48 protein-coding genes and 1 pseudogene (2 of these 49 only partly in view) are annotated in these 57,671 nt (G+C 62.9%); 17 read left to right on the forward strand and 32 right to left on the reverse strand.

The annotated features are described in order from the left end of the window. The 9 genes from LOY53_RS12205 to LOY53_RS12245 all read right to left on the reverse strand — a co-directional run. Window positions 1-934, reverse strand: partial view of an ABC transporter ATP-binding protein gene (locus LOY53_RS12205; RefSeq protein ID WP_252823994.1) — the 5' portion only. It extends 683 nt beyond the left edge of the window; the window shows 934 of its 1,617 coding nt (coding positions 1-934); its start codon is at window positions 932-934; its stop codon lies beyond the left edge, outside the window. After that, window positions 931-1,821 (reverse strand): ABC transporter permease, encoded by an 891-nt coding sequence (locus LOY53_RS12210; RefSeq protein ID WP_252823996.1) that lies wholly within the window; start codon window positions 1,819-1,821, stop codon window positions 931-933. Before LOY53_RS12210 ends, LOY53_RS12205 begins: the two co-directional genes overlap by 4 nt. A gap of 2 nt (window positions 1,822-1,823) precedes the next feature. Then, window positions 1,824-2,774 (reverse strand): ABC transporter permease, encoded by a 951-nt coding sequence (locus LOY53_RS12215; RefSeq protein ID WP_252823998.1) that lies wholly within the window; start codon window positions 2,772-2,774, stop codon window positions 1,824-1,826. Continuing rightward, the gene (locus LOY53_RS12220) at window positions 2,771-4,396 is read right to left on the reverse strand and encodes an ABC transporter substrate-binding protein (RefSeq protein ID WP_258704075.1); all 1,626 of its coding nucleotides are present in this window, start codon (window positions 4,394-4,396) and stop codon (window positions 2,771-2,773) included. The genes LOY53_RS12215 and LOY53_RS12220 overlap by 4 nt, the downstream gene beginning before the upstream one ends. 79 nt (window positions 4,397-4,475) lie before the next feature. Continuing rightward, window positions 4,476-5,270, reverse strand: a complete 795-nt coding sequence (locus tag LOY53_RS12225) for a class II aldolase/adducin family protein (protein ID WP_027593380.1) — start codon at window positions 5,268-5,270, stop codon at window positions 4,476-4,478. A 21-nt stretch (window positions 5,271-5,291) separates the two neighbouring features. After that, on the reverse strand, window positions 5,292-6,236 hold the full coding sequence (locus LOY53_RS12230; protein WP_252824001.1) for a D-isomer specific 2-hydroxyacid dehydrogenase family protein: 945 nt from the start codon (window positions 6,234-6,236) through the stop codon (window positions 5,292-5,294). Further along, the gene (locus tag LOY53_RS12235) at window positions 6,233-7,369 is read right to left on the reverse strand and encodes an acyl-CoA dehydrogenase family protein (protein WP_258704076.1); all 1,137 of its coding nucleotides are present in this window, start codon (window positions 7,367-7,369) and stop codon (window positions 6,233-6,235) included. The genes LOY53_RS12230 and LOY53_RS12235 overlap by 4 nt, the downstream gene beginning before the upstream one ends. Before the next feature lie 134 nt (window positions 7,370-7,503). Then, window positions 7,504-8,418 (reverse strand): LysR family transcriptional regulator, encoded by a 915-nt coding sequence (locus tag LOY53_RS12240; protein ID WP_252824004.1) that lies wholly within the window; start codon window positions 8,416-8,418, stop codon window positions 7,504-7,506. Between the two features lie 97 nt (window positions 8,419-8,515). Further along, window positions 8,516-9,574, reverse strand: coding sequence for a LacI family DNA-binding transcriptional regulator (locus LOY53_RS12245; RefSeq protein WP_258704077.1), 1,059 nt, complete (start codon window positions 9,572-9,574; stop codon window positions 8,516-8,518). A gap of 247 nt (window positions 9,575-9,821) precedes the next feature. Here LOY53_RS12245 and LOY53_RS12250 point away from each other — a divergent pair, with 247 nt between their 5' ends. From LOY53_RS12250 to LOY53_RS12265, 4 genes are all read left to right on the forward strand, one after another. Continuing rightward, a complete protein-coding gene (locus LOY53_RS12250) occupies window positions 9,822-12,029 on the forward strand; it encodes a TonB-dependent receptor (RefSeq protein WP_258704078.1) in 2,208 nt (735 codons plus the stop codon). A gap of 153 nt (window positions 12,030-12,182) precedes the next feature. Next, window positions 12,183-13,517 carry an LLM class flavin-dependent oxidoreductase gene (locus LOY53_RS12255; RefSeq protein ID WP_258704079.1) on the forward strand — a complete coding sequence of 445 codons (1,335 nt, stop codon included), beginning with the start codon at window positions 12,183-12,185 and terminating at the stop codon, window positions 13,515-13,517. Then, complete coding sequence (gene mgrA / locus LOY53_RS12260; protein WP_252824009.1) at window positions 13,514-14,557, forward strand: L-glyceraldehyde 3-phosphate reductase; 1,044 nt, start codon at window positions 13,514-13,516, stop codon at window positions 14,555-14,557. The genes LOY53_RS12255 and mgrA overlap by 4 nt, the downstream gene beginning before the upstream one ends. 3 nt (window positions 14,558-14,560) lie before the next feature. Beyond that, complete coding sequence (locus LOY53_RS12265) at window positions 14,561-15,490, forward strand: aliphatic sulfonate ABC transporter substrate-binding protein (RefSeq protein ID WP_252824011.1); 930 nt, start codon at window positions 14,561-14,563, stop codon at window positions 15,488-15,490. Between the two features lie 142 nt (window positions 15,491-15,632). On the opposite strand, the gene LOY53_RS12270 is transcribed toward LOY53_RS12265, so the two are convergent. After that, window positions 15,633-16,112, reverse strand: coding sequence for a GNAT family N-acetyltransferase (locus tag LOY53_RS12270; RefSeq protein ID WP_252824013.1), 480 nt, complete (start codon window positions 16,110-16,112; stop codon window positions 15,633-15,635). A 125-nt stretch (window positions 16,113-16,237) separates the two neighbouring features. On the opposite strand from LOY53_RS12270, the gene LOY53_RS12275 reads away from it, so the two are divergent. The 4 genes from LOY53_RS12275 to LOY53_RS12290 all read left to right on the forward strand — a co-directional run bounded on the left by LOY53_RS12275 (window position 16,238) and on the right by LOY53_RS12290 (window position 19,201). Beyond that, window positions 16,238-16,867 carry a LysE family translocator gene (locus LOY53_RS12275; protein ID WP_172960357.1) on the forward strand — a complete coding sequence of 210 codons (630 nt, stop codon included), beginning with the start codon at window positions 16,238-16,240 and terminating at the stop codon, window positions 16,865-16,867. 21 nt (window positions 16,868-16,888) lie between these two features. After that, window positions 16,889-17,761 (forward strand): alpha/beta fold hydrolase, encoded by an 873-nt coding sequence (locus LOY53_RS12280; protein ID WP_252824014.1) that lies wholly within the window; start codon window positions 16,889-16,891, stop codon window positions 17,759-17,761. A gap of 101 nt (window positions 17,762-17,862) precedes the next feature. Then, window positions 17,863-18,738 (forward strand): pirin family protein, encoded by an 876-nt coding sequence (locus LOY53_RS12285; protein WP_252824016.1) that lies wholly within the window; start codon window positions 17,863-17,865, stop codon window positions 18,736-18,738. Window positions 18,739-18,940: 202 nt separating this feature from the next. Then, complete coding sequence (locus LOY53_RS12290) at window positions 18,941-19,201, forward strand: DUF1652 domain-containing protein (protein ID WP_099454250.1); 261 nt, start codon at window positions 18,941-18,943, stop codon at window positions 19,199-19,201. A gap of 19 nt (window positions 19,202-19,220) precedes the next feature. On the opposite strand, the gene LOY53_RS12295 is transcribed toward LOY53_RS12290, so the two are convergent. From LOY53_RS12295 to LOY53_RS12365, 15 genes are all read right to left on the reverse strand, one after another. Next, the gene (locus LOY53_RS12295) at window positions 19,221-19,835 is read right to left on the reverse strand and encodes a Yip1 family protein (protein WP_027593366.1); all 615 of its coding nucleotides are present in this window, start codon (window positions 19,833-19,835) and stop codon (window positions 19,221-19,223) included. An 85-nt stretch (window positions 19,836-19,920) separates the two neighbouring features. Continuing rightward, on the reverse strand, window positions 19,921-20,208 hold the full coding sequence (locus tag LOY53_RS12300) for a hypothetical protein (RefSeq protein WP_252824019.1): 288 nt from the start codon (window positions 20,206-20,208) through the stop codon (window positions 19,921-19,923). A 79-nt stretch (window positions 20,209-20,287) separates the two neighbouring features. Next, a complete protein-coding gene (gene alkB, locus LOY53_RS12305; RefSeq protein ID WP_258704080.1) occupies window positions 20,288-20,932 on the reverse strand; it encodes a DNA oxidative demethylase AlkB in 645 nt (214 codons plus the stop codon). A gap of 236 nt (window positions 20,933-21,168) precedes the next feature. Beyond that, a complete protein-coding gene (locus LOY53_RS12310; RefSeq protein WP_252824023.1) occupies window positions 21,169-22,614 on the reverse strand; it encodes a curlin in 1,446 nt (481 codons plus the stop codon). 16 nt (window positions 22,615-22,630) lie between these two features. Continuing rightward, on the reverse strand, window positions 22,631-23,104 hold the full coding sequence (locus LOY53_RS12315) for a curlin (RefSeq protein ID WP_027593362.1): 474 nt from the start codon (window positions 23,102-23,104) through the stop codon (window positions 22,631-22,633). A 16-nt stretch (window positions 23,105-23,120) separates the two neighbouring features. Next, window positions 23,121-25,352, reverse strand: a complete 2,232-nt coding sequence (locus tag LOY53_RS12320) for an Ig-like domain-containing protein (RefSeq protein WP_258704081.1) — start codon at window positions 25,350-25,352, stop codon at window positions 23,121-23,123. A gap of 32 nt (window positions 25,353-25,384) precedes the next feature. After that, window positions 25,385-26,713 (reverse strand): hypothetical protein, encoded by a 1,329-nt coding sequence (locus LOY53_RS12325; RefSeq protein ID WP_027593360.1) that lies wholly within the window; start codon window positions 26,711-26,713, stop codon window positions 25,385-25,387. Window positions 26,714-26,937: 224 nt separating this feature from the next. Further along, complete coding sequence (locus LOY53_RS12330) at window positions 26,938-28,074, reverse strand: DUF6708 domain-containing protein (protein WP_252824025.1); 1,137 nt, start codon at window positions 28,072-28,074, stop codon at window positions 26,938-26,940. 145 nt (window positions 28,075-28,219) lie between these two features. Next, a complete protein-coding gene (locus LOY53_RS12335; protein ID WP_258704082.1) occupies window positions 28,220-29,356 on the reverse strand; it encodes a DUF6708 domain-containing protein in 1,137 nt (378 codons plus the stop codon). Window positions 29,357-29,486: 130 nt separating this feature from the next. After that, window positions 29,487-30,623, reverse strand: a complete 1,137-nt coding sequence (locus tag LOY53_RS12340) for a DUF6708 domain-containing protein (protein WP_252824027.1) — start codon at window positions 30,621-30,623, stop codon at window positions 29,487-29,489. Continuing rightward, complete coding sequence (locus LOY53_RS12345) at window positions 30,623-33,289, reverse strand: T6SS effector BTH_I2691 family protein (RefSeq protein WP_258704083.1); 2,667 nt, start codon at window positions 33,287-33,289, stop codon at window positions 30,623-30,625. The genes LOY53_RS12340 and LOY53_RS12345 overlap by 1 nt, the downstream gene beginning before the upstream one ends. An 11-nt stretch (window positions 33,290-33,300) precedes the next feature. Continuing rightward, a complete protein-coding gene (locus LOY53_RS12350) occupies window positions 33,301-34,179 on the reverse strand; it encodes a DUF4123 domain-containing protein (protein WP_258704084.1) in 879 nt (292 codons plus the stop codon). Continuing rightward, window positions 34,179-36,359, reverse strand: coding sequence for a type VI secretion system Vgr family protein (locus tag LOY53_RS12355; RefSeq protein ID WP_258704085.1), 2,181 nt, complete (start codon window positions 36,357-36,359; stop codon window positions 34,179-34,181). Before LOY53_RS12355 ends, LOY53_RS12350 begins: the two co-directional genes overlap by 1 nt. A 467-nt stretch (window positions 36,360-36,826) precedes the next feature. Then, window positions 36,827-37,705: a phosphatase PAP2 family protein gene (locus LOY53_RS12360; RefSeq protein WP_258704086.1), complete on the reverse strand. Its 879-nt coding sequence runs from the start codon at window positions 37,703-37,705 to the stop codon at window positions 36,827-36,829. A gap of 2 nt (window positions 37,706-37,707) precedes the next feature. After that, window positions 37,708-38,397, reverse strand: coding sequence for a histidine phosphatase family protein (locus tag LOY53_RS12365; RefSeq protein WP_258704087.1), 690 nt, complete (start codon window positions 38,395-38,397; stop codon window positions 37,708-37,710). A gap of 303 nt (window positions 38,398-38,700) precedes the next feature. Here LOY53_RS12365 and LOY53_RS12370 point away from each other — a divergent pair, with 303 nt between their 5' ends. The 8 genes and pseudogenes from LOY53_RS12370 to LOY53_RS12405 all read left to right on the forward strand — a co-directional run bounded on the left by LOY53_RS12370 (window position 38,701) and on the right by LOY53_RS12405 (window position 48,323). After that, a complete protein-coding gene (locus LOY53_RS12370) occupies window positions 38,701-39,441 on the forward strand; it encodes a gluconate 2-dehydrogenase subunit 3 family protein (RefSeq protein ID WP_252824032.1) in 741 nt (246 codons plus the stop codon). Window positions 39,442-39,444: 3 nt separating this feature from the next. Next, complete coding sequence (locus tag LOY53_RS12375; RefSeq protein ID WP_258704088.1) at window positions 39,445-41,229, forward strand: GMC family oxidoreductase; 1,785 nt, start codon at window positions 39,445-39,447, stop codon at window positions 41,227-41,229. Between the two features lie 12 nt (window positions 41,230-41,241). Next, entirely contained in the window at window positions 41,242-42,534 is a 1,293-nt protein-coding gene (locus LOY53_RS12380) for a cytochrome c (protein ID WP_258704089.1), read from the forward strand. A gap of 648 nt (window positions 42,535-43,182) precedes the next feature. Then, window positions 43,183-44,205 carry a LacI family DNA-binding transcriptional regulator gene (locus LOY53_RS12385; protein ID WP_258704090.1) on the forward strand — a complete coding sequence of 341 codons (1,023 nt, stop codon included), beginning with the start codon at window positions 43,183-43,185 and terminating at the stop codon, window positions 44,203-44,205. 63 nt (window positions 44,206-44,268) lie between these two features. Further along, the gene (locus tag LOY53_RS12390; protein ID WP_258704091.1) at window positions 44,269-45,048 is read left to right on the forward strand and encodes a sugar phosphate isomerase/epimerase; all 780 of its coding nucleotides are present in this window, start codon (window positions 44,269-44,271) and stop codon (window positions 45,046-45,048) included. Beyond that, window positions 45,041-45,991, forward strand: coding sequence for a sugar kinase (locus LOY53_RS12395; RefSeq protein ID WP_258704092.1), 951 nt, complete (start codon window positions 45,041-45,043; stop codon window positions 45,989-45,991). Before LOY53_RS12390 ends, LOY53_RS12395 begins: the two co-directional genes overlap by 8 nt. 53 nt (window positions 45,992-46,044) lie before the next feature. Beyond that, window positions 46,045-47,311: pseudogene (locus LOY53_RS12400) on the forward strand (MFS transporter); the annotation flags it as partial. A gap of 37 nt (window positions 47,312-47,348) precedes the next feature. After that, window positions 47,349-48,323 (forward strand): D-glycerate dehydrogenase, encoded by a 975-nt coding sequence (locus LOY53_RS12405; protein ID WP_258704093.1) that lies wholly within the window; start codon window positions 47,349-47,351, stop codon window positions 48,321-48,323. 18 nt (window positions 48,324-48,341) lie between these two features. On the opposite strand, the gene LOY53_RS12410 is transcribed toward LOY53_RS12405, so the two are convergent. The 7 genes from LOY53_RS12410 to LOY53_RS12440 all read right to left on the reverse strand — a co-directional run bounded on the left by LOY53_RS12410 (window position 48,342) and on the right by LOY53_RS12440 (window position 57,159). Further along, the gene (locus tag LOY53_RS12410) at window positions 48,342-49,307 is read right to left on the reverse strand and encodes an endonuclease (protein ID WP_099454236.1); all 966 of its coding nucleotides are present in this window, start codon (window positions 49,305-49,307) and stop codon (window positions 48,342-48,344) included. 207 nt (window positions 49,308-49,514) lie between these two features. Beyond that, a complete protein-coding gene (locus LOY53_RS12415; protein ID WP_258704094.1) occupies window positions 49,515-51,152 on the reverse strand; it encodes a BCCT family transporter in 1,638 nt (545 codons plus the stop codon). A gap of 72 nt (window positions 51,153-51,224) precedes the next feature. Continuing rightward, window positions 51,225-52,361: a hybrid-cluster NAD(P)-dependent oxidoreductase gene (locus tag LOY53_RS12420; protein WP_258704095.1), complete on the reverse strand. Its 1,137-nt coding sequence runs from the start codon at window positions 52,359-52,361 to the stop codon at window positions 51,225-51,227. A 5-nt stretch (window positions 52,362-52,366) separates the two neighbouring features. Next, window positions 52,367-53,560 (reverse strand): aromatic ring-hydroxylating oxygenase subunit alpha, encoded by a 1,194-nt coding sequence (locus LOY53_RS12425; RefSeq protein WP_408981360.1) that lies wholly within the window; start codon window positions 53,558-53,560, stop codon window positions 52,367-52,369. Between the two features lie 320 nt (window positions 53,561-53,880). After that, entirely contained in the window at window positions 53,881-55,068 is a 1,188-nt protein-coding gene (locus LOY53_RS12430; RefSeq protein ID WP_258704096.1) for an MFS transporter, read from the reverse strand. A gap of 196 nt (window positions 55,069-55,264) precedes the next feature. Beyond that, the gene (locus LOY53_RS12435; RefSeq protein WP_258704097.1) at window positions 55,265-56,494 is read right to left on the reverse strand and encodes a pyridoxal phosphate-dependent aminotransferase; all 1,230 of its coding nucleotides are present in this window, start codon (window positions 56,492-56,494) and stop codon (window positions 55,265-55,267) included. Continuing rightward, window positions 56,491-57,159, reverse strand: a complete 669-nt coding sequence (locus tag LOY53_RS12440) for an RraA family protein (protein ID WP_252824044.1) — start codon at window positions 57,157-57,159, stop codon at window positions 56,491-56,493. Before LOY53_RS12440 ends, LOY53_RS12435 begins: the two co-directional genes overlap by 4 nt. A 104-nt stretch (window positions 57,160-57,263) precedes the next feature. Between LOY53_RS12440 and LOY53_RS12445 the strand changes: the two genes are divergently transcribed. Beyond that, window positions 57,264-57,671: the 5' end (the start) of a LysR family transcriptional regulator gene (locus LOY53_RS12445; RefSeq protein WP_252824046.1), read on the forward strand. Its footprint extends 489 nt past the window's final position; 408 of the gene's 897 nt are visible here — the first part of the coding sequence; its start codon is at window positions 57,264-57,266; its stop codon lies off the right edge, out of view.

The following is a 57,671-nucleotide window of genomic DNA, read 5'->3' on the forward strand; positions in this document are numbered from 1 at the left end:
GCACCTGCAGGCTGAGGCCCTGCAGGGCGACGAAGCGGTTGTGCTGGCCCTTTGTCTTCGGCAACTCGAATGTCTTGCCGATACCTTCCAGGCTCAGGATCGGTTGCGTACCTGGCGCCAACGGCCCTGGCCGCCGGCGATGGGTAAAGGCGGGCGCTGCAGCAAGCAAGTCACGCGTATAGGGGTGCTGTGGTGCCTGAACGACGAGGCGAGGCGGGCCTTGCTCGACCAGTTCACCCTGTTTCATCACCAGCAAGCGGTCGGCGCGGTCGGTGGCCACGCCCAGGTCATGGGTGATGATCAGCAGCGAGATGCCCCGTTCGGCCACCAGCCGTTGCAGGTGATCGAGGATCTTGCGTTGCACCGTCACGTCCAGCGCGCTGGTGGGTTCGTCAGCGATGATCAGGCGCGGGGTGCCGGCCAGGGCAATGGCGATCAGTACCCGTTGGCGCATGCCGCCCGACAGTTCGTGCGGGTATTGGCGTGCGCGCAGGGCCGGCTGGTCCAGGCCGACCTGGCCCAGCAGCGCCAGCACATCGGCGTCGAGGCTGCGGTAACGGCGGCCATGGGCCAGGGCCAGTGCTTCGCCGATCTGCTGGCCAACGCGCAGTGTCGGGTTGAGGCTGACCATCGGGTCCTGGGGCACCAGGCCGAGGGTACGGCCGCGTAGGTGGCGCTTCTGCCGTTCGCTGGCCTGGGCCACGTCGATGCCATCGACCCACAACTGGCCGCCGTCGACTCGGGCAGTGCCCGGCAGCAAGCCAAGCAGCGCGTTGGCCAAGGTCGACTTGCCCGAACCGGACTCACCGACAATGGCCACGGTCTCGCCTTGTGCCATGGAAAACGACAGGCGTTTGACTGCCTGGGTGGTATGGCCACCCGCGTGGTAGCTGACGCTGAGGTCGCGCACGGCGATCAGGGGGTGTTGGCTCATCGATGGTGCTCCTCGAAGGTACGGGCGAGATGGTTGAGGCTGAACACCACAGCGACCACGAACAGGCCCGGTAGCAGCGACACCCACGGGGCAGTGATGAGGAAGTGGCGGCCGTTGGCGATCAGCGTGCCCCATTCTGCTGCCGGGGGCGCCGCCCCAAAGCCGAGGAAGCTCAGGCCGGCGGTGGCCAGGATCGCGGCGCCGAAGTCCAACGTGGCAAGCACCGCGACCGGTCCCCAGGCGTTGGGCAGGATGTGCCGCAGCAAGGTGCGGCACCAACTGGCGCCCCCCAGGCGCGCGGCTTCGACATAGGGCAAGGTCTTGACCCGCAGCACCTCGGCGCGGGTGGTGCGGGCAAAGCCCGGGATGATGCCCACGCCGACGGCGATCGCCACAGGCACCGTACCGAAGCCGATGGCGGTGACAATCGCCAGGGCCAGCAGCAGGCCAGGCAGGGCCAGCAGCACGTCGATTACACGCATGAGCGCCGCGTCGACTCGCCCTCCGGCAAACCCGGCCAACACACCCAAGCCAAGGCCACCAGCCAGGGCGATGCCCACCGCCAGCATTGCCGCTTGCACCGACAGGCTGGCGCCGTACACCACGCGTGCATACAAGTCGCGGCCCAGTTCGTCGGTACCGAACCAGTGCGCGGCACCCGGCGCGGTCAGCTTGGCCGCAGGCGAGGTGGCATAGGGGTCGAAAGGGGTCAGCCACTGCGGCACCACGGCGGCGGCTAGCGCAAACATCACCACCAGCAGCGCCAGGGCGAAACCTGGGCGCGATAACAAAGGCGCCACTGCCTGGCCCAAACGCTGCACGCGGGTGCGGCGCTTCCAGGGCGTGGCGGATGCGGCGGCACGGAACGGGCGGGTATCGGTGGTCATGGTCAGGTCACCTTCGTGGCATGTGTGATGCGGGGGTCAAGGTAGGGGTAGAGCAGGTCGACGATCAGGTTGACCAGCACGAAGGCAGCTGCCGATACCGCGACGATCGCCAGCACCACCGGGATGTCTTGGCGCAACACCGCTTCCTGGGCCAGCCGACCGACACCGTTGCGCGAGAAGATGGTCTCGACCAGCACGGCGCCGGACACGGTATTGCCCACTTGCAGGCCCACCAGGGTGAGAATCGGCAGGGCCGCGTTGCGCAGCGCGTGCCGGGCCTGCACCTGGGCGCGGCTCAGCCCCTTGGCGAACGCCATGGCGATGTAGGGCTCGTGCCACACGCCTTGGAAACCGCGTTGCAGCACCTGGGCATAGACTGCGGCGCTGGGGATGGCCAGGGTCACGGCCGGCAGCACCAGGCTGGCGAAGCCTTGGCTGCCGGTGGCCGGGAACCAGCCCAGGCCGAAGGCGAAGACCTGGATCAGCAGCAGCCCCATCCAGAACACCGGCACCGAGAACCCCAGTGAAGGCAAGCGTGACAGCGCCACCTTCAGCGGCCGCCATTGCAGGTACGCGGTGAGGTAGGCCAGGCCGATGCCCGCCAGCAACGACAGCACGATGGCCAGGCCGGCCAGTGACAAGGTCTGCGGCAGGCGCTCGGCCAGTAGCTCAGTCACCGGCCTGTTCAGCGACAGCGAACGGCCCAGGTCGCCTTGCAGCGCGCGCCACAGCAAGTCTAAGTACTGCTCGAAAATCCCCTGGTCCAGCCCGTAGTAGGCGCGCGCCTTGGCCAGGTCTTCGGGCGACAGGCCGTCGGCCTCCATGCCCGAGGCGCTGAGCATGATCGCCAAGGTGTCCCCGGGGAGCAGGTAGAGAATGAAGTAGGTAATGGTGTAGGCCCCCCATAACACCAGCAGCGCCTGGCCGATGCGCCCGATCAGGTAGCGGTTCATGGCTGGGCGACCTGGATATCGCTGAGGAAGGCAAAGCCCTCGGCGGTCCAGCGGAAGTCCTTGACCCTGGGCGCGGTGGCGGCCTGCCAGACACGCTCGTACAACGGGAACGCCGAGGCCTGGTCGATGAGCAGGTCCTGCAGTTGGCCGTAGGCCTGGGCACGCTGAGCGTCGTGGGTGGCGGTAATGCCGTCGTCGAACAGCGCCTGGGCCTGGGTCAGGGTCTGGGGCTCGTAGGTATTGGTGGCGAGGGTGGCACTGTTGGCGGCGCGCGGGTCGAGGATGGTCTGGAGGATGATCGGGTCGGCGCGGGTCATGTAGGTGGAGGTGAGGTCGTAATTACCCGAGGCATTGCCTGCGACCCATTCGGCGCGGGTCAGTACATTGAGCTTGAGGTCGATGCCCACTTTGCGCAGTTGGTCCTGGATCAGCACGTCGCCAGCGCTTTCGGCCGGCGTTAGGTTGTAGCTCAAGGTCAGGCGCTTGCCATCCTTGTGCCGATAGCCATCATCGCCCTTGCTCCAGCCGGCGGCGTCGAGCAAGCGCTCTGCGCCGTGTGGGTCGTAGGCGAGCTTGTCGGCCTGGGCCTTGAAATACGGGGTGGTGACGTCATAAACCCCGGTCACCACCGGGAACTCGGCGTTGTAGACGGTGTGGGCGTAGCTGGTGCGGTCGATGGCTTTCTGCAAGGCCAGGCGTACCTGGCGATCACCCAGCAGCCGGTCGTTGCGGGTGTTGGGGTAAAGGTTCAGCGCCGGGCCTGGCAGCGAGCGGCTCTGAATAGTCGCACCCTTGGCCTGGAACAGCTTCAGGTCGACTTCGGAGAACGGGTTGCGCGGCCAGAGGATGTCGGCCTTGCCCTGCAGAAACAGGCCGTTGCGCACGCTTTCTTCGGGGATGTAGCTGATGTCCACGGCATCCAGGTGGGCTGCGCCGGGGTTTTTCACGTTGGCCGAGGCCCAGGCGTAGTCGGGGCGTTTCACCAGGCGTGCGCCGACTTCCGGGGTGTAGTGCTCGAGCACGAACGGGCCAGTGCCGATGATCTTGCCCAGCGAACGCTCTTGGGCGCTGAGCGCGTAGGACGCGGGCGCCAGGATGGCCAGGTTGGTGGTCGAGGTGGCCTGCAGGAAACCCGCATTGGGACGGGCAAGCACCAGGCGCACGGTGAAGTCGTCGACCACGTCGGCGTGGTCGTAGCCCGCGAGGTAGGTCGCGCCGAAGGTGGCGGGCAACTGCGTGGCGAAGGCTTTGTTGGTGTCGAAGGCCGTCTTCACGGCGTGGGCGTCGAAGCGCTCGCCGTTGCTGAAGCTGACGTCCTGGCGCAGGTGGAAGGTGTAGGTGAGGGCGTCATCGCTGACCTCCCAGCTTTTTGCCAGCCAGGGGATGATGCGGCCGCTGTCCGGGTCCTGGTCGGTGAGGGACTCGGCGACATTGCGCAGCAGCACACGGTGTTCGAGCCAATAGACCTGGAAGGGGTCGACGCTGACCAGGGTGGTGTTGTCGCCCCAGAAAGCGATAGTGAGGGTTTTGCTGGTGTCCTCGGTGGCGGGAGAGCAGCCGGCGAGGGCGAGCACCAGGGCGCAGGCGTTAAGCAAGTGGCGGGCACGGGGGAGTGGCGGCATGGGGGCGTTCCTTCTGATGTCATTGGGTTGCCTGGGCTTGCCCGCGAAGAGGCCAGCCCAAGCAGCAGCGGTCTGCCAGTCAGTCCTGGTAGTCACGCCCCTCACGGTCCAATTGGCGGATCAGCGCATCCCAATGCCGCTGAATCCCTTCGCCAAGCCCGTCGGAAAACCGTTTGGACTGCTCGTGCACCTTGGCAATCGCCGCCGGTGCCGCATGCAGCAACTGGTCATTGCCGCCGGCCTGCGCCGCCACCTGGATGTTGCACGCCCGCTCCAGCCCATGCAGCTCGCGGAACGCATGCTCGACACTGACCCCGCCGGTCAGCAGGCCGTGGTTGCGCAGGATCAGGATGTTGCTGTCACCCAGGTTGGCAACCAGGCGCTGTTGCTCGTCCAGGTCCAGGGCGACGCCTTCGTAGTCGTGGTAAACCACCCGGCTGTAGTAGGCCAGCGCGTGCTGGGAGATCGGCAGCAGGCCATCCCGCTGGGCCGACACGGCGGCGCCGTCGCGGGTGTGGGTGTGCAGCACCGCCTTGAGGTCGTGCCGCGCGCGGTGAATGGCGCTGTGAATGACGTACCCGGCCTGGTTGATGCCCAGCCCCAGTGGGTCGTCGATGATCGTGCCGTCGACGTCCACCTTGACCAGGTTGGAGGCGGTGATTTCATCGAACAGCAAGCCAAAGGCGTTGATCAGAAAGTGCTCGTCTGGCCCGGGCACCCGCGCCGAAAAGTGCGTGTAGATGTGGTCGGTCCAGCGGAACAATGCCGCCAGGCGATAGGCAGCGGCCAGTTTTACCCGCACCTCCCATTCCTCGGCACTGACCCGCTGGCGAACGGTGTTTGTTTGTGGGGATACGACAGACAATGAACTCATGGTGTGCTCCAGAAGAGAGGGTCAGTAGCCACGCTGGATATCGACCAGGTTGCGCAGCGGCGCCTGCTCGCGATAGCGGGCGAAGTTGTCGAGGAAGGCGTCGAGCAGCGCGGGGTAGCCGTCCTCGGAAATCGCCGACGTGTGCGGCGACAGGAATACGCGGGGGTGGTGGTACAGCGGGTGGCCCGCCGGCAACGGTTCCGGGTCGGTGACATCGAGGCTGGCGCGGCCGATCAGCCCGCTGTCCAGTGCTTCGAGCAAGGCCTGCTGGTCCAGTAGGGCGCCGCGGGCGATGTTGATCAGGTGCAGGCCGGGCTTGGCCTGGGCCAGTACCTGGCGGTCGATCAGGCCACGTGTGGCCGGGGTCAGCGGTGCGGCGATGACCAGGTGATCGCTGCCTGCGAACAGGTGCTGCAGGCGCTCGACGCGCTCGACACCGGGCACCTCGGCAATCGGCTGCCCAGGGCGGTTCAGCGCCAGCACGCGCATGCCGAGCGCGGTGGCCTTGCGCGCCAGGCTCTGGCCGATGCTGCCGAAGCCGAAGATGCCCAACGTGCGGCCGCGCAACGGCGCCAAGGGCGTCAGGCGCCAGTCGGCGTCCTTCACCCACAGCCCCGGCAGTTGCTTGGCGGCGGCAAACACCAGGGCCAGGGCAAACTCTGCGACCTGCTCGGCGTTGGCGCCCTTGCCGCTGGTGACTGGCGGCCCTTGGAATACCCAGTCGGGGTAGAAGTCGATGCCCGACGACACCACCTGCACCCAGCGCAGCGACCAGGGCCAGCCTGGCGGCGGGGTATCTACGCGGTTACCGCGAATATTGATCGGGCGCACGATGAACACATCGGCAGGCACATCCACGTGCAACTGGCCGGAGGCGAGGTCGATGACTTCATGGTCGGGCAGGTGCTCGCGCAGGTATTGGTTGGCCTGGGGGTCAAGCTGGCTGGCAATGATCGAGTGGCTCATGCTGCCACCTCCGCCAGTGCGCTGCGCCCGACCTGGGCCAGCACCACATCGTCCTGGGGCGTGTGGATGCGGCTGCACAGCACGTCACGGTAGTGCCGCTCCAGCGGGTTGCGGCGGGACAGGCCAGGGTTGCCGGCAGCCTCAATGGCCAGCTCGACCGCCTGGATGGCGTTGCGGCTGACCAGGTGTTTGATCTGCCCGGCATGGCGCGGGTCAATGTGCCCGGCGACGGCCGAGTCCAGCAGGCTGCGGTTGGCGAACAGCAGGGTATCGATGCGCCCGACCACGTCCTGGAAGCGCGGCAGGCTCGCCAGCGATGCACCCAGGTTGGAGGGTGCGCGGTTGTTGAGAAACTGCAGCAGCCAGTCACGCGCGGCCTGGGCGACGCCGTCGTAAAGTGCCGGCAGCAGCACCGACATCCACAGCAGGCCGGTGCCATCGAGTTCGGGCCGCGGCGCGCTGGCAGGGCTGACACTGACGGCGTGGTCCAGCGGGACCAGCACGTCGTCAAAGCGCACCTCGTGGCTGCAGGTGGCGCGCATGCCCAGGTGGTCCCAGTCTTCGACGATGCTGATGCCGGGCGTGTCCTTGTGCACCAGAAAACCACCGACCAGCGGGTCTTTATCGTCGCTGCGCGCCCACACCAGGTACCAGGTCAGGCCGTAGCTGCCAGTGGAGTAGATTTTGCGCCCAGACAGCCGCCAACCTGCAGCGGTGCGCCGCGCGACGGTGGCCGGCAGGCCGCCACGGGCCGGCGTGCCCAGTTCGGGTTCGACACGAAAAGCATTGATCAGCGCACCGTTGGCCACCGCGTCACGGGCGACCTGCAAGCGCAAGTGCTCGGGCCAGCGGGCTTCGTCCTGCAGGCGAAAGTGCTGCAGGTATTGCATGACCAGGATCAGCGCCGTGGAGGGGTCGCCCTTGCCAACGGCGGCAACCACCTGGCGCGCAGTGGCCAGGTCGGCCCCGCCGCCACCCAGGGCGCGGGGCACGGTCAGGCTGAGCAGGCCGTGGCGGTGAAGCAAGCTGAAGTTGTCGGCGGGGAACTGACCGCTGCGGTCGTAGCGCTCGGCGTTGGCGGCAAGGGCCTGGGTCAGTTCGGCGAGAGCAGTCGCGGATGGGGGGTGACTCATGAAGTATTCATCCCTGGAACACGGTGGGTTTCTAAGACCGTATTCGTCTGGATGAACGCTGTAAAAGTCTTTTTAGTTCTATGCTAATTATTTGTTTGTAGAATTTAAATAATCTCTATTATGCAAATAATTTATTATGTGTGGTCGCCTGCTGCGGGCGCGGCCTGCAGCCTGTTCCCGGCAATCTCACCAAACAGTTCCACCGGCTCCTGCAGGTTGCCCAGGTAACGTGGATGGAACAGCCACAGGTCTACCTGTGGTTTGAAATCCGTCACGTTGACCACATCCAGCGCATCCCGATGGCGGCTGCTTTGTAGCAGCGGTTCGGGTACCAACCCCAGCCCTTGCCCGTTGGCGACCAGGCCCAGTTGCAGGTCGGTGCCAAAGGTTTCCAGGTTGATCGACAGGCTTAGCCCTTGTTCGCTCAAGGCCCGCTGCAGCCCCGCACGAAAACCGCAGCCGTCGGGGTTGAGCACCCAGCCGCGGGTGTAACAATCCTTGAGCTTGTAACTGCGCTTGCTGGCGCTGCCCTTGGCGGCCACCACGCGCAGTGGCATACGCGCAATGGAGCGGCTGGTGATGCCCTCAGGGAAGATTTTGCCAGGTGGGAACAGCGCGGCAGCGGCGTCGAGCTCGCCGTTTTCCATACGGGCGATCAAGCTGCTGCCCCAGCCGCTGGTGACCTGGGTGCGCAATACCGGGTAGGTGTCGCGAATCTGCGCCAGGGCGTCGAGCAGCACCACGTCCCCCAGGGTTTGTGGCACGCCCAGGCGCAACGTGCCTGACGGGGCGCCGTCATTGGCGACCAATTCACGCAGTGAGTCGATCTCCCGCAGTATCGCCTTGCACTGCTCATACACGCGCAGGCCCATTGGCGTTGGCTTCAGCGGTTTGGTGTTGCGGTCGAGCAGGGTGGCGCCGAGGTCTTCCTCGAAGTTCTGCACGCGACGGGTGATGGCCGGCTGGGTCAGTTGCAGGGCCTCGGCGGCGAGGTTGGTCGACTGGCAACGGATGACCGCCACGAAGGCGTCCATGTCATCGATTTTCATATTCGGCGCTCACATATTGGGGCTGTGGGACATACCTTGGAAGAATAATCCTCATTGTGCGGATTGTCACAGCGCCCGATGCATCAGTGCCTTGCCGTCAGGCGCTTTCGCGGGCTACCAGTTCGCAGGCGAGCAGGTTCAACCGTTGCACTTCACCCTCATGCGCGATGGCGCCCAGGTGTTGCAGGACGCGCAAGGCCGCCACCTCGCCAATCTCCCGCGAGGGCGGCCGCAACGTGGTCAGGCTGGGCAGCAGCATGTCGGCGAAGGGGTAGTCGCCAAAGCCGACAATCGCCATGTCATCCGGTAGCCGCAGCCCCGCACGTTGGCCGGCCAGCACCGCGCCGGCAGCCAGGTTGTCATTGGCAAAGATGATCGCCTCGGGGCGTGGCGTGCGGCGGATCAGCGCCTCCATTGCCTGTTTGCCTGCCTCGAACGGCGCGCAATCGGCGGAGGGCACGAACACCCAGGGTTCAAGACCGGCCTGGGCCAAGGCCTCGATGTACCCGTCACGCCGCTCCAACGCGCTCAGGTCGCCGGCCGCGCTGTTCTGTACGAAGGCGATGCGTCGATGCCCTTTTTCCAGCAAGTAGCGGCACGCCTGCACGCCGACTTGGTGATGCAGAAAACCGACCTGCAACGGCGCCCGCTCGGGGCGGTAATCCCAGATCTCGACCACGGGCACGTCAGCTTCGGCCAGCATCTTTTCAGTCGCCGGGCTGTGGAAATGGCTGGTGACGACCAGCGCCGCCGGCGACCAGCCGAGGAATGCACGCACCGCACTCTCTTCCTGTGCTTCGCTGAAGTAGCTGGACGCCAGCAGCAACTGATAGCCATGGCGGCTTAGGGTGTCGCTGAAGGCCTGGATGGTCTGAGCAAAGATCGGCCCCGAGATGTTCGGGATCACCATGCCGACAATACGCCCGCGCGCCGAGGCGAGGCCCCCGGCGACCAGGTTGGGAACGTACCCGAGCGCTTGCACAGCGGCCTCTATGCGCTCGCGCAGAGGCGGTGAAACCTGCTCAGGCTGGTTGAAGTAACGCGACACGCTGATCGCCGAAACGTCTGCCACGCGCGCCACGTCGGCCAGGGTGGCGCGGCCTGCACCACGGCGCTTTCGGGGGAATCCTTGGCTTGGCTCACAGGGTCGCCTCATCGGGAAATGGCGCGATGGTAGCGCTAACGCAATGGCGCCTGGCAAATAGCTTTAATGCATATCAATCTGACTTTTAAGTATTTGACGTGCTAATCAGCGGCCTCTGATACTTGTTCATGTTAGCGCTAACAAGCGCTGCTGTTGGCAAGCGCCTGCCACTCGCACGAGCGAGACCAGACAACCACAGCACCCTCCGTGTCGGCCCGTGAACGTGGGCCTGGTCTGGTCCCATAAGGCAGTGAGCAGCATGCAGACAACTCCGTTTCCTACTACACAATGCCGGCCGCTGGCAGCGGCCATTTTGTTGGCCGCGTTCGGCCAGGGCGCCCAAGCCGCCGAACCTGCCGAGAGCGCGCCGCAAGCGACGGCCCTCGGCGCGGTGACGGTCACGGCCACTCGCCGTGAAGCCAGCCTGCAGGAAGTCCCGGTGGCGGTTTCGGTGATCGATGGCGAACAGCTCGAGCGTGACAACCGCAACAACGTGGCCAGCATTGTCCAGCAGGTGCCGACACTCAACTACCGGGCAGGCGCCTCGAACAAGGACACCTCGCTGTTCATCCGGGGCGTAGGCACCATTTCGACCTCCCCAGGGGTCGAGCCCACCGTGGCCACCGTGGTCGATGGCGTGGTGTTCGGTAGGCCCGGCCAGTCTACCCTCGACCTGCTCGACCTGGAGCGCATCGAAGTGCTGCGTGGCCCGCAGGGCACGCTGTTCGGCAAGAACGCGTCGGCCGGCGTGCTGAACGTGGTCAGCAAGGCCATCCCCGAGCAAACCCGCGGCTACGTGGATTACTCGCACTTTGGCGGTGGCGATGAAAACCGCCTGCGCTTCGGCATTGGCGGGCGTCTCAGCGAACAGTTCAAGGGTTCGCTGAGCACCTTGTGGGGCGATTACGACGGCAATGTCGAAAACGTTGCCAACGGCCACGACGTCAATGGTTACCAGCGCAAAGGTGCCCGCGGCAAGCTGGAATTCGAACCCAACGAAGACTTGCGCCTGACCTTGATCGCTGACTACATGAAAGGTGAAGACACACTCCCCAGCGGTGTGATCACAAGCGCCAGCACAGCGTTTGCCAATCAACTGCGCCCGGTCACCCCTAGCGCGCACAACCGCGATATCAACAGTGACTTCAAGACCCACGTCGAAGACGAGAACCAAGGTTTGTCGGCCCAGCTCGACTGGCAGCTGGGTGACTACACCCTGACCTCGATCAGCGCCTGGCGCGGCTGGGACAACACCCAGTACCAGGACGGCGACCGCCGTGCGTTGCTCCCCGTGACCGCGTCCCATGACAAGGGCACGGTGGACTACGACCAGTACAGTCAGGAGTTTCGCCTGACCTCGCCCAAAGGGCAGTTCAACGAGTACGTGCTCGGCGCCTTCTACATGCACGGTACGTCCAACGAAACCTACCAGCGCCTGTCGGTCAACGGCGGCGTGGCCAACACTGGGCGGGCGGATTACTCGACGACCAACGACAGCGTCGCGCTGTTCGGTGAGAACACCTTCAACTTTACCGACGACTTGCGCGCCATCTTCGGCCTGCGCTGGACCCACGACGACCTGGAATACGACCACCGCCGGGTCTCCAGCTCGGCCACTGCCGTCACCGGCATCCAGCCTTCGACCGCCAGTTCCGGCGCGGTGGACGAGGACGGTTGGAGCGGGCGCACCGGCCTGCAATACGACTTCAACGACAACCTCACCGGCTACGTCACCTATTCGCGTGGCTACAAAGGCCCGGCCTACAACGTGTTCTTCAACATGCAGCCGCGCGACACCGGCGCCCTCAAGCCGGAAACCTCCGACGCTTACGAGGTCGGCTTGAAGAGCACGGCGCTGGACAACCGGCTGACCGCCAACCTGGCGGTGTTCCACACCGACTACGACGACTACCAGGCCAACTTCTTCGACACGGTGGCCAACCAGGTGGTAACGCGCTTGGTCAACGCCGGCAAGGTCAAGACCCAGGGCGTGGAACTGGATGCCAGTTTCCAGGCGACGTCGCAGCTGAAGTTGACCACCGCCGTGGCCTACACCAAGGCCCGTGTCGACCACTTCAACTGCCCGGCAGGGGCCGCCGCCAACTGCAACATCGACGGTGGCCACCTGCCGTTTACCCCGGACTGGAAGACCTACGTGCGTGCCGACTATGTGATCCCGCTGGACAACGGCCTGGATGTCGAGCTTTCCAGCGACTACAGCTGGCAGGATTCGGTGCAGTTCAGCCTGGACCAGAACCCGGACACTGTGCAGGGCGCCTACGGCATCTGGAACGCCAGCATTGCCTTGGCCGACTACAACGACGGCTGGCGTGTGGCACTGCTGGGCAAAAACCTGGGTGACAAGTCGTATGCGCAGATGCTGGCCAGCGGTGGCGATTACATCTACCGCTCCGTACCGCGCGATGACGGGCGCTACTTCGGCGTGCAGTTGCGCAAGGATTTTTGAGTCACTCGAACCTGCGTATGACCTGTGTAGGAGCAGCCTTGTGCTGCGAAGAGGCCGGTACGGCTTATACAGAGGCTGTGGCGTTACAGGCCTCTTCGCAGCACAAGGCTGCTCCTACAAAAGCGCAGCGACAACCCCATCAAGGAGATCGACATGAGCCGTCAACTGAGCCTGGGCGCCTTCCTCATGGCCACCGGGCACCACGTGGCCGCCTGGCGCCACCCGGACGTACTGGCCGACCCCATGGACTTCAGCAGCTACCGCCGCGCCGCGCAGATCGCCGAAGCGGCCTGTTTCGACGCGTTGTTCGTTGCCGACAGCGTCGCCGCGCCCACCGACGCTCTGGCCAGCCACAGCGCACGCTCTACCTATTTCGAACCGCTTACCCTGCTGTCGGCGTTAAGTGCCGTTACCGAGCGCATCGGCCTGATCGCCACCGCCACCACCAGCTACAACGAGCCGTACCACGTAGCACGCAAGTTCGCCTCGCTCGATCACCTGTCCGGCGGCCGTGCTGGCTGGAACCTGGTCACCTCGGATGCGGCCGCCGAAGCGGGCAACTTCGGCCGCCAGGCGCATATCCCGCATGCCGAGCGTTACGCCCGAGCCCGGGAGTTTCAGCAGGTGGTACAGGGCCTGTGGGACAGCTGGGCTGACGACGCCTTCGTGCACGACAAGGCCGGTGGGCTGTTCCACCGTCCTGATGGGGTGCGTGCCCTGGATCACGCAGGCGAGCACTTTCGCGTCAAAGGCCCGCTGAACGTCGCCCGTTCGCCCCAGGGGCGGCCGGTGCTGGTTCAGGCGGGCTCCTCTGAAACCGGCCGCGAGCTAGCCGCGCTCAGTGCCGAGGTGGTGTTTACCGCGCAACCGAGCCTGGCCCGCGCCCAGGCGTTCTACGCCGACCTCAAGGGCCGGCTGGCCGCTTACGGGCGGGGCGAGGATTCGCTGAAGATCATGCCTGGCGTGTTTGTGGTGGTCGGGCACAGCCAGGCTGAAGCCGAAGAAAAGTACCAGCAGTTTCAGGAACTGGTCGACCCGCGCGTCGGGATTGGTTTGCTCGGGCGCATGCTCGGCAATTTTGACCTTTCCGGATACCCACTCGACGGCCCGCTGCCCGAATTGCCGCCCACCGAAGATGGCCAGCGCAGCCGCCAGCAACTGCTCACCGAACTTGCCGGCAACGAGCAACTGACACTCGCCCAGCTTGGCCGGCGCATCGCCGGCGGGCGAGGGCACTACAGCCTGGTCGGCACCCCGGCCCACATCGCCGAAGAACTGCAGGCCTGGTTCGAGGGCCGTGCCGCCGATGGCTTCAATGTGCTGGTGCCGCACCTGCCCTTGGGGCTGGAGGATTTCGCCAACCTGGTCGTGCCCGAGCTGCAGCGCCGCGGGCTGTTCCGCCGCCAGTACCAAGGCCGCACCCTGCGTGAACACCTGGGGCTGCAGCGCCCTGCCAATCCCTTCTTTACCGAACGAGGTCAACCATGAGCTACGCCGCCCACCCCGAGCGCTACGCGCGCATGCCTTATCGCCGTGTCGGCCGCAGTGGCCTGGTGCTGCCGGCCCTGTCCCTGGGCCTGTGGCACAACTTTGGTGACGCGACGCCTATCGATACCCAGCGCGCGTTGCTGCGCACCGCATTCGATGCGGGCATCAACCACTTCGACCTGGCCAACAACTACGGCCCGCCCTACGGCAGCGCCGAAACCAACTTCGGCCGGCTGCTGCGTGAAGACCTGCGCAGCTACCGCGACGAATTGATCATCTCAAGCAAGGCCGGCTGGGACATGTGGCCAGGGCCGTACGGGCAGGGCGGCAGTTCGCGCAAGTACCTGATCAGCAGCCTCGACCAGAGCCTGCAGCGCCTGGGCCTGGACTACGTCGACATCTTCTATTCGCACCGTTTCGATGCCGACACGCCGCTGGAAGAAACCGCGATTGCCCTGGCCGACATCGTGCGTCAGGGCAAGGCGCTGTATGTCGGTATTTCGTCCTATTCGGCGGGCAAGACGGCGGAGATCGCGGCGCTGCTGACCGAGCTGAAGGTGCCGCTGCTGATCCACCAGCCTTCGTACAACCTCTTCAACCGTTGGATCGAGCGTGATCTGCTGGCCACCACTGATGCGCTCGGGGCCGGGGTGATCGTGTTCACGGCGCTGGCCCAAGGCCTGCTCAGCGACAAGTACCTGAACGGCATTCCCGCCGATGCCCGCGTCAACCGCGCCGGCGGTGGCTCGTTGCTGCCCCAGCACCTGTCGCCAGACAACATTGCCCGCGCCCGCGCCCTCAATGAAATCGCCCGGGGGCGAGGCCAGAGCCTGGCGCAACTGGCCCTGGCCTGGACCCTGCGCGACCCGCGCGTGAGTTCGGCACTGATCGGTGCAAGCCGCCCCGAGCAAATCATCGAGAACGTGGCCGCGCTCGATAACCTGGTGTTCAGCCCCGAGGAGTTGGCGGCCATCGACCAGTACGCCGTGGAAGGCGGAATCAACCTCTGGGAAAAACCCTCGACCGACTGGAAGGAGTGACCCATGCGTGTGCTACGCCTTGCCGTCCTGTTACTGCTGAGCTTCGCCGGTGCTGTCCAGGCGGCAGACCCTGCGACGTTGCGCATTGGCTATCAGAAGGGCTCGATCAGCCTGGTCCTGGCCAAGCAGCATCGCCTTCTGGAGCAGCGCTTTGCCCATACCCAGGTTGAGTGGATCGAGTTTCCGGCCGGCCCGCAAATGCTAGAAGCCTTGAACATTGGCAGCCTCGACATCGGTTCGACCGGTGATATTCCGCCGATCTTCGCCCAAGCAGCTGGTGCCGACCTGCTGTACATCGGTGCCGAACCGCCAAAGCCGCAGGCTGAGGTGATTCTGGTACCGAAAGACAGCCCGGTGGCCAGCGTCGGCGACCTCAAGGGTAAGCGGGTTGCCCTACAGAAAGGTTCGAGTGCGCACAACCTGTTGCTGCGTAGCCTGGCCAAGGCTGGGTTGAGCATCCGCGATGTGCAGCCGGTGTACCTGGCGCCTGCCGATGCGCGTGCGGCGTTCGAGCGCGGCAGCGTGGACGCCTGGGCGATCTGGGACCCGTTCTATTCGGCCATCGACCTGGAGGGCAAGGCGCGGCTGTTGGCCGATGGCCAAGGGCTGGGCTTGATCGGGCCTTTTATGCTGGGGGCGCGTGAGTACGTCGAGGCCAATGGGGCGTTTGTCGGTCAGCTGCTGGATGCGATCAGCCAGGCCGAGGCGCTCACACGCAGTGATGAAGCTGGGAGCATCCAGTTGCTTGCACAGTTCATGGGCTTGCCGGAGGCGGTGGTGCGGCGCAGCTTCAGCCATCGGCCGGCGTCGCCGGTGATACCGGTGAGCGATGAGATCGTGGCGGCGCAGCAGCGCACGGCGGAGCTGTTTTTCCAGAACAAGGTGTTGCCCAAGCGGGTGGATATTGCCGGGGCGGTGTGGCGACGGAACTGAGCCAGCGTTCGGCTTTCATTCACCCGTAGGAGCAGCCTTGTGCTGCGAAGAGGCCGGTATTGCCACACTCTTTCTGTCAGCGTTGCCGGCCTCTTCGCAGCACAAGGCTGCTCCTACAGGGGGATTTCGGCGGTATTGAGGGTCAACCCTGGGCAAACGCCAACAACTTCTCGCCATCGAGCCGATATTTAACCCACTCATCCAGCGCTTCGGCCCCCAGCGACTGGTAGAAGCCGATTGCGGGTTCGTTCCAGTCCAGCACACTCCATTCCAGGCGCCCACAGCCGTTCGCCACGGCCTCGCGGGCAATGTGCCGCAGCAATGTGCGCCCGGCACCATCGCCGCGTTGCTCGGGTGTGACGTACAGGTCTTCCAGATAAATCCCGTTACGCCCCAGCCACGTCGAATAACTGTAGAAATACACGGCAAAACCGATCGCCTGGCCATCCCGCTCGCAGATCAGGCTGTGCACCGTACTGCCCTCGTCGAACAGGCTGCGCTCGATATCGGCGACCGAGGCGATCACCTCGTGGCGCGCACGTTCGTAGTCGGCAAGCTCGGTGATGAAGGCAAGGATCTGCGCGGCGTCGGTACGCACCGCGGGGCGGATAGTGAGGCTCATGGGGCGGGCTTCCTTGAACGGGATGAGATCGGTACAGTATTTGTATCTATTTAATTTAGCAAAACTGTATCGGTCGCAAGGCAGGGCGACTCCGTTAGTGTGACAGCACCAATAATGATTGTGGAATGCCTGCCATGCTTGCCTCTGCCGACCTGCTTACAGCGTTCGTGCTCTTTGCCTTCGTATCCTCCATCACCCCGGGGCCGAACAACACCATGCTGCTGGCCTCGGGGGTGAACTTCGGCGTGCGTCGCTCGATCCCGCATGCCATGGGTATCAGCCTTGGCTTCATGGTAATGGTGCTGGCCGTCGGTTTGGGCCTGGGCGAGGTGTTCAAGGCGTGGCCGCCGTTGTACACCGTACTGCGTTACACCGGCGCGGCCTACTTGCTGTACCTGGCGTGGAAGATCGCGACCTCTGGGCCAATCGGCACGGATTCGGCCAAGGCCCGCAAGCCCCTGGGGTTCTGGGGCGCCGCCGCATTCCAGTGGGTCAACCCCAAGGCCTGGGTGATGGCGGTGGGGGCTATCACTACCTACACACCGGCCCAGGGCTACGTGATGAACGTGGTTGTCATCGCCGCGTTGTTCGCCCTGGTCAACCTGCCCAGCGTCGGGGTCTGGGTCATGTTTGGCAGCGCTTTGCGCAACCTGTTGCAGAACCCGCGCTGGCTGATGCTGTTCAATGTCCTGATGGCCTTGCTGCTGGTGATTTCACTCTACCCGCTGCTGTTTGTAGAATCGGCGTTTTCATAGACCGATGAGTACAGCAAGCCGATGCAGTTGATCCCCTGGTCACACCTATGCCCCGAAGGCTTCACCTTGCGCGGGTGGCGCACACCCGCCAGTGGCAAGCCTTTGCTGCATTTTCTGCACGGCAACGGCTTCTGCTGCCTGGCGTACCAGCCGTTGCTGATGCGCCTGGGCGAGCATTTCGACCTGTGGCTGTGTGATGTGCAAGGCCATGGTGACAGCGACCATGGCGGGGTGTTTCGCGGGTGGAACCGCACCGCTGAACTGGCGGTGGAGGCGTTCGAAAGCGGGCGTGGCGAGTATGGCGAGGTGCCGCGCTTTGCCCTCGGGCACAGCTTTGGTGGCGTGCTCACGGGGCTGATCCTGGCCAGCGCACCCACGCTGTTCGAGCGGGCCGTGCTGCTTGACCCGGTGCTATTCAGCCGCCGCATGATCGGTGTGATGGGCGCGGCTGCGCTGGTCGGCCTGCATCAGCGCCATGCCTTGGCGCGCAAGGCGGCCAACCGCCGCAGCCATTGGCCTGATCGTGAGGCGGCACTGGCCTCGCTGCAGGGGCGCGGCATTTTCAAAGGCTGGACCGATGCAGCAATGCTGGCCTATGTGGAGCATGCCATTGGCGATTGTGGCGAGGCGGTAGTGCTCAAGTGCCGGCCCAGCCGCGAGGTGGAAATTTTCAGTTCGTTCCCCAAGCGTATGTGGGCGAACTTGGCCGCGATCCACACGCCGACGCGGGTGCTGTATGGCGAACAGACCTATCCCTTCGTGCCGCATTCGGTCAAACGCCTGGCGGCGCTAAACCCCAATGTGAGCGCGCGGCAGGTCGCTGGTGGGCACTGCTTCATGCAGGAGGACCCGGCCATGGCCGCCGAGCAGGTGTTGGGCTTCCTGCAACCGTAACGTTGTCGTTCCACAGGTGAGACAATGCATGCCATTTAAGCTGTCTACCGGCTTATTGGCATCATTGGTAAGGTGATCCCAGCCAAGAGAGGAGACTTCTCATGAAAAAGATTCTGGGTATTCACCGCAGCCCCCACGCCCACTGGGTAGGCGATGGCTTCCCGGTGCGCAGCCTGTTCACCTACGACGACCTGGCCCGCCAGATCAGCCCGTTCTTGCTGCTGGACTACGCCGGCCCCCACGACTTCCCCCCTACACGTGACCGACGCGGCGTCGGCCAGCACCCGCACCGTGGTTTCGAAACGGTGACCATCGTCTACCAAGGCGAGCTCGAACACCGCGATTCCACGGGGGCTGGTGGCTTGATCGGCCCCGGCGACGTGCAATGGATGACGGCGGCCAATGGCATTATCCATGAAGAATTCCATTCGCCGGCATTCGCCCGCACGGGTGGCACACTCGAAATGGTCCAGCTGTGGGTCAACCTGCCCGCGCGTGACAAGCGCGCCGCGGCGGGTTACCAGACGTTGCTTGCCACGGATATCCCGGTGGTGGCGCTGGATGACCAGCGTGGCAGCTTGCGGGTGATCGCGGGTGAATTCCAAGGCCACCAAGGCCCTGCGCGGACCTTCACCGCGATGGATGTCTGGGATTTGCGCCTGAATGCACAAGCGACCTTGCAATTGCCCGTAGCGGTGGGGCGTAACGCCGCCTTGGTGGTGCTGCGCGGGACTGTGCGGGTCAACGGTGAACGGGAAGCCGGGCCCGCCAGCCTGGTACTGCTCGAGCGTGGTGGTGAGGACATTGTGCTCGAGGCGCTGGAAGGCGCCAGTGTGCTGCTGCTCAGCGGTGAGCCGATCGATGAGCCGATCGTTGGCTATGGCCCATTCGTGATGAACAGCGAGGCAGAAATCGCTGAGTCGTTCGACGACTTCCATGCCGGCCGGTTCGGGCAGATGCAGGCCGAGGGCAGCTGAGACCGCTCGTCGTCAACTCTGTGCAGCCGATCGAACAGCCCTGGCTGGCCTGCGATCTTCCACTAAGGTGCTAGATGATCCCGCGCACCATCATTGCTCCGGCGCATGGACGGCCGCCTGAGCATGCGCAATATCAATTGGCACCATGCCTGGCAAAGGCGTACCTAAACAACAGGCCATCCAGTACAGAGAGGGTCGTACAATGTCGTTGATAGGCGTTTCAATGCTAGAGATGCGGCAGATGATCGAGCAAGCCTGCCTGCCTGATCGCTGCGAGGTCAGTTGCGCGGATGGCGCCCACCTGACCATCCGCCTCGGCCAGGGGCAGCGCCTCGAAGAGGGCGTTACCCTGACAGGCGTTGCCCTGCAGGACCTCAACAGTTGCCGCGACGTGGTGAACCTGGTTTCGCAGCTGCATGCGCTGCGTAACAAGCCGACCACGCCAATAAGGGCGATTGCCTGAGCCTGCAGCCTGTGCCCGGTCAGCCGAGGCTGGCCGGGCGCACATATTCTGGCATCAGGCCGTTGAACCAGAACAGGATCATCGACACCAGGATGGTCACCAGCACCAACAGCCCAACCCCCCACACGCATGCGGCGAACAGCATGGCCTGCTCCTTGCGTAACCGCAGAAACGTCTGCAGCCCGCCAAACAGCAGCACGCTGGCATAAGCCGAAGCAGCCAATAGCGCGGTCAGCGCCAGCCAGCGAATCGGCAGCAACCCAACCACCCCCGCGAAAAACCACGGCGTGGCGCAGTAAGCGGCAAAGCCGATGCATTGCTGCAGGCTGGGTTGCGCATCGAAGCCGCGTGACATCCAGCGGATCATCACGCCCATGATCATGACCCCGACCACTGTGGCGGCGTACAGCAGGCCTGCCAACTGCGCCGCGCTGCCAATGCTCAGGCGCACACGCTCTTCGGCGGCCAGGCTCCAGCCGAACGTGGTGGTGCCGACAAACAGGCAAATGGCAGGGATCAGCGCCAGGGCCAGCAGCCGAGGCAGGTATTGCTGCGGATGGTCCTCTTCGGCGCGGCGTATCTCCATCCAGGCATCGGATGGGCGGGTGAAGAGCTTGAGCAGTGGACTGTTCATGACGGTCTCCAGAAGGCGTGGGCTCTTTTCTATGGAGACGCGCAGTTGCGGGCAGGTTCAGCGCATTTGATCGCCGTTGATCACCTTATTGCAGCTCAAGCAAGAGGTTCAGCCCGCCATCGCCACATTTGCCTTGGTCACGCACCACCCCGCGGTAGCTGCGGCCATCCCAGACGAACGCCACGCTGTGGGCGCGATCGACCTTGTCGGGCAGCGGTGGGCAGATGTGCAAGCGCAGGGCAGGGCGGCCCTGCAGGTTGAGGGCGGCGAGTTGGCATTGGCATTCCACGCTCTGGGCGACCGGGCCGAACAACGTATCGCGTACGTAATCCAGCTGCACAAAGGTATTGGGTGCGCGGCCGGGCATTTTCATGGGCATGGGCTCCTTGTGAAAGCTGACGCGGCTCCTCTTTAGAAACCGTTCAGGCCCGGATGTTCAAGTTTTTACCCGATCAGCCCGCTTTGCGCAGGGTCAGGTTGATCCGCCGCTCGCCCATGCGCGGGTGCACGCCGGGTTTGATGGGCAGCACGCCATGAAAGCGCAAGCGATCCTCACCGCCCCACACCAGCACATCGCCATGGCTCAACGGCACACGCTGGGTCTTGTCCGAGCGCTGCAGCCCGCCCAGCAGGAACACTGCCGGCAAGCCCAGTGATATCGACACGATCGGCTTGCTGAAGTCTTGCTCGTTACGGTCTTGGTGCAAGCTCAAACGGGTGCCTGGCAAGTAGTGGTTGACCAGGCAAGCGTCGGGCACGAAGTCGTCGAAACCGGCGACGGCCGCAGCGCGGTTTGCCAGGCCGAGCAGCACCGGCGGTAGCGCAGGCCAGGGCTGGCCGCTCTGCGGGTCGGTCAGGGTGTAGCGGTAGCCGTGCTCGTCACTGACCCAGCCCAGTGCCCCGCAATTGGTCAGTGCGACAGCCATGTGCAGGCCACCAGGCGTGTGCATGTGCCGGAACGGCGCGGCGCGCAGCACCGGGCGCAAAGCGTCGAGCAAGGCCTCGAGCTCGGCCAGGGCGAAGCCGGGCAACAGCACGGTGTGGCTGGCCAGGCGTTGCGGCTGGGGGCCGAATAGGTCGAGGTCGGACTGGATCATGGAAGCAGCACCAGGCTTACGGTGTTCCATTCTACCCCGGCTCATGCGCTCCCCGTGTAGGAGCAGCCTTGTGCTGCGAAGAGGCCGGTGATAGCAGCGCAAATTTACTGTGTTTTCACCGGCCTCTTCGCAGCACAAGGCTGCTCCTACAAAGGGCGGTGAGGTAGCAAGGAAACAATAAAAAAGGAACCGCGGCACCAGGGAGAGTGAGCACCGCGGTTCAAGGGGGGAGCAGGTTATTTTTGGGTCACAGTGGCCATGTTCGCGCTGCCCAGCTGGCTGATGGTGGCGGTTTGCGCCATGCCGCTTTGGTCGACGAACGCCTTGTTGCCCTGGCCACCCTGGGTCACGTAGGCGACGTTGATGCTGTCGGTCTGCTTGATGGTGGCCTCGTTGCCACTGCCGTAGAGCTGGTTGGTGTAGCTCTGGTTGCTATAGCCGGACTGGTCCAGGTTGATGACGTTGCCGGTGCCCTCGCTGCTGCCGAAGGCATAGTTGTCGGTACCGCGCTGGTCGGCGACCAGGATGTTGTCGGTGCCGTTCTGCTCGAAGAACAGTTCGTTGTTGCTGTCGGCCTGCTTGGTCTGCATCGCGTTGTTGTTACCGGTCTGGTTCAGCGTGGCCAGGTGGTTGTCGCCGTTCTGCGTCAGGTTCACGCCGTTGCCGTTACCGTACTGGTTGATCACGGCCGTCTGGTTGACGCCGAACTGGCCGCCCATCTTGTCGCCTTTCCAGTTGCTGGCGGTGATCTTGTTGCCGTTGCCTTGGGTGGTCACGGTCAAGTTCAGGTTTTCGCCGTTCTGGTAGGTGTAGTGCAGGTTGTTGTTACCGGTCTGCGAAATGGTGGTGGTCGAGTTGTTGCTCTCGAACTGGTCCGACCAACTGGCGTTGGCCTTGCCTTTTTGTGTGAGGGTGGCCTTGTTCGCGTCGCCGAAGCTCTGGTCGATGTAGCCTTCGTTGAGCTGGCCGGTCTGGGTGACGTTGGCCTGGCTGCCGACTTGCGTGTCTTGCCAGACCTCCACCGAGTTGCCGGTACCGGTCTGGCTGAGGCCGATGGTGCCACCCTCGCCGTCGCGCTGGTCACCGTAAGCCCAGTTTTCCTTGCCGTCCTGGTAGATCTGGATGTTGCCGTCGTTATGCGTCAAGTGCTCGGCGGCGGCGTAGTTGTCGGCGCCTGCCTGGATGATCATGCTCTGGTTATTGCTGCCGCCGAAGGTCTGCTCGACGAAGGCTTCGTTGCGCTGGCCGGACTGCTGGGTGGTGGCCTGGCTGCCCAACTGGCTGTCCTGCCACACGGTCGAGCGGTTTTCAGTGCCTTGCTGGGTCTGCAGCGACTGGTTGTTCTCGCCCAGCGACTGGCTGGCAAAGGCGTCGTTGTAGCTGCCCCCGGCCTGCTGGGTGATCTGGCTGCCATTTTCGAACAACTGCTCGGCGTAGCCTGCGTTGTACGAGCCGGTGGCGCTTTGCTGGATATCGCTGGTGCTGTTGGCCTGCACCGCCAGGTGGTTGTGGCCCTTGCCGGTCTGCGACTGGGTGGCCGAGGCGAACGGTGCGAGGGTCTGGGTCACTTCGGCAATGTTTTCCTTGCCGTCTTGGGTCTGGGTCGAGGTGCTGTCGGCAGCCATGACCTGGCCTGCGAGGGCGAGGACGATAGCGGCACTGAGGGGAGCGAGCTTGAACATGGTGGTGCCTCCAGGTCTATCGGTATTGGGTGATCTGAACATGCTGGCCATTGCCGGCTTGGGTCACGGAGCTGTTGAGGCCCGTGCCGGACTGCACGATGTTGGCGCTGTTGTTGTTGCCGATCTGGTCGATGGCAGCGCTGTTGCTGCTGCCGCTCTGGCGGATCGACGCGCTGTTGCCATATCCCTGCTGGCTGATGCTGGCCATCAGGTCACTACCTTCTTGCAGGATGTACGCCTCTTGCGCGCCCCCGGCCTGGACGATGCGGCCCAGCAGGGCCTGGCCGTTCTGGTCGAGGGCGGCGCGGTTGCCCGTGCCTTGCTGCTCGATCACCGCTGCCTGGCCGGCGCCGACCGGTAACAGGCGGATGATCACGGGGTCACCGAGGTCATTGCCGGCCGCAAGGTCGGCGTTGTCCATCAGGTCCTCGGCCCAGCTGGCCTGGCCCGCCAGGGCCAGGCAGAGCAACAGTGGATACAGGCATTTCATGGCGTTCTCCCGCCTTCTACTGCACGACGACGTTGACGGTGCGTGTGGTCCCTGGGCTGGTGGTGATGGTCGCCGTCGGCGCGGCGGTCGGGATCACCGTGGTGCTGTTGCTGACCGCCAGGCGCCAGCGCCCGGTGACCGGTACGGTAGTGGTGCCCAGGGTTTGCACGCCGGTGGTGGTGGTGACGCGTACGGTCACAACGTTGCCGGTGGTCACCGATGAGGTGCCGCTGATGTCCCAGTTGTACCGGTTGTTGGAGCGTGCCGTGACCGTGGCTGCGGTGACCGCGAAGGTCTCGGCGGCTGGGCGTGGCGACACGTTGACCGTGACGGTGCCGGCGTTGGACAGCGCCCCCAGCGAGTCACGCACCTGGTAGGTGAAGGTGGTGGTAAAGGCCGCCGTCACCGTTGCCGGTGGGGTGTAGGTCACCGTCGTGCCATCGGTGCTGACGGTGCCTCGGCCGGCAGCGGGTTGTGTGACGGCGGCAACGGTCAACGGCAGGTTGCCTTCCGGGTCGGTGTCGTTGGCCAGCACGTTGATGGTCAGCGGCACGCCCAGGGTGGCGACCGTTTCCGGGTTAGCCGCTGGCGCCTGGTTGGGCGCAACGTTGATGGTCACCGTGGCCGGTTCCGACTTCAGGCCTTTGGCATCCACCGCCCGGTAGTTGAAGGTGGCCACCAGAGGTTGCGTGGCACCGGCGGGTGGGGTGTAGGTGACCGAGGTGGTGCCATTGAGCACGACGCCGCCAAGGCCGGTACCGGGTTGGGTCAGGTCGCTGATGGCCAGCGGTACGTTGCCGTCCGGGTCGCTGTCGTTCAGCAGCAGGTTGAGGGTCAGCGGGATGCCGACACTGGTGCTGCCGACATCGGCCTGGGCCAGCGGCGGTTGGTTGGCGGCCTCGACCGGCGCATTGCCGACCACGATCACCGGTTCCACATCGCTGCCGCCATGGGCCGACTTGACTGTGACGGTGGCCGGCGGCTGTGCCAGGTCATTCACGGTCAGGCTCTGCAGCGTGCCCGATTTGGACATCCGGCCATAGCCTTGGGCGAGCATGTCGGGGATGGCCACTTCGTCGCTGGAGCGGGCCTCGATGAACAGGCGCTTGTTGGCCCAGTCGTAGCGCGCGGTGCTGACCTTGACCACGTCAGTCAGCTTGCTCGACAGTGCGGTCGGCTGGGTGCCGGCAGTGCTGTTGCTGGCAGTCACCACCACCACGGCGGGCGGCACGGCCTGGCCGAACTGCTGGCTGAAGAACAGCCCGTTGTTGTCTGTCAGCAGGTTGAACTGGCAAGGCGAAGGCGGCGTGCCGATCAGTGCCAGGCCATTGCGCATGCACAGACTAGCGTCATGCGGGGCCTTGGCGAACACCTCCACACGGGTGCCGGAGCCGTTGCGCGAGTAGGTGGCGCGCTCCAGGGTCACTGGCGTTTGCGCACGCTGGTCGAGCACCTTGCCAGACACGGTGAACAGCGACGTTTCGATGCGCCCGGGCGGGCCGTCGATACGGATGAAGTTGGTGTTGAACGGGCTGCCGACCACGGTCTCGGGCCTGTTCGGGTCACCAATGAAGGTGTCGGTGGCGCCGGTGTCTGGGTTGACCTCCAGGTACGGCCCGCCAGCGCCTCTTAGCCATGGGCCCAGCGCGCCGTTGAGCGCACCGGTGAAGTTACCGGGGGCACCGATGCCGATGTCACGGGTGATGTTGATCGCGCGCCGGCCAGGGGTGGTGACGTTGACCGTCTCGACACCGTAGGGGTGGGTAATGGTGTAGACACCGGCCCGGGGTACCGAGACGCGGATGCGGATGCGGGCAAAGCTCTGCTGGTCGCCATCCATCGGGTTTTCAGCAGCAAAGGCGGCCTCAAGGCCGGCCACATAGGCGTCCAGCTCATAACCGCTGTTGCCCACTGCCGGGATGGTGGCCTCGGCCAGGAACCAGAACATCTCGGGCGGCCAGTTGTCGGGGAACACCAGGGGCAAGGCGTCGTCGTAGATGCCCGGCTCCGGCAACAAGGTACACATGTAGGACGGTGCACCCGGCGCCCCGGCAACCCGCGAACTGGTGGCGCGTGACTGGCACAGTTCAAGCGACAGGTCGTTGCCGTCCTTGTACCACATCGGGTAGCCGCCGGTGGCGAAGGTGTAGGGCCCGGGGTCGACATCGGACAGCGCGGCGAAGGCAGCGCTGGTGACAGTGAGGGAGAAACCGGCGGCGAACAGCGCACGGCGTGGCCAAGTGTTCATGCTGCCTCCTTGAGGGCTGAGCCTTTGTCTGTTCATGGCACCAGCACCACGTCTTCGCTGTCGCTACCGCCATTGGCGCTGGTGACTTGCACCTTGGCCGGTGGGATGGGCGAAAGGGATGTGCTCAATGTCTTCACCGCGCCGTTGCCACTGAGGTTGCCCAGCAACGTGCCGTTGCCGGTGTGGGCGGTGAGGGCGGGCGGGCTGGTTTCGTCACTGGTGCTGGCGACCAGCGTCAGTTGCCCGGTGGACAGGTGGTATTCGGCCTGAGTGATGGTCACCAGGTCGGTCAGTGGCAGGTTGGCCGTGGTCAGGCTGCTGGTCGGGATGGCCACGCTGTTGTCGGCGGTCAGTACCAGCGTGGTGGGCACATTCGGGTTGAGTACCGACTGGGCGTACCAGGCACCGGTGCCGTTGGCTTCGGTCAGGTTCAGGTTTGGCGTCTGGCTGGTCAGGGTGACGGCGGCCGGTGGCGGCGGGGCCATGACGAAGACATCTTGCTGGGCGTGCAGGTCGCCATTCTCGGTGCGCCGCGAGTAGGTGGTGCGCTGCGGCATCAGCGGCGTGGGCAGGGCAACATCGGAAAGCTTGCCCGAGATCGAGAACAGCTCGGTCCGCAGGTCGATGCCCCCCGGGCCTTCGATGCGCACGAAGTTAGTGTTGAACGGGCTGCCGGTCACACGTTCATCCAGGTTCGGGTCGCCGATGAAGCGCTCGCTGCCTTCGGTGTAGGGGCCATTGACGCTGCGCAGGAACGGCCCGACATCGCCTTTGAGCGCGCCGCTGAAGTCGCCAGCGCCAGCGATGCCGATGTCGCGGGTCATGTTGATCGCCCGGCGCCCACCGGCCGGTACGTCAAAGACTTCGACGCCGTAGGGATGGGTGACCACGTAGGTGCCTGCGGTCGGCACATCGACGCGAATACGCACCCGGGCGAAGCTGACCTGGTCGCCTTCGACGGGCTCTTCGGCGGCAAATGCTGCCTCGATGGCCGTGCCGTAGCTCAGGTCGATGCCCCGTGCAGCGTCGACGATGGCGGCGTCGGCGGTGAACCAGAAGGCTTCGTCAGGGAAGTTGGTGGGGAAGGCGATGGGTTGGGTGTCGTCGAACACACCGGGGGTTGGTAGCAGTGTGCACATGTACGCCGGCGCGCCGGGAGCACCGGCGACCCTTGAACTCACCGCTTTGGTCAAGCACAGGTCGAGGGTGCGACCATGACTGTCCTGGTACCAGCCTGCAAAGTTGCCATTGGCAAGGTTGTAGGGGCCGGGGTCGACAGCGTTCAATGCAGCCTGTGCCGGGATCTGGAGCATGCCGGCGAAAATCGCCACTGCCAGCGGGTGGGGTATCGGTCGGAGCATGAGTCAATTCCTCCTGCAAACGGGCCCATGGACTTGGGGCGTCTGGGAGGAGATCGGCAATAGGCGTGCCAAACCGAAATAAATGACTCGCAGGCCTTGTACAACGGGGGATGCGGCCGTTTCGTGGGTTTCTTTTACGGTACTTGCCAATGGGCCCGGTGCCCCCAGCATTGGGGAATTGGGTCGGTGGTTGCGACCCACTCGCTTGCCTGTGCAGCCCGCTTCTATGTCGGTGTTTTTGGCGATTTGGAGGTGCGCGGTTTCCGTGGTTTTTTCTCAGGGCGCTTGCCGGGCTTGAGCTGCCAACGGTCGGCATTGGCAAGCAAGCGCTCCTGTATGTCGGGCGGGTAGTCACTTAAGGTGGTGGGTGGAGGCACTGGTTTGCCGGGCAAACCTGCCTCACGGATCACCTTCGGCCAGCGTGGTCGCCAGCACAGCAGCAGGCTGAACCAGTGCGCGGTGCCGACAATGACGAAAGCGGGCCAGACCATGAGCAGGGCGAGTTTGAACAGCCAGCTGCTTTTGCGGAAGAAGCGGCTGAGGCCTTCGAACTGGGCGCTGAATGCCTGGATGGGCGAGGGTAACTGGGTGCTTAGACGGGGGCGGGGGACGGCGTGAGAGCCTTCTTCCATGTAGCGGCGGATGAACTCCCATTCGTCACGGAGCTCGCTGCCGCCTTGGCCTTGCTTGCCGACGAAGGCCATTTCCATGTGGGGGAGGCCGGTATGGCTGGGGTGCCAGACCAAGCCTAGTCTCGTGCCTACGCTGAGTGAGTCGTCCTCAGGGTAGATGCCTGTGCTTCCGGTTGTTCTCCAAGGGAACGTTACGATGCCGCCGCAATAGTTTGGCCGATGAAGATGGACTTGTTGGGTCTTTCGATTGAAGCGAATAAGCAGATGGCGGCTGGTCAGCATTTCTAATCGACTAAGTTTTATGCCATATTTCGAGTAAAAGTATAGTGCGGCTCCTGAAGCCCAGGCCAAGGTTATCGTGAGCACTACTGCTAAAAAAGAGCTTGAAGCACGGCTTGTGATGTCGAGCCAGATGGAGCCAACTGCGATATAGATTCCTAAGGCAATGCCTGGGAGAATCCCGCCTAATGTGATAAGTGTAATTAGCCCCCGCTTTTCTTCAGAGCCGCCGCAACGCATGTCCATAAATATTTCATTAAAGGCAAAAACAGGGCCCCGCGTGTTAGGCTTTTCGCTGACCTGCCGGAAATGTATGTCCTGCTCCACGTCGCCCTCATAAAAATCCTGATTGGCGCGTTTCTCTCTTGGCATAATCTCTGCCTCGTACGCCTTACGTGCGGCCTCTGACTCTGTTGCCATTTGCCAGAAGCCCCATTCGATTAAATACAATTTAAGACCTCGTTGAAAGCCGAATGTAGATCGTCTAATTCCTTCTGTTGTTCCGGAACAGTTGGCGACGGGGGCTGCTGAGTAGCGCGGGGCGGTAGCCGGATGTGACGGCTGCACCGGTCGAGCGTTTCGGTGATTGATGACATCAATCGAACTCCTTCGGCTTTTTGGGCGTACGCGGCTTGCGTGGTTTCTTCTCGGGACGCTTGCCGGGCTTGAGCTGCCAACGGTCGGCATTGGCAAGCAAGCGCTCCTGTATGTCGGGCGGGTAGTCACTCAAGGTGGTGGGTGGAGGCACTGGTTTGCCGGGCAAGCCGGCCTCGCGAATCACCTTCGGCCAGCGTGGTCGCCAGCACAGCAGCAGGCTGAACCAGTGCGCGGTGCCGACAATGACGAAAGCGGGCCAGACCATGAGCAGGGCGAGTTTGAACAGCCAGCTGCTTTTGCGGAAGAAGCGGCTGAGGCCTTCGAATTGGGCGCTGAATGCCTGGATGGGCGAGGGTAACTGGGTGCTTAGACGGGGGCGGGGGACGGCGTGAGGGCCTTCTTCCATGTAGCGGCGGATGAACTCCCATTCGTCACGGAGCTCGCTGCCGCCTTGGCCTTGCTTGCCGACGAAGGCCATTTCCATGTGGGGGAGGCCGGTAAGGCTGGGGTGCCAGACCAAGCCTAGTCTCGTGCCTACGCTGAGTGAGTCGTCCTCAGGGTAGATGCCTGTGCTTCCGGTTGTTCTCCAAGGGAACGTTACGATGCCACCGCAATAACTTGGCCGATGGAGGTGGACTTGCTGGGTTTTTCGATTGAAGCGAATGAGTAAGTGACGGCTGGTCAGCATCTCCAGACGTGTGATTTTCATCCCATATTTTGAATATAGATATAGTGTGGTGCCAGCGACTAGCATCATGATGAGGGTGAGTGCCAAAGTTATAAATGAGCGTGAGGCTGGAATCGTTATATCAATCCAGAGGAAACTTAATGCGATGAATGTCGTGACGCCTATGGCTGGCATAACTCCGACGAGCATCGCAAGGGTAAGGAGTCCACGTTTTTCTTCTGAGCCACCGCAGCGCATCTCCATGAAATCATCGTTGAAGGCGAACACGGGGCCGCGCGTATGAGGGTTTTCGCTGACAGACCGAAAATGAATATCTTCTTCTAGGTCCCCTTCGTAAAAGTCTTTAGCTGATCGCTTCTCTGAAGCTGTCATCTGTGCTTCGGAGGCTTTTCGTGCGGCTTCTGACTCGGTTGCCATCTGCCAAAATCCCCATTCGATCAAATACAATTTGAGACCTCGAAAGCCGAATACGGAGCGCCTAACTCCTCCTGTCGCTCAGATGCAGTTGGCTGTTGCTCGGAGCCGTAGCTGGAAGTGATACACCTGCGCAGGTCGAGCGTGTCGATCATGGATGACATCAATCGAACTCCTTCGACTTTTTGGGCGTACGCGGTTTTCGTGGTTTCTTCTCGGGGCGCTTGCCGGGCTTGAGCTGCCAACGGTCGGCATTGGCAAGTAAGCGCTCCTGGATGTCGGGCGGGTAGTCACTCAAGGTGGTGGGTGGAGGCACTGGTTTTCCGGGCAAGCCGGCCTCGCGAATCACCTTTGGCCAGCGTGGTCGCCAGCACAGCAGCAGGCTGACCCAGTGCGCGGTGCCGACAATGACGAAAGCGGGCCAGACCATGAGTAGGGCGACTTTGAACAGCCAGCTGCTTTTGCGGAAGAAGCGGCTGAGGCCTTCGAATTGGGCGCTGAATGCCTGGATGGGCGAGGGTAACTGGGTGCTTAGACGGGGGCGGGGGACGGCGTGAGGGCCTTCTTCCATGTAGCGGCGGATGAACTCCCATTCGTCACGGAGCTCGCTGCCGCCTTGGCCTTGCTTGCCGACGAAGGCCATTTCCATGTGGGGGAGGCCGGTAAGGCTGGGGTGCCATATCAGGCCTAGTCTCACGCCTACGCTGAGCGAGTCGTCCTCTGGATACAAGCCTGTGCTTCCGGTTGTTCTCCAGGGGAAAGTTACGATGCCGCCGCAATAACATGGTCGATGGAGGTGGACCTGTTGGGTTTTTCGATTGAAGCGAATGAGTAAGTGACGGCTGGTCAGCATCTCCAAACGTGTGATTTTCATCCCGTATTTTGAATATAGATATAGTGTGGTACCAGCGACTAGTATCATGATAAGAGTGAGCATCACAGATATAAATGAGCGTGAGGTTTGATCCGTTATATCAACCCAAAGGAAACTTAGCGCGGTGATTGTCGTGACGCCTATGATTGGCATAACTCCGACGAGCATCGCAAGCGTAAGTAGTCCACGTTTTTCTTCTGAACCACCGCAGCGCATCTCCATGTAATCATCGTTGAAGGCGAAAACGGGGCCGCGCGTATTAGGTTTTTCGCTGACAGACCGGAAATGAATATCTTCTTCCAGATCCCCCTCGTATAAGTCTTTAGCTGATCGCTTCTCTGAAAGTGTCATCTGTGCTTCGGAGGCTTTTCGTGCGACTTCTGACTCGGTTGCCATCTGCCAAAATGCCCACTCCATCAAGTACATTACAGAACCTCACTGAATGCCGAATATAGAGCCCTCAACTCATCTTCCTCCTTGTAAATGCTGGCGCTATTTCCGATGCGGAAACAACTGCGCTTGCACCACTTCTCCAGTGCGTCATCTTCAAGGAGGTAAATTATGAGCGTTAGGGCGAGGCCTATCCAAAAGGCTCCCAGCACTAATCGAGCGAGTAGCAGACGAGCAGCTTGTGTTCCGAGAGTGTTTGCGAGTCTTGCCATGGTTCGGCTAAAAAGTCTTACTAATTTATTGGAGCTTGAATTAGCCAAGTGCTCGAACAGTGGTCTCGCAATCGCGACGGCTGTTCCAAACTCTGCCAATGATAATGTAATGGTTGCCGCTCCTCTGAAAGCGTATGCAGTGGCCAGAATCTTCGACTTCCACCTCTCTTGCTTCGTAGTTGGTTCGCTTTCTAGATGCTTAATCCAGTCTGCAAAATCCCACCACGCCAGCACCCCCCCGCCGATACTGGCCAAACTACCCCCCCAAAGCTTCAATCTCCCCAAGGTCGCCGCCGCCCCTCTCCCAGTCACGCTATTCGCGCCATACCGCGTCACCACCTGGTCCACATAACTGGCGCCAATCTCGAAGCCCGCCGCAGCCGTAGTCATGGCCGCTGCAAAGAGTTCGGTCTTCACCCGTGCATCACTGTCTGGCAGTTCGCGTGCCTTGAAGGCCATCAGCATGCCTTCGAGCAAACACACCAGGCCTGCTGCACGCACCTTGTAGAAGTCGCTGTTGTTGGCCTGCATCAGGCCTTCAGCCCAGGCCTGGTCCAGATAGCGTGCAACCTGGGCACCACTGCGCTGTGGGTTCAAGGGCTGCCCAGTACGAGCCGCTTCGCCCAGGCGTATGTCGACAGCCGTTTCATGTATCGATGCGAACAATGTCAGGCGCAGGCCATGGTGCAGCGCGCGGTCCACACTGCTGGGTGCCCCGGTACGCAGCACTTGGCGCCCCAGCGCGACGTACCAGGCATACAAGCCGATGCTGGCGGTACTGTTTCTGCTTTGTAGCTCTTCGTACAGCGTGTTGATGCGCCCGAAGGCATTCGCCGCGATGTGCGCCTGCCGGGCGAGCGACTCACGCAACGTGAAGGATGTCTCTGAGGCCGGCTCGGCCTTGGCCGCGTCCAGAAGCGCGGCAAGCGCTTCGCGGATGTCATCCTGGTTGTAGGTGATGCCGCGCATTGCCAAATTGCCCCGATGCGCCACATCGCTGCGCCACCAGTGGTCCAGTACCGTCGCGCCCCACTCGCTGAGCTCCATGCCGATTACGCACTGGCCTGTTTGCTCGGCAAAGGCCAAGCCATTGATCAGGTCGGCATTGTCGTAACGGTCCAGGGCCTGCAGCAGGCGTTCGCTGAGGAGCCATCGGGTATGGTCTTTGGCGCGGTCTTCTGCAGCTTGCTGGGCTTGTTGCATCGCTTGCTCGAAGCCTGCGAGCTGATCGTGCATGGCTTGGCGGTCGACCAGATGGCCGTACTTCTGGTCGAACTTCTTGCTGAATTCGCCAGCATCCTGGCGGGCCTGAACCTTGGCCCGGACTTCGCGTTCGTACTGCGCCAGATGAGGTTTTATCCGGGCCTCATGCGCATCGGCCTGCTGGCGAGCGTGGTCGGTAAACCCATAGAAGTCCACAGGCGTCACCGGCTGCTTGCGCACGGCCTCGGCCATGACCTCACGCTTGACGATGCGCTCGGCCATCATCTGCGGGTAGAGCTTCTCGATTTCCAGAAACGACTGCGCAACAAGCAGTTTGCGTTCATTGTCCACGCCGGGTTCCACAACGCGCTGTAGCCAGTGGGTCTTCACCTCGTCGACGGCTGCATTGCGCCAGGCATTGAGCTCCTGGGTAATGCCGATGGCATCCTCGATGACGATAGCGGCGCCGCGCGGCTTGGTTTGATTCATGGGCGGTGCCAGGGCTTGCCGTGAAGCGTGCGGGGATACGATCTGAGCGTTGTTGAACGGCTGCAGGTCGAGCAGGGCCTGCAGGTCTGCGTCGTCCTGGGCCTTGAAGTCGGCTACCCAGTTCAGTTGGTCGTGCTTGAGCACGTGGGGCTGTGGCGGCGCGTCAGAGGGTTGAATGAACGCTGCGATATCGATCGCGGGCAGGCTGCTGCGGTACTCGTCTTCGAGCAGGCGGTAGTTGTCGAGCATGCGCGGCGTGAGCGGGGAGGGGCTGAACAACGGGCGCAGCTCCTGGATGTCGTCCAGGTCGTAGAGCGTGATGGTCCAGCCGAAGGCGCGGATGATGTCCTCCAGGTTGCCTGCGCTAGGGGCAGGCTCCCATGGGGCGTCGGCGCTGATGTACAACAGTGAGCCATTCGGCGCCACGCGGTACTGGCTGTGCCATTCGTGCGCCGGTGCGCTGTGGCGTTTGATCAGCAGGTAAAGAAAGCCTTCGCGCAGCGGGCGGATGGCGTAGCTGGAGTGGGTCAGCGCAGCCACCTCCTGAAAGGGGCTGAGGTAGCCCGGCAACTTGGGCAAGCGGGCGCGTTGTGCCGGGTTGCCGCCAACGGCGGCATAGCGCAAGGGCAGCAGTTCGAAGCGGCGGGTGCAGTCGGCGACGGGGCTATTGCGTAGCGCAGGGCGGTAGCCGGTTGTGATACGTCTGCACAGGTCGAGCGTGTCGGTAAGCGAATCCATGGGCGTGTGTTTTAGTCCTTTGTGCGCAGGCGTCGCTGCACGCTGTCGATAAGGGCGGTGTGCTGTTCGCGGGTGGCGATGATTGCCTCCTGCCAGGCCGGTGAGGTGTTGAGCTGATCACCGTCGCGAGCCAACATCAGTACATAGGTGATGAGGTCCTCCTCACGGGCCAGACCCTGCTCGCGTGCCTGGTCGAGGTAATGCTGGATCAGCCCGACGCGCGTGCCGTGGCAGGTGCCCGCCAAGGCTGGGCAGTGCTGAACGTCCTTTAGTACCTCGGCAAGTTGGTAGCTCAGTGGGTCGCCGGCCAATGCTGCCCAGCAATCTTCGTCCAGTGTGATCGGCGTGACGTGCGCCGCTTGAGGTTGATCGCCGCCAGCTATCTGCAACCACAGCGTCTTGTGCGGATGTGCGACAGGAGCCCACCAGTGATGGATGGGCGCCAACCATTCGCTCACCCCAGGCAAGTGACGGTGGCTATCGAGCGCTTGCAGGGCAGCAGCGGTGTGGTAGCGCAGAAGGTACGAATGGCCATCTGCGCCTGTGACGATGTTGGCCTGGCTCAAATGCAGCGCGAGTTCGGCAGGTGGCAATGCGCTGATTATCCAGCCACATACCGCGCCCTCTGCACCTTGTTCGAGCTGCCATTTAAAGTCGTACTGGGCTGAAACATCAGAGCCGGGACGCGAGCCGAACAGCCAGGGGCCTACTGCCCGCAAATTGCTGAATTGGGCTTGCTGCAACAGTGGCCAGCAGCGCTGCGAGTAGTACTCGAGCAGGTTTTCCCGAGCCTTCGGTGAAAGATCAGCCATTTCTACAACCGCGCTCAGGCGGTACCGGTCGGATACTCGCAGGACCTTGACCAGTGCTCTGACGAATGGGCTGGGCATCAGTGTGCTCCCGCCATACGGATCATGGTGTGGCCGTTTGTGATCGCTTTCAGCAAACAACTGAGGCAGATGGGCTCACCGGGTTCAGGAATGCCAGCGGTCGAGGTTGTGCGTTGGCTGCCCTTTGCCTGCTGGTGGATCGGCCCTTTGAAGGCCACTGCTACACCGTCCAGCGTGACACCGGCCCCATCGATTCGCAGCAGCCCGCCTGGGCTCCGGATCGTCAGGCTCTCGCTGACCTGTATGTCATAAACCTTGGTGGTGTGCCGGATGGCTTCACCGGTTTGCAACAAGTGATGACCGCCCACCACCTCTTCGAGGTGGCCACCAATTTCTACCGTGTGGTTGGCTTTGGTAATGTCCTGGCGCTGGTTGCCAACCGTCTCGATGCGGTCCTGGCCGGTGACGATCGTGTGCGTCCGGCCAATCTTCAAGTTGTTGTCATTGCCGATGTCGTGAATCCGATTTTGGCCGATGCTGAGGGACTCGTCCCGGCCGACGTCTTCCCGGCGGTCCTGGCCAATCGAAACCGTTTCGTCACGCTCGACCCGTTCAGCGCGATCGTTGCCGACCTGCGTCGTTTCGTTATGCTTTACAACGTTGTTCTGGTCCCTTTCTGCATGGATGAACACCTCCTGGCGACCCAGTTCGTCCTCGAAACGCAGTTCGTTGAAGCCATCGCCCTTGTGGGTCTGGCTCTTGATGGTCATGCGCGTCTTGTGCTCGGGCAGGTCGTACGGGGGCAGCTGATTGCCGCAGTAGGTGCGGCCGGTGATCATTGGCTGGTCTGGGTCGGCGTTGACGTACTGGATGATCACGTCCTGGCCAATACGCGGGATGGCCATCGAGCCCCAGCTGCCTCCGGCCCAGCCTTGCGACACCCGCACCCAGCAGGAGCTGAATTCATTGTTTTCGCTCTCCCTGTCCCAAGGGAAGCTGACCTTGACCCGGCCCCACTGGTCGCAATAGATCTCCTCGCCAACTGGGCCGACGACGGTGGCCATGTGCGGGCCGTCGACGCGTGGTTTGGCCAACGGCGCCGGGTGCCATTCGGTTCTGCCTGGCACCAGTACGGCGTCTTGGCTATAGCGCGTGCCTTGCCTGGCCCCGGCGGCTTCCTCCTGCAGGCTGGTGAACTGGGTACCCTCGTGGTGCACCTTGATCACACGCCAGTGCACGTTCAAGTCTTGTCGCGGGTGCTCGATCAGGGTGAAGCTCAGCCCCGGTTGCAGGCGCACGTCATCGCCTTGCACTTCGGCAATGCGGGCATCATGGCGCAGCGCGGTGATCCGGGTGGCGGTGAAGGGCACGCCGACCGCATCACGCTTGTATCGGCCAGGGTAGTCGAAGCGCTCGTACGCGGTGGACTGGTGTGTCAGGCCACTTGCTTCTGCGCGGTGTTCCTGGCGGAACTCCGGATTGGTGAATGTATAGTCGCGTTGCACCTGTCGTGCAGTGCGTACCTGCTCGCTGTAGCGCAGGCGGCGTAGACAAGGCTTTGCCTGATCGCCACCGCTATTGGCGCGGTACAGCACTGCGTCTGGGGCGATGTCATCGTCATCGACGAACCCTTCATCGTCATCATCGATCTTGATGACACCCCGGCTGATCTGGCCCAGCGAAAGCAACCGGTCGGTGATGACCAGCATGTGGTGTTTGGGTGTGTGCTCGAAGCAGTAGACAAAGCCTTCTTCGGCGGCGAGGCGGGCGATGAAGTCCAGGTCGGTTTCACCGGCCTGCACGCAGAATTCCCGTACCGCATGTTCACCGCAGCTGTGCAGCTCAAAATGAAGGATGCCTTGGCGTTTGAGCATGAGCTCGAGAATCTGCGAGGCGGTTTTTTGCTGGAAGATGCGCCAGTTCGAACGCAGCCCGGCACGCGCCAACGTGGGTTCGACCAAGGCGCGGTAGCGCGTACGGTGAAAACCTGTCTCTCCTTGGCTGAAGGTGCTGACCAGGCCGTGCACGTAGCGCAACGGGCGGGCTCCCCGCCACAGGGTGAATAGCACCGGTTTGTCGAGCAGTTGGCCAAAATCGACATCGTCTTGGTAACTGACCAGCTCCAGGCTTAATTGGAAAGGTTTACTGATCGCTTCGTCGAGTTCGAACGAAACCACCTCAAACTCAACCTGGCCAACCAGCGGCTGGAAGGTGAAGCGCAAATCGGATTGGCTAGGCATGTGAATTCCCCCAAAAGTGCCTGAGTACGGTCATGACGAGCACTTGCTCGCTACTACAGCAGCATGACGTTGAGCGACTCGAGAACTTCGGCGGGGATGAGGGAGAGTACCTGCGGGCTCCAGGGTATTGCCGGCAGCTTGCGCAGTGGGGGGGCTTTCACGTCGTGCACGGGTATGCGATGGCTCCCCACACACGACTTCAAGCAGGATTGGCTGGTTGGTGGGCACTGTTTTACCAGTGCCATCGGGCTCACTGAACATTCCTGGTCCTCGTGTTTGGGCAGGCAGCGTATGCACTGGGCATGGGCGGACCATGCGGCCAGACGCAAGTATTTGGCTGAAGCCTGAACACTAACGAGGAATCAATTCATGGGTGAGTATTGAGCGTCCTATAAAGGTGTAGGAAAGTTCGATTTCTTCTCTGCTAAGAAACACTTGGTTGCAGTTAGGGAAGGAGTAGGGCGTTTTCAAGCATCTCGATTCGGCTCTTGCTCGGCGCAAAGCTGGGCTTGCAAGGGTAGTGAGCTGATCGAATGGGCTGGGGAACAATGGCTTGCAGGGCTGTGATTTGGCGCCTGCAAGGCCAGGCGGCCGTAGAACAGCAAGGCAGTGGCCCAGGTGGTGAACCAGACGAACAGCCCTGCCCAGAAGGTGTGGGACATGTAGTGCCAGCCTTGCAGCACGCGGGTGGTGCCGTAGACGAACCCCAGCAACAGGATCGCCACCAGCAGCTTGCGCGCATGCATCCAGCGGTGGCGTAGCGCTACGAAGTACAGGGCCAGCAAGGTGAAACCACTGGACGCATGCCCGCCTGGCCAGCATCGGCCATCGCCGGCCTTGTCCAGCCAGGTGAAGTGCTCGAACCACTCGACCCGCGCCTGCTGGCCGCCGTACAGCGTCGTTTCCACCGGGCAGTACACGCTGGTATGGCTTTTCAGGTAATGGATGACGGTGGTGCACAGCGCGAACGCGACCACCACGAACAACAAGTCGCGGCGGTGGTGGGTGGTGAAGCGCAATACTGGTGCGATTCGTGCGGTTTCCAGCCACCGCGTAAGGCCCCATTGCGGGTGATTGGCCAGGCGCGGCCAGGCGAACGACAGCAGCGAGCCGATCACGGCCAGTTCACCGGTCCAGTTCGGTAATACCCGTGGCCACTTGTGGGTGACCTTTTCGAACCATTGATTGTGCAACAGCGGAAACTGGCCGGTGGCCGGGTCGATCAGCAGGTTGCTGATCCAGCGGTCGAGTTCGGTCAGGTCGAAGGCGACGAAGACGATGCCCGCCAGCAGCAGCGGTAGCAGCAGGTTGTTGCGGTAGAAGGCGGCGCGTGAAGGTACAGGCATGGTCAGATTTCCCGGGCATCAGCGAGTTTGCGCCACTGGCTGGCATTCATCTGGCCCAGCACGCGGGCCTTGCCATCTTCGCCCTGGGTGATGAACAGCGCGCTGGCATAGCGGTTGGAATCCGCGTCAGTGTCGACGTTGAGCTGGCGCTCCACCTGCTCCAGACAGCCACTGTGGCTGACCAGCACCAGGTTGCGGCCGGGTTGCTTATTGGCGAAGGCATTGCGGGCGAAGCTGTGGTCACACTGGTTGAGCCAGTCCTGCGTGGCAATGGCCTTGCCGAACATGAACTGCGCGGTCTGCCGGGTGCGCACTTCCGGGCTAGCCCACACATCTGCACTGAGCAGGCCAAGGCGGTGCAGGCCTTGGCCGACGTCGGCGGCTACCCGGCTGCCCGCCAGGGTAATACCGGTGGGGTCGTCCAGGCAGGCACCGCGTGAGCGGTCGCAGCGTTCGGCGTGACGAATCACCACAATGACCGAGCCCTTGGACCAGGCGCTGTGCAAGCCGCTGCTGTGCAACGTATGCGGGTCGCCAAGGTCTGCAAGGGCAGGGCGTGCGGCAGCCCAGGCAGCGAGTGCCACCAGCGCGACCGATACGCACAGAGCCACCAGCAGCGCTTTGGCGCGGGGCAATCGGTAGGGCCGGGCGAGCTTAAGGGCCGGCGGGGTGTCGATGACGCCATGCAGCATGCTGTCACTCCAGTGAGCGCGGACAATGGACCGGAACCGGTGGCTCGGAACCTTTGAGAGTGCGCGCACTTTAGGTAGCAGGATGTCGGCAGAGGGTGAGGCTGATGTGAAAAATACCTTATCCGCGGTGTTGGGCATTTTTGCTGGAGGCCAACAATGTCAAGAATGAAACCGGTTTCAAAACATTTCTGAACGCGCTAGATTATTCGGCTGTCTTCTACACGCGCCCGCTTGCGCGAGTACCCCATTGAAAAATCAGATGGCGCAAACCAAGGCCGCCCCTACTGCTGATGAGGATTTGAAATGCCTGAGCACGCCCCAGACAATCCGCGCCGGGAATTCCTGCGCAAGACCTTGACCTTGATACCGGTCGCCACCGTGGCCAGCACCGGGCTGGGCCTGGGTGCCAGCCAACTGCTGGCCGAACCTGTGCGGGAGCCTAAGGTACCTGTCGCTGCGCCTGCGGGCGATTATCAGCCAACCTTTTTCACCGCCGAAGAATGGGCCTTCGTGCAAGCGGCCGTTGCCCGCATCATCCCTGCGGACGAACTGGGCCCAGGTGCGCTCGAAGCGGGTGCCGCCGAGTTCATCGACCGCCAGATGAATACCCCGTATGCCACTGGCGCGCAGTGGTACATGCAGGGGCCGTTCAATGCCGATGCCGCCCCAGAATTGGGCTACCAGCTGCAACTCAGCCCGCAACAGATCTACCGGCTGGGCATCGCTGCCGTGGACGGCTGGTGCAAAGCCAACTCGGGCCAAGTGTTTGCTGCGCAAGATAGCGCTACCCGAGACCGCATTCTTGCCAAGGTCGAAGCCGGTGAGCTGGTGTTCGACGCGCTGCCGGCCAAGCTGTTTTTCAGCTTGCTGGTACAGAACACCCGCGAAGGGTTCTTCTGCGACCCGATTCACGGTGGCAACAAAGGCATGGTGGGCTGGACCCAGATCGGCTTCCCCGGTGCACGGGCAGATTTCATGGACTGGGTCGAGCGCAACGAGCCTTACCCGTTCCCGGCAGTGTCGATCCGTGGCGAGAGGGCCTGAAGCATGGCGAATGTGTTGAAGAAAGTAGACGCCGTGATCGTGGGCTTCGGCTGGGCCGGCGCGATCATGGCCAAGGAATTGACCGAAGCGGGGCTGCAGGTGGTCGCCCTCGAGCGCGGGCCAATGCAGGACACCTACCCTGAGGGCAGCTACCCGCAGGTGATCGATGAGCTGACCTACAGCGTGCGCAAGAAGCTGTTCGTCGATGTGTCGAAAGAGACCGTCACCATCCGTCACAGCGTCAACGACGTAGCGTTGCCCAACCGCCAGTTGGGCGCCTTCTTGCCAGGCAAGGGCGTGGGCGGCGCGGGCTTGCATTGGTCCGGCGTGCATTTTCGGGTAGACCCGATTGAGCTGCGCATGCGCAGCCATTACGAAGAACGCTACGGCAAGGTGTTCATCCCTGAAGGCATGACCATCCAGGACTTCGGCGTTACCTACCAGGAGCTTGAGCCGTACTTCGATTTTGCCGAGAAGGTCTTCGGCACCTCGGGCCAGGCCTGGACCGTCAACGGCGCGGTGGTCGGTGAAGGGAAGGGCGGCAACCCCTATGCGCCGGATCGCTCCAACCCGTTCCCGCTGCCTGCACAAAAAAACGTGGTGTCGGCAAAACTGTTCGAAAAGGCCGCCACCAGCCTCGGCTACAAGCCGTACAACCTGCCATCGGCCAACACGTCGGGCCCTTACACCAACCCGTACGGCGCGCAGATGGGGCCGTGCAACTTCTGCGGCTTCTGCAGCGGCTACGTGTGCTACATGTACTCCAAGGCCTCGCCCAACGTGAACATCCTGCCCGCACTGCGCCAGGTGCCGAATTTCGAGCTGCGCGCCAATGCCCATGTGCTGCGCGTGAACGTGGATGACAGCAAGCGCAAAGCCACGGGCGTGACCTACATTGACGCCCAAGGCCGGGAGGTGGAGCAACCGGCGGACCTGGTGATTCTCGCAGCCTTCCAGTTCAACAACGTGCGCCTGATGCTGCTGTCCGGTATCGGCAAGCCTTATGACCCGGTGAAGAACGAAGGGGTTGTCGGGCGCAACTTCGCGTACCAGAACATGGGCACGGTCAAGGCGTTCTTCGACAAGGACACCTACACCAACAACTTCATCGGTGCCGGCGGTAACGGCATCGCGATCGATGATTTCAACGCTGACAACTTCGATCATGGCCCGCACGGTTTTGTCGGTGGTTCACCCATGTGGGTCAACCAGGCGGGCAGCCGCCCGATCGCCGGTATCGCCAACCCGCCCGGCACGGCTACCTGGGGCAGCGCCTGGAAAAAGGCCACGGCCGACTACTACACCCACCAGGTTTCGATGGACGCGCATGGCGCGCACCAGTCGTACCGTGGCAACTACCTGGACCTGGACCCGACCTACCGGGACGCCTTTGGCCAGCCGTTGCTGCGCATGACCTTCGACTGGCAGGAAAACGACATCAAGATGAACCAGTTCATGGTCGACAAGCTCAGCAAGATCGCCCAGGCGATGAACCCGAAGTCCATTGCTGTGTTGGGCAAAAAGGTCAAGGAACACTTCAACACTGCCAGCTACCAGACCACCCACCTCAACGGTGGCGCAATCATGGGCACTGACCCCAAGACCAGTGCGCTTAACCGCTATCTGCAGAGCTGGGACGTCCACAACGTTTTCGTCCCGGGGGCGTCGGCATTCCCGCAGGGGTTGGGTTACAACCCGACCGGTTTGGTTGCGGCACTGACGTACTGGTCTGCACGGGCGATCCGTGAGCAATACCTGAAAAACCCTGGCCCACTGGTTCAGGCTTGAGGAGCGATGAGCATGAAGACACTGTTGATCGCAACGATCCTGTGCGGTGCAAGCCTTTCGGCCCAGGCCGACAGTGCGCTGGTCAAGCAAGGCGAGTACCTGGCGCGCGCGGGCGACTGCGTGGCCTGCCACACGGCCAAGGGCGGCAAGCCATTCGCCGGCGGGCTGCCGATGGAAACCCCCATCGGCACGGTCTACTCGACCAATATCACCCCTGATGCCAGCGGCATCGGCAACTACAGCTTCGAAGACTTCGACCAAGCCGTGCGCCATGGCGTCGGCAAGGACGGCAGCACGCTGTACCCGGCCATGCCGTATCCCTCGTATGCACGCGTCAGCGATGACGACATGCGCGCGTTGTATGCCTACTTCATGCAGGGTGTCGAGCCGGTGGCGCAGCCGAACAAGGCGACGGACATCCCCTGGCCGTTGAGCATGCGCTGGCCGCTGGCGATCTGGCGGGGGTTGTTCGCGCCGCAGGTGAAGGCCTGGCAGGCCTCGACGGCCGCCGACCCGGTCGTCAACCGCGGTGCTTACCTGGTCGAAGGGCTGGGGCACTGTGGTGCATGCCATACCCCGCGCGCCCTGACCATGCAGGAAAAGGCACTGAGCCCGCAGGATGGCGAGCAGTTTCTGGCAGGCAGCGCCCCGCTTGAAGGCTGGATTGCCAAGAGCCTGCGCGGTGATCACAAGGATGGCCTGGGCAGTTGGAGCGAAGCGCAGCTGGTGCAGTTTCTCAAGACCGGCCGAAGCGACCGCAGTGCGGTGTTCGGTGGCATGAGCGATGTGGTCGAGCACAGCATGCAGTACATGAGCGAGGCTGACCTGACGGCCATTGCCCGGTACCTGAAAACGCTGCCGCCCAGCAACCTCGATGACCAGCCGCATGCGTATGACAAGCAGGTCGCCGAGGCGCTGTGGAACGGCGATGACAGCAAGCGCGGGGCGTCGGTATACATCGACAACTGCGCGGCGTGCCACCGCACCGATGGCCATGGCTATAGCCGCGTGTTCCCGGCACTGGCCGGTAACCCGGTGGTGCAGACCGCCGATGCTACCTCGCTGATACATGTGGTGCTGGCCGGTGGCACGGTGCCTGCGACGCACACCGCCCCATCGAACTTCACCATGCCGGCGTTTGGCTGGCGCTTGAGCGATCAGGAGGTCGCTGATGTGGTGAGCTTCATTCGTACCAGCTGGGGCAACCAGGGTGGAGCGGTGAAGGTGGACGATGTCGCCAAGCTGCGCACGGATGACCTGAAACACACTTCTGGGGATGACCTTGGGCAGGTGACGAGCCACTAGTACTGCGCAAAATTCAGAGCTTGCACGCCCCCTGTAGGAGCAGCCTTGTGCTGCGAAGAGGCCGGTACAGACCACAGAAATTCGTGGCGGGTACTGGCCTCTTCGCAGCACAAGGCTGCTCCTACCTTCGCGCCAGATGGGGCAAAGGCGGACGATGTCGTGAAACACACCTCTGGGGATGACCTTGGGCAGGTGACGAGCCACTAGTACTGCGCAAAATTCAGGGCTTGCACGCCCCCTGTAGGAGCAGCCTTGTGCTGCGAAGAGGCCGGTACAGACCACAGAAATTCGTGGCGGGTACTGGCCTCTTCGCAGCACAAGGCTGCTCCTGCCTTCGCGCCAGATGGGGCAAAGGCGGACGATGTCGTGAAACACACCTCTGGGGATGACCTTGGGCAGGTGACGAGCCACTAATACTGCGCAAGATTCAGAGCTTGCATGCCCCCTGTAGGAGCAGCCTTGTGCTGCGAAGAGGCCGGTACAGACCACAGCAATTCGTGGCGGGTACTGGCCTCTTCGCAGCACAAGGCTGCTCCTACAAGGAACGTGTAAACTTGCCGACGAACGGTAGGTGACGAAACGCGCCGGTTTTGGTGTATTGAAACCGGTTTCATAGCCTGTCACCGACAATAATCACAAGGGACACCCATGACCGATATGCCTGCCAATGCCCGCGAGCGGGTGACCATCAGCGAAGTAGCCCGTGTGGCCGGTGTGTCCAAGGCGACCGTCTCGCGCTACATCGGTGGCGATCGCCAGTTGCTGGCCGAGGCGACCGCCAAGCGCCTGGAAGAAGTCATCGAGCGCCTCGGCTATCGCCCCAACCAAATGGCCAGGGGCCTCAAACGCGGCCAGACCCGGCTGATCGGCATGCTGGTGGCAGACATCCTCAACCCCTATTCGGTGGCGGTGATGCACGGCGTCGAAACCGCCTGCCGCCAACACGGCTACAGCCTGGTGGTGTGCAACACCAACCGCGACGACGATCAAGAGCGCCATCACCTGGTGGCCCTGCAGTCCTACAACGTCGAGGGCCTGATCGTGAACACCCTCGGCCATCATCCCGGCGAACTGCTGAACCTGCAGCGCGACATGCCCATGGTGCTGGTGGACCGCCAACTGCCTGAACTCAATGTCGACCTGGTCGGCCTGGACAATGCCGACGCCGTCGAACAGGCCTTGGATCACCTACAGGCGCAAGGCTACCGCGACATTCTGGCGGTAACCGAACCGCTCGATGGCACCAGCTCGCGCCAGGAGCGGGTACAGGCATTTGGCGCTTCCATCAACCGGCGACCGGGCATGCGTCAACAGGTGCTGGAAGTCAGCCCCGACCTTCATGCCGGCCTGGCTTCATTTCTTTCGGCCAGCGGTCATGGCCCTCAAGCCATCTTCACCTTCAACGGTGTGGCGACGCTGGCCGTCACCCGAACCCTGCACGACGCCGGCTGCGGCTTGTTCGACGACGTTGGCCTGATCGCCCTCGACGAACTGGACTGGTACCCCTTGGTCGGCAGCGGCATCACGGCATTGGCCCAGCCCACCGAGCGTATCGGTGTGGCGGCTTTCGAGTGCCTGCTGGGCCGCTTGCGCGGCGAACGCGGGGCGCCACGGCGCATCGACTTCAAAGCCGACCTGATCATGCGAGGTTCAACCCACTCACGCGACTGAACGAAAGGCACGTTGCGGCTTGGCGTGCGTAAAAATGAAACCGGTTTCATAAGGACAATAACAATGCGCTCGAACCCCGTTTCCATCAGCCTCTCCAGCTACGGTGCCAGTTTGGTACGGCAGCGCGGACAGGCGCATTTTCTGGACATGCTGGCCGCTGCTGGCGTAACCCGTGTCGAATTTCGTGAAGAACTCTTTGAAAGCGCGCCGGACCCTGCCGCGCTGGCCGCCGCCGTCACCGCGTTGCGGCTCGAATGCCTGTATTCCACGCCCCTTGAACTGTGGACGGCGCAGGGCCTGCCAGACCCACGCCTGACGCAGAAACTGGCGCTGGCCCGCGCGATGGGCGCGGTAGCCCTGAAGGTATCGCTGGGGCATTTCGATGACACCTGCGATGTGGCGGCCTTACGCTCGCTGTTGCCTGACGATGGCCCCCAGCTGTTGGTCGAGAACGACCAGACCGAGCAGGGCGGGCGCATTGCGCCGTTGCTCACGTTCTTCCAGCGCGCCGATGACCTTGGGCTGGCGCTGGGCATGACGTTCGACATCGGTAACTGGCAATGGCAGGGCGAGCCTGTGCAGCAAGCGGCACGCCAACTGGGGCGTTGGGTGCATTATGTGCACTGCAAGGCGGTCGAGCGCCAGCCCGCTGGGCGACTGGTCGCCGTGCCGCCGCAGGCTGACGATCTGCAAGCGTGGGATGCCTTGCTGGCCGCGTTCACGCCCGGCGTGGTGCGTGCCGTGGAATACCCGTTGGCCGCTGACGACTTGCTCGCGCTGACCCGTGCCCAGGTAGTGGCGCTGTCTGCGCTGGGCCTGGCCGAGGAGGTCAGCCATGCATGAGCATGACGTGCTGTGCTTCGGCGAAACCATGGCCATGTTCGTCGCCGAGCAGGTGGGGGACCTGGCGCATGTCGGGCAGTTCGGCAAACGCATCGCCGGTGCCGACAGCAACGTTGCCATCGGCCTGTCGCGGCTGGGCTTCAAGGTCCGCTGGCTGAGCCGGGTGGGCGACGACTCCCTGGGGCGCTTTGTCCTCGACAGCTTGCGCCGGGAAGGCCTGGACTGCAGCGACGTTGAAGTCGACCCGCAACACCCCACTGGCTTTCAGCTCAAAGCCCGCTGCGATGATGGCAGTGACCCAGCAGTGGAATACTTTCGCAGCCATTCAGCAGCGCGCCGTTTGTCCCCGGCATTGATCCGCCCACATTGGCTGCAGGCCCGCCACCTGCATGCCACCGGCATCCCGCTGGCGCTTTCAGCCGAGTGCAGGGCCTTGTCGCATGCATTGGTGGATGGCATGCGCGCTGCTGGGCGCAGCATTTCCTTTGACCCTAACCTGCGCCCATCGCTGTGGCCGGACCGCACGCACATGATCCACGAGATCAACGCCCTGGCAGTGAAGGCTGACTGGGTACTGCCGGGCCTTGAAGAAGGCCGCCTGCTGACCGGCCAGCACGCACCGGCGGACATTGCCGCGTTCTACCTCGACAAAGGGGTGGAGCTGGTGGTGATCAAGCTGGGTGACGAAGGCGCGTATTTTCGCACCGCCAAAGGCGATGGCCAGGTAGCCCCGGTGCCGGTGGCCAAGGTGGTGGACACCGTCGGTGCGGGTGACGCCTTTGTTGTCGGCGTGCTCAGTGCGCTACTCGAAGGCCGTGAACTGCCCGAGGCGGTGGCGCGTGGCAACTGGTGTGGCAGCCGCGCTGTGCAGTCGCGTGGCGATATGGAAGGTTTGCCGCTGCGTCACGAACTCGAAACCCATGACCTGCGCATAAGCGCCTGAACGCCTGGCCCCTACCTGTTGCGACAAAAACAAAAAGCTCAGGAGTACACATGATGCAAACGACAAGTCTCGCGCGTCGCCGTTGGTGGTACATCATCCCGATCGTGTTCATCACCTACAGCCTGGCCTACCTGGACCGTGCCAACTATGGGTTCGCGGCAGCGTCCGGCATGGCCGACGACCTTAAAATCACCCCGGTGCTGTCGTCGTTGCTGGGTGCGCTGTTTTTCCTTGGTTACTTTTTCTTCCAGGTACCAGGGGCCATCTACGCCGAAAAGCGCAGCGTCAAGAAGCTGATCTTCGTCAGCCTGATCCTCTGGGGCGGCCTGGCCACGCTGACCGGCATGATCAGCAATGTGTACATGCTGATCGGCATCCGCTTCCTGCTTGGCGTGGTGGAAGCCGCCGTGATGCCGGCGATGCTGGTGTACCTTTGCCATTGGTTCACCCGCGCCGAACGTTCCCGTGCCAACACCTTCCTGATGCTCGGCAACCCGGTGACCATCCTGTGGATGTCGGTGGTGTCGGGCTACCTCATCAAGCACTACGACTGGCGCTGGATGTTCATCATCGAAGGCCTGCCTGCGGTGATCTGGGCGTTCTTCTGGTGGCGCCTGGTGGACGACCGCCCGGCTCAGGTCAAGTGGCTTAGCGATCAGGAAAAGACCGATCTGGAAAACGCCCTGGCAGCAGAACAGCAGGGCATTAAACCGGTGAAGAACTACCGCGAGGCGTTCCGCTCGCCCCAGGTGATCATCCTGTCGATGCAGTACTTCTGCTGGAGCATCGGCGTGTACGGCTTCGTGCTCTGGCTGCCGTCGATTCTGAAACAGGCGGCCAACGTCGACATCGTCCAGGCCGGCTGGTTGTCGTCGGTGCCCTATCTGGCGGCGGTGCTGGCCATGGTCGGGGTGTCCTGGGCTTCGGACCGCTTGCAGAAACGCAAGCGCTTCGTCTGGCCGCCCCTGTTGATTGCGGCGCTGGCGTTCTATGGCTCCTATGCCTTGGGCAGCGAGCACTTCTGGTTGTCCTACGCATTGCTGGTGGTTGCTGGCGCCTGCATGTACGCGCCCTATGGGCCGTTTTTCGCCATCGTGCCGGAGATCCTGCCCAGCAACGTCGCCGGTGGCGCCATGGCCTTGATCAACAGCATGGGCGCGCTGGGTTCGTTCGGCGGCTCGTGGCTGGTCGGTTATCTCAATGGTGCCACCGGCGGGCCGGGTGCCTCGTACCTGTTCATGTGCGGTGCACTGCTGACGGCAGTCGCGCTCACGGCGGCGCTTAAAACCTCACACACCGCTGGCCGGGCCAAGCGCGGCGGCTCTCATCTGGCCACGAGCCACTAGGAAATCCTGCTATGAAGAAGCGAATCGTCCTTTACAAGCGCCTGTCCGACACGTTGATGGCGCGCCTGCAGCAACAGGTTGACGTGACGTGGGTGGACACGTCCGGGCCCGATGGCCTTGCCCGGCTGCGCGATGCGCTGCCGGGCGCTCAAGGGCTGTTGGGTGCCAGCCTGCGCTTGGACAGCGGCCTGCTGGACCTGGCCCCGCAACTGGAGGTGGTCGCCAGCGTGTCGGTAGGCGTGGACAACTACGACATCGCCGACCTGACCCGGCGTGGCGTGATGCTGACCAACACGCCCGACGTACTGACCGAAACCACTGCTGACACCGGCTTTGCCTTGATCCTGGCCAGTGCGCGTCGGGTTGTGGAGCTGGCGGGCTGGGTGCGTGACGGCCAGTGGCAAGCCAACCTTGGGCCTGCGCACTTTGGCACGGATGTGCACGGCAAGACCTTGGGCATCATTGGCATGGGGCGGATTGGCGAAGCCTTGGCCAGGCGCGGCGCGGCTGGTTTCGGCATGCGTGTGCTTTACCACAGCCCACGCGCCAAGCCTGCGGTGGAGGCCCGCTACGACGCCCGTCACTGCAGCCTTGACGACCTGCTGCAACAGGCGGATTTCGTCTGCCTGACCGTGCCGCTGAGTGCCGCCACCGAGGGCTTGATCGGCGCGCGTGAGCTTGCCCTGATGAAGCCTGAGGCAATGCTGGTGAACATTGCGCGTGGGCGTGTGGTGGACGAAGCCGCGCTGATTGAGGCCTTGCGGGAGAAACGCATCCGCGGCGCGGGCCTGGATGTGTTCGTCCAGGAGCCGTTGCCCAGCGATTCGCCGCTGCTGCAACTGGACAACGTGGTGGCGACCCCGCACATCGGTTCGGCCACTCACGATACTCGTGAGGCCATGGCGCGCTGTGCGGTAGACAACCTGCTCAGCGCACTGGCCGGTGAGCGCCCGGCAAACCTGGTGAACCCAACAGTCGGGCGTTGATGCACCGAGGCGCAGCGGTTACCGGCAGTTGCCCGCCTTGCGGTAGCCGGCCGCTTGCGCCTCGCCCTCGGAGCCGAACATCACCTGGTTCTTCGAAGCCACCTGGGTGTAGCCCGGGCAGCCATTGGCCAGGTGATAGACATGGCTGTTGCGGTTGCCGAGCACAGCGCCTGTTGCCGCAGTGCTGGCCAGGCTGGGCTTGGCCGCTTCGCTGACCGGTTTGGCCGGCATGGCTTGCACGACGCCACTGCCAACAGGCTTGTAATCGGCTGTCCATTTGCGCTCGCCCGTCACGAACGGGTTGGCGTGCCCCATGATGGCGGCGATGCGCCGGTCACGTTCTTTTTCCCAGGCCGAGACGGGGTGCTGTTTGTCCCAGGCCATCAGCAGTTGCTGCTGTTGACGCGACATGCTGAGCTTGTAGCGATCGAACATGTAGAACGTAGTACGGGCAACCAGGCCCTTCACTTCGTCACGCGGCTCGGCGGCGCGCTGCACGAAATCGACCTTGGTCGAGCACTGGCCGTATTGCCCAGCGTTGCCTGCGACCATGCCGTAGTTGAAGTTGCTGCGGTCACCGTTGACCTCGCCCACGGCCGGGTAGAGGTTGAACAGGTCGGCTTCCATCGCGCGGAAGACCGGGTCGTCATCGACACAATGCTCGCGGCCGCCGTTTTTCCAGCATTGGCGCTGATTGCCGAAGGTATAGGCAGGCACGATGTGTTCCCACTCGGTACGCTCGGCGCGGTTTTGCTGTTTGCGGGTTTCATAACCGCAGGAGGCAGCATCGATGCGCCCACCTGACTTGCCGACCCAAGTCCATTTGCAGCCGCAATACAGGTCGCCCATGGCGCTGCTTGCCTGGTCCAGGTAGACCTTTTGCTTGGCGACGACCTTGGCTTCGGTGAAGGTCGAAGGCGGGTTGGCGAAGGCGGGGAGGTTGACGGCGAGCAGGAGCGATACGGCATAAAGCAGTTTTTTCATGGGGGGGCAGCAGGTCTCAGTTAAGGAACTGCATTCTAATCGAAATCTAACCTGTTGATTTGGATTGAATCCCCTTCCGGTCAAGCGCGGCCTTGGTAGGAGCAGCCTTGTGCTGCGAAGAGGCCGGTACAGACCACAGTATTTCGTCTATGGTACTGGCCTCTTCGCAGCACAAGGCTGCTCCTACAATCCAATGCTGCGATGACGTCAGCTAGCTGCCAGTTCGTTGGCAGGCCGTGGGGTTTCTGCGCCCGCATGCACCGCCGCCGCTCCAGTAATCACCGCATCACTGGCAAACAGGCTGCGCATCAGGCTGTACCCGGTCAGCAGCAGGTAGAACGCAATCGGCAGGCCGACCACGATGCTGGCCATCTGAATCGCCAGCAAGCCGCCGGCAATCACCAGGCTGGCCGCGATGGCGCCCTCCAGCACACACCACAGCACGCGTATCCAGTTGGGTGGGTCGATGCTGCCCAGCGAGTTGAGCATGCACAGCACCTGAGTCCCGGCATCGGCCGCAGTCACGAAATGCACGGCCAGCAGCAGGCAGATGATCAGGCTGAGGATTGCACCCAGCGTCGGGCCGCCGAGGCGGTCGAGCAGGGTGAACATGGCCGTGGTGGTTTCCTTGCGCGTGGCTTCCAGAATCGGGCCACCCTGGAACGCGCCGGCCGCTGCCTGCTCGGCGACCGGCAGTGCTTGATAGGCGTGGCGCACTTGCTGCTCATCCTTCAGCGCGGCACCGCCGAACACGGCCATCCACAAAATAGTCACCAAGGTCGGCACCAGCAACGCGCCGAACACCAGTTCGCGGATGGTCCGGCCACGAGAAATCCGGGCAATGAACAGGCCAACGAACGGCCCCCAGGTCATCCACCACGGCCAATAGAAAGCGGTCCAGCTCTTCTGCCAGCTGCTGTCGGCCTGGGCGTCGGTCCAGAAACTCATGCCGATGATGTTCTGCGCGTAGTCGCCCGCCGACTCGAACAGCAGGTTCATGATGTAATGGGTTGGGCCCAGGGCCAGCACCACCAGCATCAGCCCCAGGGAAATCCACATGTTCAGTGTCGACAGGCGCTTCATGCCACGCGATACACCGGCCACCAGCGAGATCGAGGCGATCACGGTGACGACGGCGATGATGCTCAGCTTGAACGACAAGGTGACTGGTGTGCCGAACACCTGATGCATGCCCATGTTGATCTGCTCGACGCCCAACCCCAGCGATTGCGACACCCCGAATGCAGTGACTGCGCCACCAATGATGTCGACCGTATGCCCAATCGGCCCGTAGATGCGGTTGCCGATGATCGGGTAGAGGATTGAGCGCAGCGCCAGCGGCAGCCCTTCACGGTAGGCGAAGTAGGCCAGGCCCAGGCCGATTACGGTGAAGATCGCCCAAGGGTGCAGGCCCCAGTGCAGCAGGGTAATGCGCATGGCCATGGACGCGGCCTGGTCGGTGAGCCCCGGTGTGAACGGGTTGCTGGCGTAGTGCAGCACCGGCTCTGCAACCGACCAGAAGATCAGCCCAACGCCCATGCCCGCGCTGAACAGCATGGCGATCCAGGCGGCAAAACTGAACTCGGGTTTTTCGTCGGGGCGCCCCAGCTTGAGGGTGCCATAGCGGCTGAAGGCGATGTACACCAGCAAGCCGAGGATGGCGCTGACCAGCGCCAGGTAAAACCACTTTAGGTGGTCGAGAATGGCGTCCGAGGCGCCTTTGAATACCCCCGCGGCTTGGTCGCCATGTGAGGCGCAGAGCACCACGAACGCCACCACGATTGAGATCGACCCTACCGTTACAATAGGGTTCAGGCCTTTGAAAAGGCCTTGTTTTGCACGCATCGTCCATATCCTTTTTATTTTCGCAAGACGGCAAAAAAGGACGCCCCACTAACAGGGCGTCCTTGTCGAATGTCAGAGGTCGATCACCAGGTCCGACGTCGGGCGGCTGCAGCACAGCAGCCGCAGGCCTTTGTCGATTTCACGCTGGCGAATGCCGCCGTTGTGCTTCATCTCGACGCTGCCCTGCAATACCGCGGTCTTGCAGGTACCGCACACACCTTGGCTGCACGAGGAGGGGACTACGGCACCGGCTTTTTTGGCAGCGGCCAGTACGGTCTGGTCGGCGCTCATGGTGAATTCCTTGCCAGAGCGGGCAAGGCGCACGGTGAAGCTGTCCAGGGCCTGGCCGGGGGCAACCGGGGCGGCTGCCGGCTCGGCTTCGGCGTTGATGTCGAAGCTTTCCTGGTGGTAGCGGGCCAGGTCGAAACCAGCACCCGCCAACAAGGCCTTGGTCGCCTCCATGTAGCCTTTTGGCCCGCAGGTGAATACCGCCCGCTCCTTGAAGTCGGGGATCTGGCGCTGCAGTGCGTCCAGCGACAGGCGCCCGATCGGGCCGTCCCAGTCGGGTTCGTCGCCAGCGCCTTCGCAGAAGAACAGCGTTCGTAGTCCTGGCATGCAGCGTTCGAGGCGCGCCAGCTCGTCGCGGAAGATGATGTCTTTGGGCGTACGCGCACTGTGCACGAAGACGATGTCCAGGTCGGCGTGCAGGTCGGCGGCGGCGCGGGTCATCGCCATCAGCGGGGTGACGCCGGAGCCCGCCGACAGGTACAGCAATTTGCGCGCTGGGCCCGCCACGGGGGTAAAGACGCCCGCTGGGCCAGAGGCCGCCAGGGCGTGGCCAGGGCGCAGGTTATCGTGCAACCAGTTGGACACCGTGCCGCCCGGCACCCGCTTGACCGTGATAGAAAAAGTGAACGGCCGGGTCGGTGTCGAGGACAGGGTGTAGCAGCGCGACACGCTGGCCCCCCTGATCACGGGCGATACGGTGAGGAACTGGCCTGGTTCGTAGGCAAGCGCCGGGTAGTCTGGGCTGTGGAAGGTGAAGGTCTTCACGTCGTGGGTCTCGTCCACGACGCTCAGGCATTCGATGCGTTTGCTTTCACCGCTGGCCCACTGGGCACCATGGGCGGCCCAGTGGTCGGTGTCGGTGAAGCGCTGGTCGGCACGCAGGCCGGCAATGTTCTGGGCAATGTTCTCGAGCACGGTCATCTCCTTCACACCCCATGTGCCGCGAGGCGCGAGGTGTACCAGCGGGCGAACTGGTCGACGTACGGCTCGGTGTAGGTGGAGTAGGGGCCTGGGACGAAGGCGGGGTCTTGGGTGCCACTGTGGGTGATGGCGACCAGGGCAGCGTCTTGTTGGGTGGTGGCGACCCAGACCTCGGTCAGGCGCTGCAGGTCGTAGTCGACCCCTTCGACGGCATCGCGGTGCACCAGCCACTTGGTGCGCACCAAGGTGCGGTCCGGCGAGAGCGGGATGATCCAGCTGATCATGGCGTGGTCGCTCATCACGTGAGCCCAGGCGTTGTTGCCCCACAGGTGGGTGTCGCCCAGGTCGCGACGGGTCAGGTTGCCCAACAGTTTGCGGCAGGCAACCTGGGTATCGAGTGTCTGCGATTCACCCGCACCGGCGATGATCATGCGCTGGGTGCGAAACTGCGTGGGGGCGTCATCCTGTAAATGCTCCACAGTCTCGTAGAGCAGGCCCGAACTTGCCCAGTCAGCTTCGATGCCGGCCTTGCGAATTTGATAGGCATCGTAGGACGCGCGAGCGTCGTCGCTCATCTCTTCCAGGCTGACGCCAAGGTCTTCGGACTGGTAGGACACGATCAGTTCCGGGTGGGTGCCGGCGCAGTGGTAGCACTCCCGGTTGTTCTCCATCACCAGCTTCCAGTTGCCGTTCTCGATGTAGTCGAGTTCGTAGGCGATGCGGGTATTGGTCAGGTCGAACGGCGCGAAGCGCGGTCCCATCACCGCTTCGAGGTCCTTGATGTCTTCAGGCGGGTGGTCGCCCAGGCACACCAGTACATGGGCCCCGACAACCTTGCAGTGCACCGGGATCAGGCTGCGGCACTTGGGGTCGAAGCCCTTGCCCATGTGGCTGGCATGCTTGAGGCTGCCGTCCAGGTCGTAGGTCCACTGGTGGTAGGGGCATACCAGCATGCCGACAGTGGATTTGCCAGCTTCTTTCAGGCGCGCGCCGCGGTGGCGGCATACATTGCGGTAGGCGCGGATCTGTTCATCATCGTCGCGCAGGATCAGCACCGACGAGTTGCCGATATCGACGGTAAAGACATCACCGGGTTCATCCACATCGGCGGTAACGGCGACCTGTATCCAATGCTGGTTGAAGAAGATTTCCATGTCGGTTTCGAAAACATCCTGGCGGCTGTACAACGCGCCATTCATGCCAAAACCAGGTTGGCGGGATGCAATCAGTTCGCGATGGGTTTTGCTCGATGAAGGGCGCATTGTTGTCCTCAGGCACTTTTATTTTTAATCGACCAAGACGTCTGGCGCGGAGTATTGAAGTGGCCCTGAAAAGGCGTCAATGCGCTTAATTTTCTATGTGGTATTACTTGAGGTTATGCGAGCGAAAGGCTGTAGGGCGGTGGTTTTGAGCGATATTAGGGATGGGACAATTAATAGAAGTTTGCTGCGTTAATTAATCAAAGTTGTTCTGCTTCATAACGGGATCGGAGGCGCACAGCGCCCCCGAATAACCGGTTTTAATGCCCACCCTTCATACGCCGGGCAACGAGGTAAATGCCCAAGCCGACCAACGCGGTTGCAGCGCCGATGTAACCCGTACTCGTCCAGCCCATGCCTGCGGTGATGGCCATGCCACCCAACCACGGCCCAAGCGCATTGGCCAAGTTGAACGCGGCGTGGTTCGAGGCTGCTGCAAGGCTGGGGGCTTCATGGGCAATGTCCATCAGGCGGATTTGCAAGGGGGCTGCCAGTGCAATCATGGTGCCCACCAGGCCGACGCCCAGCAGCAAAGTCCACAACGAATGCGCTGCGAAGGTGAAGAACAGCAGCACTGCAATCGACCAGATCAGCACCAGCCCGACGGCGCGGAACTGCAAGCGATCGAACAACTTGCCACCGGCGATGTTGCCGACGATGCCGCCGACCCCAAAGGCCGCCAGGCCGAAGGGGATCCACTGCGGCGATACCTGGGTCACGTGCAGCATGGTGGGCGCCAGGTAGCTGAACACACAGAACATGCCGGCAAAGCCGATCGATGCAATGGCCAGCGCCATCCACACCTGGGGCAGGGCGAACGCTTTAAGTTCCTTGCGCGGATCGCTGCGCACTTCATCGTGCGGTTGCGGCACGAAGCGCCAGACCAGGGCGATGGTGCACAGGGCGATCGCCCCGACCAACACAAAGGCAGAGCGCCAGCCGAAGTACTGGCCGAGTAAAGTGGCAACAGGGTTGCCCAGCAACATGGCCAGCGTCAGGCCCATCATCACCCGCGCCACGGCACCTGCCCGTTGATTGTTGGCGACCATGCTCGATGCCACCACCGCAGCGATGCCGAAGTAGGCGCCGTGGGGCAGGCCGCTGATGAAGCGGAAAGCGACCAGGCCGCCGAACGAGGGGGCGAACGCCGTGGCCAGGTTGCCAACGGCATACAGCGCCATCAACAGCAGCAACATATGCTTGCGCAGCAGCTTGGCCCCCAGGATTGCCAGGGTCGGGGCACCGACCATCACGCCCAGCGCGTAGGCACTGATGGCGTGGCCCACCTGGGGCTCGCTCAGCTGCAGGTTGCTGGCGATGTCCGGCATCAACCCCATGATGGCGAATTCGCCGGTGCCGATGGCAAAACTGCCCAGCGCCATGGCGGCTTCCATCTTGGCGACAGTGCTTTTCGGCGGGGCTAGCGGTGGTGCTTCATGGACAGACATTTGAATCCCTTTTGAAACATGCTGAAACGTTCAACGCGGGATCATAGACAATCTCTGGCCAAAACGTCGAGGCCGCAAGCCTCGCCCACAGGCGCACCCCTTAGGTGTAGGAGCAGCCTTGTGCTGCGAAGAGGCCGGTGACAACACCCTCAATCTTCGCTGCTTGCACCGGCCTCTTCGCAGCACAAGGCTGCTCCTACCTGGCCGCGCGACAGAACCGCCCGAGCGCATCACACGCCGCCATCAGCGACGCATCGTCCAGCGCGTAGGCAATGCGCAGGTAAGGCCCGAGCCCGAAGGCGCTGCCATGCACCACGGCGACATCGGCTTCGTCGAGCAGTGCCAGCGCGACATCCTCGTCAGTGGCCAGGTAACGACCACCCGGGGAGGTCTTGCCGATCAGCCCGGCGCAATTGGCAAAGGCATAGAATGCCCCGGCCGGTTGCTCGCAGTGCAGCCCTGGGACCCCATCAATCGCTTTCACCATCAGGTCACGACGGCGCTGGAACACGCCCCGGCTTTGATAGATGAAGTCTTTCGGGCCTTGCAGCGCAGCAACCGCCGCCTGCTGAGAGACCGAACACGCCCCTGAGGTCTGTTGCCCCTGCAGCTTTTCCATGGCCGCCAGCAGCCAGCGCGGGCCCGTGGCGAAACCGATGCGCCAGCCCGTCATGGCATAGGCCTTCGATACGCCATTCATGGTCAGCGTGCGTTCGGCGAGCCGAGGTTCCACCTGGGCCAGGGTATGGAAGCGCTGATCGTCGAAAATCAGGTGCTCGTAAATGTCATCCGCCAGCACCAATACGTGTGGGTTTGCCAGCAGCACCGCAGCCAAGGCCTGCAGCTCGGCAACGCTGTAGACCGCGCCGGTCGGGTTGGACGGCGAGTTGAGGATCAGCCAGCGGGTGCGCGGCGTGATCGCGGTACCAAGCGCTTCAGGCGTCAGCTTGAAACCGCTGCTGGCCTCACACGTGACGATCACGCTGCGGGCGCCACACAGTTGGACCATCTCCGGGTAGCTGACCCAGTAGGGCGCTGGCACGATGACCTCGTCGCCGGCATTGAGGGTCGCTGCCAAGGCGTTGTAGATCACCTGTTTGCCGCCGCTGGCGACCAACGTGTCCTGCCACTCGACCTGCAAGCCATTCTCGTGGCGGAACTTGGCCGCCACCGCTTCGCGCAGGGCGCGGCTGCCAGCGACTTGGGTGTAGCGCGTATGGCCTTGGTCGATCGCCTGCTTGGCGGCGTCGCGGATGTGCGCTGGTGTGTCGAAGTCTGGCTCGCCCGCGCACAGCGAAATGATCGTGGCCCCCGCCGCGCGGCGTTGGGCAACGCGGTCCATGATGCCGTAGGTGGCCGAGGGGCGGGCGCTGGCCAGGTTCAGGTTCAGGCGCTGGATGCCGCCGTCGGTGTCCTGTTCGCTCATCGGTGGTGCTCCGTATTGATCGCATCAAATTGGCTGTCATGCATCACGTCGGCCACCGAGCGGCCAGCCCGCACGGCATCCACCATGCCGGCCTGGCGACGGGCGATGCGCTCGGCCAGGTCCAGCACCTGGCCGATGTGGGCCTGGGTGACGAAGACGGTGCCGCAGTTGTCGGCAATCACGTAGTCGTTCTCATCCACTGTTACACCTGCCACTTGGACGGTGCAGGCCGCATCGACCTGGACCACGCGATTGCGTGCGCTGACCATGGTCACGCCACGGCCGTACACCGGATAACCGATGTCGGCGCTGCCGTCGATGTCGCGGCTGCAACCGTCGATGATGCTGCCGCGCACGTTCCGGGCCACGGCGGCATTGGCCAGAATGTCGCCCCAGCAAGAGATCCCGTCGATGCCGCCGGCAATCACCAGTACGCGGTCATCACTGGCGATCGCTTCGATCACCGGGCTGATCAAATGCACGGTCGGTGCACGGTCGGTCTTGGCGGCCAGTTGCACAGTGCTGGCACGGCCGACCACCTTGGGGCAGCGCCATAACGGGCGCAGACCGAACGTAGCGCCGGGCAGGCCGAGGAAGTCGAGGGCGTCGGACACGGTGTTGGTGTCCAGTGCCGCCAGGCGTTGTAGCACGCTGTCTTGGCTCATGGATGAACTTCTCTGGTGAAGGAGGCATGAGTGTCCGACAGGCTGTTTGATAGGTATATTCCTTATCAAGGATGTTAAACATATGCTCAACCTATGGAACCGCCATGATCAATTTTCGCCTTATCCGCCACCTTTGGCTGTTCCTGGCTGTTGCTGAGGAAAAGAACTTTGGGCGGGCCGCCAAACGCCTGGGCATGACCCAGCCGCCGCTCACCGAGCAAATCCAGATCCTTGAGCAGGCATTGAAGGTCAAGCTGTTCGACCGTTCCCGGCGCGGTGCGGCGTTGACCCCGGTGGGCGCCGCCATCCTGCCGGCGGTGCGCAAGTTCGCCGACCAACTCGAACGCCTGGAACTGGCCGTGGAAGAAGCCGTGGCGGGCCATCAGGGCATGGTCACCATCGGTGCCATCTCGTCGGCCATGTTCGACGTGCTGCCGGAGGTGATCGAGCGCTTCAAGCAGGACCACCCTCAGGTCACGGTGTCGGTACGCGAAATCGACAGTGTCGATGCG

This window comes from Pseudomonas sp. B21-031 (assembly GCF_024748985.1).
Classification (GTDB): Bacteria; Pseudomonadota; Gammaproteobacteria; order Pseudomonadales; family Pseudomonadaceae; genus Aquipseudomonas; species Aquipseudomonas kermanshahensis.

Coding starts and splice junctions, on each gene's coding strand:
- LOY53_RS12425 (WP_408981360.1), bottom strand. CDS start 53,560: ATGAATGGCGCGTTGTACAGCCGCCAGGATGTTTTCGAAACCGACATG.
- LOY53_RS12255 (WP_258704079.1), top strand. CDS start 12,183: ATGAGCCGTCAACTGAGCCTGGGCGCCTTCCTCATGGCCACCGGGCAC.
- LOY53_RS12380 (WP_258704089.1), top strand. CDS start 41,242: ATGAAGACACTGTTGATCGCAACGATCCTGTGCGGTGCAAGCCTTTCG.
- LOY53_RS12295 (WP_027593366.1), bottom strand. CDS start 19,835: ATGAACAGTCCACTGCTCAAGCTCTTCACCCGCCCATCCGATGCCTGG.
- LOY53_RS12270 (WP_252824013.1), bottom strand. CDS start 16,112: ATGAGCCTCACTATCCGCCCCGCGGTGCGTACCGACGCCGCGCAGATC.
- mgrA (WP_252824009.1), top strand. CDS start 13,514: ATGAGCTACGCCGCCCACCCCGAGCGCTACGCGCGCATGCCTTATCGC.
- LOY53_RS12340 (WP_252824027.1), bottom strand. CDS start 30,623: ATGTACTTGATGGAGTGGGCATTTTGGCAGATGGCAACCGAGTCAGAA.
- LOY53_RS12410 (WP_099454236.1), bottom strand. CDS start 49,307: ATGAAAAAACTGCTTTATGCCGTATCGCTCCTGCTCGCCGTCAACCTC.
- LOY53_RS12285 (WP_252824016.1), top strand. CDS start 17,863: ATGAAAAAGATTCTGGGTATTCACCGCAGCCCCCACGCCCACTGGGTA.
- LOY53_RS12375 (WP_258704088.1), top strand. CDS start 39,445: ATGGCGAATGTGTTGAAGAAAGTAGACGCCGTGATCGTGGGCTTCGGC.
- LOY53_RS12420 (WP_258704095.1), bottom strand. CDS start 52,361: ATGACCGTGCTCGAGAACATTGCCCAGAACATTGCCGGCCTGCGTGCC.
- LOY53_RS12390 (WP_258704091.1), top strand. CDS start 44,269: ATGCGCTCGAACCCCGTTTCCATCAGCCTCTCCAGCTACGGTGCCAGT.
- LOY53_RS12430 (WP_258704096.1), bottom strand. CDS start 55,068: ATGTCTGTCCATGAAGCACCACCGCTAGCCCCGCCGAAAAGCACTGTC.
- LOY53_RS12225 (WP_027593380.1), bottom strand. CDS start 5,270: ATGAGTTCATTGTCTGTCGTATCCCCACAAACAAACACCGTTCGCCAG.
- LOY53_RS12290 (WP_099454250.1), top strand. CDS start 18,941: ATGTCGTTGATAGGCGTTTCAATGCTAGAGATGCGGCAGATGATCGAG.
- LOY53_RS12360 (WP_258704086.1), bottom strand. CDS start 37,705: ATGCCTGTACCTTCACGCGCCGCCTTCTACCGCAACAACCTGCTGCTA.
- LOY53_RS12280 (WP_252824014.1), top strand. CDS start 16,889: ATGCAGTTGATCCCCTGGTCACACCTATGCCCCGAAGGCTTCACCTTG.
- LOY53_RS12435 (WP_258704097.1), bottom strand. CDS start 56,494: ATGAGCGAACAGGACACCGACGGCGGCATCCAGCGCCTGAACCTGAAC.
- LOY53_RS12325 (WP_027593360.1), bottom strand. CDS start 26,713: ATGCTCCGACCGATACCCCACCCGCTGGCAGTGGCGATTTTCGCCGGC.
- LOY53_RS12310 (WP_252824023.1), bottom strand. CDS start 22,614: ATGTTCAAGCTCGCTCCCCTCAGTGCCGCTATCGTCCTCGCCCTCGCA.
- LOY53_RS12395 (WP_258704092.1), top strand. CDS start 45,041: ATGCATGAGCATGACGTGCTGTGCTTCGGCGAAACCATGGCCATGTTC.
- LOY53_RS12210 (WP_252823996.1), bottom strand. CDS start 1,821: ATGACCACCGATACCCGCCCGTTCCGTGCCGCCGCATCCGCCACGCCC.
- LOY53_RS12220 (WP_258704075.1), bottom strand. CDS start 4,396: ATGCCGCCACTCCCCCGTGCCCGCCACTTGCTTAACGCCTGCGCCCTG.
- LOY53_RS12300 (WP_252824019.1), bottom strand. CDS start 20,208: ATGAAAATGCCCGGCCGCGCACCCAATACCTTTGTGCAGCTGGATTAC.
- LOY53_RS12350 (WP_258704084.1), bottom strand. CDS start 34,179: ATGCCCAGCCCATTCGTCAGAGCACTGGTCAAGGTCCTGCGAGTATCC.
- LOY53_RS12245 (WP_258704077.1), bottom strand. CDS start 9,574: ATGAGGCGACCCTGTGAGCCAAGCCAAGGATTCCCCCGAAAGCGCCGT.
- LOY53_RS12265 (WP_252824011.1), top strand. CDS start 14,561: ATGCGTGTGCTACGCCTTGCCGTCCTGTTACTGCTGAGCTTCGCCGGT.
- LOY53_RS12405 (WP_258704093.1), top strand. CDS start 47,349: ATGAAGAAGCGAATCGTCCTTTACAAGCGCCTGTCCGACACGTTGATG.
- LOY53_RS12385 (WP_258704090.1), top strand. CDS start 43,183: ATGACCGATATGCCTGCCAATGCCCGCGAGCGGGTGACCATCAGCGAA.
- LOY53_RS12230 (WP_252824001.1), bottom strand. CDS start 6,236: ATGAGCCACTCGATCATTGCCAGCCAGCTTGACCCCCAGGCCAACCAA.
- LOY53_RS12365 (WP_258704087.1), bottom strand. CDS start 38,397: ATGCTGCATGGCGTCATCGACACCCCGCCGGCCCTTAAGCTCGCCCGG.
- LOY53_RS12355 (WP_258704085.1), bottom strand. CDS start 36,359: ATGCCTAGCCAATCCGATTTGCGCTTCACCTTCCAGCCGCTGGTTGGC.
- LOY53_RS12320 (WP_258704081.1), bottom strand. CDS start 25,352: ATGAACACTTGGCCACGCCGTGCGCTGTTCGCCGCCGGTTTCTCCCTC.
- LOY53_RS12215 (WP_252823998.1), bottom strand. CDS start 2,774: ATGAACCGCTACCTGATCGGGCGCATCGGCCAGGCGCTGCTGGTGTTA.
- alkB (WP_258704080.1), bottom strand. CDS start 20,932: ATGATCCAGTCCGACCTCGACCTATTCGGCCCCCAGCCGCAACGCCTG.
- LOY53_RS12250 (WP_258704078.1), top strand. CDS start 9,822: ATGCAGACAACTCCGTTTCCTACTACACAATGCCGGCCGCTGGCAGCG.
- LOY53_RS12345 (WP_258704083.1), bottom strand. CDS start 33,289: ATGGATTCGCTTACCGACACGCTCGACCTGTGCAGACGTATCACAACC.
- LOY53_RS12235 (WP_258704076.1), bottom strand. CDS start 7,369: ATGAGTCACCCCCCATCCGCGACTGCTCTCGCCGAACTGACCCAGGCC.
- LOY53_RS12240 (WP_252824004.1), bottom strand. CDS start 8,418: ATGAAAATCGATGACATGGACGCCTTCGTGGCGGTCATCCGTTGCCAG.
- LOY53_RS12275 (WP_172960357.1), top strand. CDS start 16,238: ATGCCTGCCATGCTTGCCTCTGCCGACCTGCTTACAGCGTTCGTGCTC.
- LOY53_RS12415 (WP_258704094.1), bottom strand. CDS start 51,152: ATGCGTGCAAAACAAGGCCTTTTCAAAGGCCTGAACCCTATTGTAACG.
- LOY53_RS12315 (WP_027593362.1), bottom strand. CDS start 23,104: ATGAAATGCCTGTATCCACTGTTGCTCTGCCTGGCCCTGGCGGGCCAG.
- LOY53_RS12370 (WP_252824032.1), top strand. CDS start 38,701: ATGCCTGAGCACGCCCCAGACAATCCGCGCCGGGAATTCCTGCGCAAG.
- LOY53_RS12440 (WP_252824044.1), bottom strand. CDS start 57,159: ATGAGCCAAGACAGCGTGCTACAACGCCTGGCGGCACTGGACACCAAC.